Origin of the sequence: Paragemmobacter amnigenus, assembly GCF_009908265.2 — a bacterium.
In the GTDB taxonomy this organism is placed as follows: domain Bacteria; phylum Pseudomonadota; class Alphaproteobacteria; order Rhodobacterales; family Rhodobacteraceae; genus Paragemmobacter; species Paragemmobacter amnigenus.
Map to the genome: position 1 here is coordinate 226,911 of NZ_JAAATX020000005.1, position 56,007 is coordinate 282,917.

Annotated in this window: 54 protein-coding genes, 1 tRNA gene and 1 riboswitch (2 of these 56 running past the window's edge); of the genes, 19 read left to right on the plus strand and 36 right to left on the minus strand. The window is 65.8% G+C overall.

All coding sequences use genetic code 11. The features are described from left to right. The 3 genes in view from GU927_RS08815 to thiB are tightly spaced (each overlapping or abutting the next) and all read right to left on the minus strand, a layout consistent with a single transcriptional unit that may run on beyond the window. Positions 1-70: the 5' portion of a thiamine ABC transporter ATP-binding protein gene (locus GU927_RS08815; protein WP_161762046.1), read on the minus strand. 623 nt of this gene lie to the left of the window's left edge; 70 of the gene's 693 nt are visible here — the first part of the coding sequence; its start codon is at positions 68-70; its stop codon lies beyond the left edge, outside the window. Continuing rightward, entirely contained in the window at positions 57-1,613 is a 1,557-nt protein-coding gene (locus GU927_RS08820; protein ID WP_161762048.1) for an ABC transporter permease subunit, read from the minus strand. The genes GU927_RS08815 and GU927_RS08820 overlap by 14 nt, the downstream gene beginning before the upstream one ends. Next, on the minus strand, positions 1,589-2,578 hold the full coding sequence (gene thiB, locus GU927_RS08825; RefSeq protein ID WP_161762050.1) for a thiamine ABC transporter substrate binding subunit: 990 nt from the start codon (positions 2,576-2,578) through the stop codon (positions 1,589-1,591). The genes GU927_RS08820 and thiB overlap by 25 nt, the downstream gene beginning before the upstream one ends. A gap of 43 nt (positions 2,579-2,621) precedes the next feature. Then, a riboswitch (TPP riboswitch) is annotated at positions 2,622-2,722 on the minus strand. 150 nt (positions 2,723-2,872) lie between these two features. Between thiB and aroC the strand changes: the two genes are divergently transcribed. Beyond that, positions 2,873-3,973, plus strand: a complete 1,101-nt coding sequence (gene aroC / locus GU927_RS08830) for a chorismate synthase (RefSeq protein WP_161762051.1) — start codon at positions 2,873-2,875, stop codon at positions 3,971-3,973. A 22-nt stretch (positions 3,974-3,995) separates the two neighbouring features. Here aroC and GU927_RS08835 read toward each other — a convergent pair whose 3' ends face one another. The 3 genes from GU927_RS08835 to GU927_RS08845 form a co-directional block, all read right to left on the minus strand. Continuing rightward, positions 3,996-4,874, minus strand: coding sequence for a DMT family transporter (locus tag GU927_RS08835; RefSeq protein ID WP_161762053.1), 879 nt, complete (start codon positions 4,872-4,874; stop codon positions 3,996-3,998). A gap of 69 nt (positions 4,875-4,943) precedes the next feature. Next, a complete protein-coding gene (locus GU927_RS08840; RefSeq protein ID WP_161762055.1) occupies positions 4,944-5,231 on the minus strand; it encodes an HU family DNA-binding protein in 288 nt (95 codons plus the stop codon). A 150-nt stretch (positions 5,232-5,381) separates the two neighbouring features. Beyond that, the gene (locus GU927_RS08845) at positions 5,382-6,860 is read right to left on the minus strand and encodes an AMP nucleosidase (protein ID WP_161762057.1); all 1,479 of its coding nucleotides are present in this window, start codon (positions 6,858-6,860) and stop codon (positions 5,382-5,384) included. A 133-nt stretch (positions 6,861-6,993) separates the two neighbouring features. On the opposite strand from GU927_RS08845, the gene GU927_RS08850 reads away from it, so the two are divergent. The 3 genes from GU927_RS08850 to GU927_RS08860 all read left to right on the plus strand — a co-directional run bounded on the left by GU927_RS08850 (position 6,994) and on the right by GU927_RS08860 (position 9,931). Further along, positions 6,994-7,833, plus strand: coding sequence for an SDR family oxidoreductase (locus GU927_RS08850; RefSeq protein WP_161762059.1), 840 nt, complete (start codon positions 6,994-6,996; stop codon positions 7,831-7,833). Positions 7,834-8,051: 218 nt separating this feature from the next. Beyond that, positions 8,052-9,044, plus strand: a complete 993-nt coding sequence (locus GU927_RS08855) for a TerC family protein (protein ID WP_161762061.1) — start codon at positions 8,052-8,054, stop codon at positions 9,042-9,044. Between the two features lie 110 nt (positions 9,045-9,154). Beyond that, positions 9,155-9,931 (plus strand): ion transporter, encoded by a 777-nt coding sequence (locus GU927_RS08860; RefSeq protein WP_161762062.1) that lies wholly within the window; start codon positions 9,155-9,157, stop codon positions 9,929-9,931. A gap of 7 nt (positions 9,932-9,938) precedes the next feature. Here GU927_RS08860 and GU927_RS08865 read toward each other — a convergent pair whose 3' ends face one another. From GU927_RS08865 to GU927_RS08900, 8 genes are all read right to left on the minus strand, one after another. Next, positions 9,939-11,003: a serine hydrolase domain-containing protein gene (locus GU927_RS08865; protein WP_161762064.1), complete on the minus strand. Its 1,065-nt coding sequence runs from the start codon at positions 11,001-11,003 to the stop codon at positions 9,939-9,941. Between the two features lie 60 nt (positions 11,004-11,063). Then, positions 11,064-12,977 (minus strand): 1-deoxy-D-xylulose-5-phosphate synthase, encoded by a 1,914-nt coding sequence (gene dxs, locus GU927_RS08870; protein WP_161762065.1) that lies wholly within the window; start codon positions 12,975-12,977, stop codon positions 11,064-11,066. Between the two features lie 34 nt (positions 12,978-13,011). Further along, positions 13,012-13,881 carry a polyprenyl synthetase family protein gene (locus GU927_RS08875; protein WP_161762066.1) on the minus strand — a complete coding sequence of 290 codons (870 nt, stop codon included), beginning with the start codon at positions 13,879-13,881 and terminating at the stop codon, positions 13,012-13,014. Then, positions 13,878-14,117, minus strand: a complete 240-nt coding sequence (locus GU927_RS08880) for an exodeoxyribonuclease VII small subunit (RefSeq protein ID WP_161762067.1) — start codon at positions 14,115-14,117, stop codon at positions 13,878-13,880. Before GU927_RS08880 ends, GU927_RS08875 begins: the two co-directional genes overlap by 4 nt. Next, positions 14,114-15,040 (minus strand): histone deacetylase family protein, encoded by a 927-nt coding sequence (locus GU927_RS08885; protein ID WP_161762068.1) that lies wholly within the window; start codon positions 15,038-15,040, stop codon positions 14,114-14,116. Before GU927_RS08885 ends, GU927_RS08880 begins: the two co-directional genes overlap by 4 nt. Positions 15,041-15,097: 57 nt before the next feature. Next, entirely contained in the window at positions 15,098-15,604 is a 507-nt protein-coding gene (locus GU927_RS08890; protein WP_161762069.1) for a hypothetical protein, read from the minus strand. 93 nt (positions 15,605-15,697) lie between these two features. Then, entirely contained in the window at positions 15,698-16,402 is a 705-nt protein-coding gene (locus tag GU927_RS08895; protein ID WP_161762070.1) for a response regulator, read from the minus strand. Then, positions 16,399-16,899 carry a MarR family winged helix-turn-helix transcriptional regulator gene (locus tag GU927_RS08900; protein ID WP_161762072.1) on the minus strand — a complete coding sequence of 167 codons (501 nt, stop codon included), beginning with the start codon at positions 16,897-16,899 and terminating at the stop codon, positions 16,399-16,401. Before GU927_RS08900 ends, GU927_RS08895 begins: the two co-directional genes overlap by 4 nt. Positions 16,900-17,051: 152 nt before the next feature. Between GU927_RS08900 and GU927_RS08905 the strand changes: the two genes are divergently transcribed. Further along, the gene (locus GU927_RS08905) at positions 17,052-17,918 is read left to right on the plus strand and encodes a branched-chain amino acid aminotransferase (RefSeq protein ID WP_161762073.1); all 867 of its coding nucleotides are present in this window, start codon (positions 17,052-17,054) and stop codon (positions 17,916-17,918) included. A 68-nt stretch (positions 17,919-17,986) separates the two neighbouring features. On the opposite strand, the gene GU927_RS08910 is transcribed toward GU927_RS08905, so the two are convergent. After that, positions 17,987-18,415, minus strand: coding sequence for an organic hydroperoxide resistance protein (locus tag GU927_RS08910; RefSeq protein WP_161762074.1), 429 nt, complete (start codon positions 18,413-18,415; stop codon positions 17,987-17,989). Between the two features lie 111 nt (positions 18,416-18,526). Here GU927_RS08910 and GU927_RS08915 point away from each other — a divergent pair, with 111 nt between their 5' ends. After that, positions 18,527-18,964, plus strand: a complete 438-nt coding sequence (locus GU927_RS08915) for a MarR family winged helix-turn-helix transcriptional regulator (RefSeq protein ID WP_161762075.1) — start codon at positions 18,527-18,529, stop codon at positions 18,962-18,964. Here the strand turns inward: GU927_RS08915 and GU927_RS08920 are convergent. From GU927_RS08920 to GU927_RS08965, 10 genes are all read right to left on the minus strand, one after another. Next, the gene (locus tag GU927_RS08920) at positions 18,961-19,128 is read right to left on the minus strand and encodes a hypothetical protein (RefSeq protein ID WP_217765572.1); all 168 of its coding nucleotides are present in this window, start codon (positions 19,126-19,128) and stop codon (positions 18,961-18,963) included. The genes GU927_RS08915 and GU927_RS08920 overlap by 4 nt on opposite strands. Before the next feature lie 81 nt (positions 19,129-19,209). Then, on the minus strand, positions 19,210-20,253 hold the full coding sequence (gene queG, locus GU927_RS08925) for a tRNA epoxyqueuosine(34) reductase QueG (RefSeq protein WP_161762077.1): 1,044 nt from the start codon (positions 20,251-20,253) through the stop codon (positions 19,210-19,212). Positions 20,254-20,331: 78 nt separating this feature from the next. After that, the gene (fzlA, locus tag GU927_RS08930) at positions 20,332-20,997 is read right to left on the minus strand and encodes an FtsZ-binding protein FzlA (RefSeq protein WP_161762078.1); all 666 of its coding nucleotides are present in this window, start codon (positions 20,995-20,997) and stop codon (positions 20,332-20,334) included. A gap of 74 nt (positions 20,998-21,071) precedes the next feature. Beyond that, the gene (gene mtgA / locus GU927_RS08935; protein ID WP_232489176.1) at positions 21,072-21,839 is read right to left on the minus strand and encodes a monofunctional biosynthetic peptidoglycan transglycosylase; all 768 of its coding nucleotides are present in this window, start codon (positions 21,837-21,839) and stop codon (positions 21,072-21,074) included. A gap of 64 nt (positions 21,840-21,903) precedes the next feature. Continuing rightward, positions 21,904-26,442, minus strand: coding sequence for a glutamate synthase large subunit (gene gltB, locus GU927_RS08940; protein WP_161762079.1), 4,539 nt, complete (start codon positions 26,440-26,442; stop codon positions 21,904-21,906). 13 nt (positions 26,443-26,455) lie between these two features. Beyond that, positions 26,456-27,220: a hypothetical protein gene (locus GU927_RS08945; protein ID WP_232489167.1), complete on the minus strand. Its 765-nt coding sequence runs from the start codon at positions 27,218-27,220 to the stop codon at positions 26,456-26,458. Further along, entirely contained in the window at positions 27,171-28,607 is a 1,437-nt protein-coding gene (locus GU927_RS08950) for an NAD(P)-dependent oxidoreductase (RefSeq protein WP_161762080.1), read from the minus strand. The genes GU927_RS08945 and GU927_RS08950 overlap by 50 nt, the downstream gene beginning before the upstream one ends. Before the next feature lie 164 nt (positions 28,608-28,771). Then, positions 28,772-29,572 carry an undecaprenyl-diphosphate phosphatase gene (locus GU927_RS08955; RefSeq protein ID WP_161762082.1) on the minus strand — a complete coding sequence of 267 codons (801 nt, stop codon included), beginning with the start codon at positions 29,570-29,572 and terminating at the stop codon, positions 28,772-28,774. A gap of 3 nt (positions 29,573-29,575) precedes the next feature. Then, a complete protein-coding gene (locus tag GU927_RS08960; RefSeq protein ID WP_232489177.1) occupies positions 29,576-30,463 on the minus strand; it encodes a c-type cytochrome domain-containing protein in 888 nt (295 codons plus the stop codon). A 5-nt stretch (positions 30,464-30,468) separates the two neighbouring features. Then, entirely contained in the window at positions 30,469-31,455 is a 987-nt protein-coding gene (locus GU927_RS08965; protein ID WP_161762084.1) for a complex I NDUFA9 subunit family protein, read from the minus strand. A 169-nt stretch (positions 31,456-31,624) separates the two neighbouring features. Between GU927_RS08965 and GU927_RS08970 the strand changes: the two genes are divergently transcribed. The 8 genes from GU927_RS08970 to GU927_RS09005 all read left to right on the plus strand — a co-directional run bounded on the left by GU927_RS08970 (position 31,625) and on the right by GU927_RS09005 (position 36,616). Further along, positions 31,625-31,709, plus strand: a tRNA-Leu gene (locus GU927_RS08970). A gap of 121 nt (positions 31,710-31,830) precedes the next feature. Further along, positions 31,831-32,445, plus strand: coding sequence for a ribonuclease D (locus GU927_RS08975; protein WP_161762086.1), 615 nt, complete (start codon positions 31,831-31,833; stop codon positions 32,443-32,445). Next, entirely contained in the window at positions 32,426-33,391 is a 966-nt protein-coding gene (locus tag GU927_RS08980; protein WP_161762088.1) for a KpsF/GutQ family sugar-phosphate isomerase, read from the plus strand. Before GU927_RS08975 ends, GU927_RS08980 begins: the two co-directional genes overlap by 20 nt. Beyond that, positions 33,391-34,005, plus strand: coding sequence for an LPS export ABC transporter periplasmic protein LptC (gene lptC, locus GU927_RS08985; RefSeq protein WP_161762090.1), 615 nt, complete (start codon positions 33,391-33,393; stop codon positions 34,003-34,005). The genes GU927_RS08980 and lptC overlap by 1 nt, the downstream gene beginning before the upstream one ends. Before the next feature lie 22 nt (positions 34,006-34,027). After that, the gene (gene lptA / locus GU927_RS08990; protein ID WP_161762092.1) at positions 34,028-34,525 is read left to right on the plus strand and encodes a lipopolysaccharide transport periplasmic protein LptA; all 498 of its coding nucleotides are present in this window, start codon (positions 34,028-34,030) and stop codon (positions 34,523-34,525) included. Next, positions 34,522-35,286, plus strand: a complete 765-nt coding sequence (gene lptB, locus GU927_RS08995) for an LPS export ABC transporter ATP-binding protein (protein ID WP_394357667.1) — start codon at positions 34,522-34,524, stop codon at positions 35,284-35,286. The genes lptA and lptB overlap by 4 nt, the downstream gene beginning before the upstream one ends. A 249-nt stretch (positions 35,287-35,535) precedes the next feature. Then, on the plus strand, positions 35,536-36,114 hold the full coding sequence (gene hpf, locus GU927_RS09000; RefSeq protein ID WP_161762093.1) for a ribosome hibernation-promoting factor, HPF/YfiA family: 579 nt from the start codon (positions 35,536-35,538) through the stop codon (positions 36,112-36,114). A gap of 37 nt (positions 36,115-36,151) precedes the next feature. After that, positions 36,152-36,616 carry a PTS sugar transporter subunit IIA gene (locus GU927_RS09005; protein ID WP_161762094.1) on the plus strand — a complete coding sequence of 155 codons (465 nt, stop codon included), beginning with the start codon at positions 36,152-36,154 and terminating at the stop codon, positions 36,614-36,616. Between the two features lie 3 nt (positions 36,617-36,619). Here the strand turns inward: GU927_RS09005 and GU927_RS09010 are convergent, their stop codons facing one another. The 7 genes from GU927_RS09010 to cysQ all read right to left on the minus strand — a co-directional run bounded on the left by GU927_RS09010 (position 36,620) and on the right by cysQ (position 44,609). Next, positions 36,620-38,011 carry a nodulation protein NodH gene (locus GU927_RS09010; RefSeq protein ID WP_161762095.1) on the minus strand — a complete coding sequence of 464 codons (1,392 nt, stop codon included), beginning with the start codon at positions 38,009-38,011 and terminating at the stop codon, positions 36,620-36,622. A 4-nt stretch (positions 38,012-38,015) separates the two neighbouring features. Beyond that, positions 38,016-39,749 carry a beta-1,6-N-acetylglucosaminyltransferase gene (locus tag GU927_RS09015; RefSeq protein ID WP_232489168.1) on the minus strand — a complete coding sequence of 578 codons (1,734 nt, stop codon included), beginning with the start codon at positions 39,747-39,749 and terminating at the stop codon, positions 38,016-38,018. Continuing rightward, the gene (locus tag GU927_RS09020) at positions 39,746-40,756 is read right to left on the minus strand and encodes a glycosyltransferase family 2 protein (RefSeq protein WP_161762096.1); all 1,011 of its coding nucleotides are present in this window, start codon (positions 40,754-40,756) and stop codon (positions 39,746-39,748) included. The genes GU927_RS09015 and GU927_RS09020 overlap by 4 nt, the downstream gene beginning before the upstream one ends. A 209-nt stretch (positions 40,757-40,965) precedes the next feature. After that, positions 40,966-41,988 (minus strand): glycosyltransferase family 2 protein, encoded by a 1,023-nt coding sequence (locus tag GU927_RS09025; RefSeq protein WP_161762097.1) that lies wholly within the window; start codon positions 41,986-41,988, stop codon positions 40,966-40,968. A gap of 13 nt (positions 41,989-42,001) precedes the next feature. Continuing rightward, positions 42,002-42,895 carry a UTP--glucose-1-phosphate uridylyltransferase GalU gene (gene galU, locus GU927_RS09030; protein WP_161762098.1) on the minus strand — a complete coding sequence of 298 codons (894 nt, stop codon included), beginning with the start codon at positions 42,893-42,895 and terminating at the stop codon, positions 42,002-42,004. Between the two features lie 134 nt (positions 42,896-43,029). Continuing rightward, positions 43,030-43,818, minus strand: a complete 789-nt coding sequence (locus tag GU927_RS09035; protein ID WP_161762099.1) for a 3-deoxy-manno-octulosonate cytidylyltransferase — start codon at positions 43,816-43,818, stop codon at positions 43,030-43,032. Further along, positions 43,815-44,609 (minus strand): 3'(2'),5'-bisphosphate nucleotidase CysQ, encoded by a 795-nt coding sequence (gene cysQ / locus GU927_RS09040; protein WP_161762101.1) that lies wholly within the window; start codon positions 44,607-44,609, stop codon positions 43,815-43,817. Before cysQ ends, GU927_RS09035 begins: the two co-directional genes overlap by 4 nt. Before the next feature lie 141 nt (positions 44,610-44,750). Between cysQ and GU927_RS09045 the strand changes: the two genes are divergently transcribed. Next, positions 44,751-45,575, plus strand: a complete 825-nt coding sequence (locus tag GU927_RS09045) for an ABC transporter permease (RefSeq protein ID WP_232489169.1) — start codon at positions 44,751-44,753, stop codon at positions 45,573-45,575. On the opposite strand, the gene GU927_RS09050 is transcribed toward GU927_RS09045, so the two are convergent. Then, a complete protein-coding gene (locus GU927_RS09050) occupies positions 45,553-46,185 on the minus strand; it encodes an alpha-ketoglutarate-dependent dioxygenase AlkB family protein (RefSeq protein WP_161762103.1) in 633 nt (210 codons plus the stop codon). The two genes, GU927_RS09045 and GU927_RS09050, sit on opposite strands and share 23 nt — an antisense overlap. A gap of 187 nt (positions 46,186-46,372) precedes the next feature. On the opposite strand from GU927_RS09050, the gene dnaK reads away from it, so the two are divergent. From dnaK to radC, 4 genes are all read left to right on the plus strand, one after another. Further along, positions 46,373-48,280 carry a molecular chaperone DnaK gene (dnaK, locus tag GU927_RS09055; RefSeq protein WP_161762105.1) on the plus strand — a complete coding sequence of 636 codons (1,908 nt, stop codon included), beginning with the start codon at positions 46,373-46,375 and terminating at the stop codon, positions 48,278-48,280. A 77-nt stretch (positions 48,281-48,357) separates the two neighbouring features. Beyond that, positions 48,358-49,512, plus strand: coding sequence for a molecular chaperone DnaJ (gene dnaJ / locus GU927_RS09060; RefSeq protein WP_161762107.1), 1,155 nt, complete (start codon positions 48,358-48,360; stop codon positions 49,510-49,512). 72 nt (positions 49,513-49,584) lie between these two features. Then, on the plus strand, positions 49,585-50,319 hold the full coding sequence (locus tag GU927_RS09065; RefSeq protein ID WP_161762109.1) for a pseudouridine synthase: 735 nt from the start codon (positions 49,585-49,587) through the stop codon (positions 50,317-50,319). Positions 50,320-50,371: 52 nt separating this feature from the next. Further along, a complete protein-coding gene (radC, locus tag GU927_RS09070; RefSeq protein ID WP_161762111.1) occupies positions 50,372-51,145 on the plus strand; it encodes a RadC family protein in 774 nt (257 codons plus the stop codon). Here the strand turns inward: radC and GU927_RS09075 are convergent. From GU927_RS09075 to secA, 3 genes are all read right to left on the minus strand, one after another. After that, complete coding sequence (locus GU927_RS09075) at positions 51,117-52,628, minus strand: phosphate ABC transporter substrate-binding/OmpA family protein (protein ID WP_161762113.1); 1,512 nt, start codon at positions 52,626-52,628, stop codon at positions 51,117-51,119. The genes radC and GU927_RS09075 overlap by 29 nt on opposite strands. 16 nt (positions 52,629-52,644) lie before the next feature. Continuing rightward, positions 52,645-53,358 carry a hypothetical protein gene (locus GU927_RS09080; RefSeq protein WP_161762115.1) on the minus strand — a complete coding sequence of 238 codons (714 nt, stop codon included), beginning with the start codon at positions 53,356-53,358 and terminating at the stop codon, positions 52,645-52,647. A 114-nt stretch (positions 53,359-53,472) separates the two neighbouring features. After that, on the minus strand, positions 53,473-56,007 hold the 3' portion of the coding sequence (gene secA / locus GU927_RS09085; RefSeq protein ID WP_161762116.1) for a preprotein translocase subunit SecA. Its footprint extends 174 nt past the window's final position; only the last 2,535 of its 2,709 coding nucleotides appear in the window; the start codon falls outside the window, past its right edge — the gene reads right to left on this strand; the stop codon is at positions 53,473-53,475.

The window sequence follows — 56,007 nt, forward strand, 5'->3', positions numbered from 1 at the left end:
TCGGGATGGTCAGGTCCGCCTCCAGCCGGAAGCCCGGCTCGGTCAGCAGCAGATGGTCAAGGTGCAGCATGGCGTCCCAACCCGTCGAACAGGGCAAACAGCCCGAAGGAAAGCAGCACGAGCAACAGGGCGGCACCCGCCGCCGCCTCCATCCGGTATGCCCCCATAAGCCCGTGGATGAACAGGGGCAGCGTCGCATCCGTTTCGCCCGCAAAGAGTGTGATGACACCCAGATCGCCCGTCGACAATGCCGCCGTGATACCGGCGCCGAACCCCAGTGGCCGCGCAAGGCGGGGCAGGGTCACAAGACGCAATCGCGCCAGCGGCGTCAGGTCCAGCGCCCGCGCCAGACGGTCGTAATCGCTGTGCAGGGCCCGCGCCTCGGGCAGCAGCAGGCGATAGGCATAGGGCAGGGCCAGCGTGGCATTCACCGCGACGGTCACGGGGATCGCCATGTCCGAAGGCGCGGCCCACGGGCGCAGCAGCAGGAACAGCCCCGTCCCGATCACCAGAGACGAGGCCGCAAGCGGCAGCGTGGCCGCAAGATCGAAGAGCCGCGCCCCACCCGCCCGCCGCGCCACTGCAAGGGCCAGCGCCAGTGCCGCCCCTGTCGTCAGCACCGTCGAGCCGACCGCCACGGCCAAAGAGCGCAGGGCCGCCGGACCCGTTCCCTGCGGCAGGTCCGCCAGACCGGCCACACCGCGCAGCACGACAGCCGACAGCGGCAGCAGAAGGAACAGCGCCGCCAGACCGATTGCCGCGACATCCACCCCGCGACGCCAGCCCGGCGGGGCGGGCAGCTCTGCCCGCCGTCCGATGCCCGCGCCAAATCCGGTATCGCGCAACAGGCCCCAGCCTGCCGCCAGCGCCCCCGCACAGAGCAGGAATTGCACCACGGCCAGCGTCGCCGCCCGCTCGGGGACGAAATCGAACCGCAGCGCCTGATAGATCGCCAGTTCCACCGTCGTTGCCGCAGGGCCGCCACCCAGCGTCAGCGCGACGGCGAAGCTGGCAAGGCAAAGGGTGAAGATCGTCACGAAGGCCCCCGGCACGGTCGCCCGCAGCATCGGCCATTCCAGATGCCGCAGCATCGCGAAAGGGCTAAGCCCCAGCGACTGCGCCAGACGGAACCGCTCGGCCGGGATGGCCTGCCAGCCCATGAGCAGCATCCGCACCGCAAGCGGAAGGTTCAGGAACACATGGGCCAGCACGACGCCGTGCAGGCCGTAGACCGTGATCCTTGGCAGGCCCAGCAGGGCCAGAGCGTCATTCACGATGCCCGACCGCCCGAACACGGCCAGCAGCCCGAGGATCGCCACGATGACAGGCAGCAGGAAAGGCGCCCCCATCAGCGTGATCAGCGCGCCGCGAAGCGGAAACCGCCGCCGCGCAAGGGCCCGCGCAACCGGCACGGCCAGCAGGCAGGACAGGCCCGCCGACAGCGCCGCCTGCAACAGCGTGAAGCGGACGGCTGCCCAGTCCGCAGCCGTCGGCAAGGCCGCGCCAGCGCGCAGCGCCACAACGCCGGCCGTGCCCAGCGTCATTGCGGCCAACAGGGCGGCGGCCAGCGCCGCCGCCCATGGCACGCTTATCGCGCCAGCGCGGCTTGCCATTCCGCCAGCGCCGCATCCCGCGCCGCCAAGGCCTCGTCCGAGGACAGAAGCAGGGATGTTGCAGGCTGGATCAGCGTCTCGAAACCGGCAGGCAGGCCCGCCGCAGGCGTCACTGCCGGATACATCCAGTTCGTCGTCGGGATCACCGACTGGAAGGCATCCGTTCCGATGAAGGCAAGGAAGGCATCGGCCAGTTCCGGCTGGTCTGTCGCGGCCAGTTTGCCCGCGACTTCGACCTGCAGGTAATGCCCTTCGGCAAAGGCTGCCGCGGCCTTGCTGTCATCGCTTTCCGCGATCAGGTGATAGGCGGGCGAGGTGGTATAGGACAGGACCATGTCCGCCTCGCCCTCAAGAAACAGGCCATAGGCCTCGGACCAGCCGGGGGTGACGGTGACGACGTTATCGGCCAGCCCCTGCCAGATTTCACCTGCCCGCTCGCCATAGGCGGCCTTGACCCACATCAGAAGCCCCAGTCCGGGCGTCGAGGAACGCGGATCCTGAATGACGATCTTCACGTCCGATGCCGCCAGATCTTCGAAGGACGCGGGCGGCTGAGGCAGTTTCGCCTTGTCATGGACAAAGGCGAACCAGCCCCAGTCATAGGGCAGGAAGGTCGCATCGTCATAGGCCACGGGAAGCGTATTCTTCCACGTCTGGCCATGCGGCGCGAAAAGGCCGGTCGCCGCCGCCGCCGCGGTCAGGTTGGTGTCCAGACCCAGAACGACATCCGCGTCCGAGGCCGCGCCTTCCATCTGGATGCGCGACAGCAGCGCCGCGCCATCGCCTGCGGCGACGAATTGCAGATCGCAGGCGCAGGTTGCCTCGAACGCCTTTTCCACCGCCGGGCCGGGGCCCCATTCGGCGGTGAAGCTGTCATAGGTCAGGACGGTAAGCACGGGTTTGTCCTGCGCCACCGCAGCGGTGGCAACAGTGGCAAGGCCCAGCGCAAGGAACGAAGTCCGCATCTTTTCTTCCTCCATGTGCGACGGGTAGGTCGGGGATGGAGGTTCGAATTCCATGCACCTTCCCTCCGCCGGTATGATCCGGTTCAGGTTCAACGGGTCCGCTTTCGCATCTCAGCCTGTCGCCAGGCACCCCGAGGTAGGGCGGAAGATATGGGCTGGCGCGGCGGGCGCAAGGGGGAAAAGACCGCCCATACCTCTGACCGGACCGACCGCTCCGGTCGGACCCGCCGCAAAGCCCTTTGCGCGCTGCACGGGATTGCCCTATGGACGGTGCGGCAAAACCGGAGCGCACGCATGTCCTTCAACACCTTCGGCCATATCTTCCGCGTCACGACATGGGGCGAAAGCCACGGCCCCGCGCTGGGCTGCACGGTCGACGGCGTGCCGCCGGGCGTGGCACTGGCCGAAACCGACATCCAGCCGTGGATGGACAAGCGCAAGCCGGGCCAGAACAAGTTCACGACCCAGCGCAAGGAACCGGACGAGGTCCGCATCCTGTCGGGCGTGTTCGAAGGTGTGACCACCGGCACCCCGATCCAGCTGATGATCGAGAACACCGACCAGCGGTCCAAGGATTACGGCGACATCGCGCAGGCCTTCCGCCCCGGCCATGCCGACATCACCTACCACCAGAAATACGGCATCCGCGACTATCGCGGTGGCGGCCGGTCCAGCGCGCGCGAGACCGCGGCGCGGGTGGCCGCAGGGGCCGTGGCGCGGGCTGTTCTGGCACGCATGGTTCCGGCGCTGCGGATCACGGGCTATATGGTCCAGATGGGCGTGAAGGGCATCGACCGCACGCGGATCGATCTGGCCGAGGTGGACCGCAACCCCTTCTGGTGCCCCGATCCGGTCGCCGCAGGCGAATGGGCGGCCTATCTGGACGACCTGCGCCTGTCCCACAACTCTGTCGGCGCCGTGATCGAAGTCGTGGCCGAGGGCGTCCCCGCGGGCCTTGGCGCGCCGCTTTACGGCAAGCTCGACAGCGACCTCGCCTCGGCCATGATGTCGATCAACGCGGTCAAGGCGGTGGAAATCGGTGACGGCATGGCGGCGGCCGCGCTGACCGGGGTCGAGAATGCCGATGAAATCCGCATGGGTCCGGACGGCCCCGAATTCCTGTCCAACCACGCGGGGGGCATCCTTGGCGGCATCTCGACCGGCCAGCCCGTGGTCTGCCGCTTTGCGGTGAAACCCACCTCCTCCATCCTCACCCCGCGCCAGACCATCAACACCCGCGGCGAGGAACTGGACCTCGTCACCAAGGGCCGCCACGACCCCTGCGTTGGCATCCGCGCCGTGCCGGTGGGCGAGGCGATGATGGCCTGCGTCCTGCTCGACCACCTGCTGCTCGACCGCGCCCAGACCGGCGGCGCGCGCGGGCGGATCGGCTAGGCGACGCCATCGCGCGGCCTGATCACTGCGGGCGGCGGCTGATCTGCACGGCAAGGATTCCGCCCGCCACGACCGCCGACCCGACAAGGTCCAGAAGACCCAGCCGCTCGCCCAGCAGGGCGGCGGCGATGGCCGTGCCGAAGGCGGGGTTCAGGAAGTGGAAGGTCGCGGCCCGCGTCGGCCCGATCCGCCGGACCAGCGCGAACCAGATCAGCGTCGCGGCCAGCCCCGGAATGGCGATCTGGTAGGCAAAGGCTGCGACCAGTTCCGGCGTCAGCGTCAGGCGCGGTGTTTCAAACGGCAGCGCGACCATCGCAAGCGCCACCGATCCGGCCAGCATCTGCAAGCCCACGACCATCAGCAGCCCCGCAACACCCCCCTGCGCCCCCGAGGCCGATCGCAGCGTCAGCGTGGCAATGGCCAGCCCGAGCGCGCCCGCCACGCAGAGCAGGACGCCAAAGGGATCGGCGCCCCCGCCCAGCCTCGTGCCCATGATCAGCCCGACGCCCGCAAATCCCGCCGCCAGCCCCGCCAGCCCCAGCAGCGGCAACCGTTCGCCCCGCAGCGCCCATGACAGCGCCGCCACCATCAGCGGCATGGAAGCCGCGATGATCACGGCAAGCGACGCCTCGACCCATTGCATCGCGATGAAGTTCAGCCCCAGATAGGCCGCGTTCTGCAACAGGCCAAAGACCGCGACCGACCGCCATTGCGCCGGTGCCAGACGCGGCCGCGCACCCATCGCCCAAGCCGCAGCAACAGCCAGCAGCCCCGAAATCGCAAATCGCAGCGCCAGCGCATGGAGTGGCGCGGCATCCGCCACGATCACCCGCGCGGTGGCAAAGGCCGAGGACCACATCAGGGCGAAGATCAGCCCCATCCCGATTGCGCGCAGGTCCATCGTCCGTCTCCAAGGAAAAGGCCGCCCGTTTCGGGGCGGCCCGTCCATCCGGCCAGACTGGCCGATCCATCAGGCGTTGACGCTGTCCTTCAGCGCCTTCGCGATCGAGAACTTCACCTGCTTGTCGGCCGGCTTCGTCACGGTCTCGCCCGTCGCCGGGTTACGCACCTGACGCTCCGGACGCGCGCGGCAGACAACCTTGCCCAGCCCCGGCAGAGTGACCGCGCCACCCGAGGCGACTTCACGCGCAACGACGGCGGCGATGGCGTCCAGCGCCGCGCCGGCGGTCTTCTTGTCCGAACCCATCTGTTCGGCAAGAGCAGCCACGAGTTGGGTCTTGGTCATCGGTTTCGACATGTCATGTTCCTTCGTTTGCGGGTCCCGTTCAGGTGCGGGACTGTCCCTGTCCATGAAGCGACTTGTGTGGCTAAAGTCTGTTTCGACGAACAAATCAAGCCTATTCTGACGAATTGGCCGCGTTTGGCCCTGCTTGTCTTGCGGAAAGTGTCAGAGAAAGGCCGTTTCGTCGAAACTCCGCAGTTTCCGGCTGTGGATGCGCTCGACGGGCATCTCCCTCAGCCGTTCCATCGCCCGGACGCCGATCTGGAGATGCCGCGCGACCTGCGTCTTGTAGAACTCGGACGCCATGCCCGGAAGTTTCAACTCTCCATGCAGCGGCTTGTCCGATACGCACAGAAGCGTTCCGTAGGGCACGCGGAAGCGGAAGCCGTTGGCCGCGATCGTGGCGCTTTCCATGTCCAGCGCGATGGCCCGCGACTGCGACAGGCGCTGCACCGGACCGGACTGGTCCCGCAGTTCCCAGTTGCGGTTGTCGATCGTGGCGACGGTCCCCGTCCGCATGATCCGCTTCAGCTCATAGCCTTCAAGCTGCGTCACCTCCTCCACCGCATCCTCCAGCGCGATCTGGATTTCCGCCAGCGCGGGGATGGGCACCCAGATCGGCAGATCGTCGTCAAGGACGTGGTCCTCGCGCAGATAGGCGTGGGCCAGAACGAAATCGCCCAGAGACTGCGAATTCCGCAGGCCCGCGCAATGGCCCACCATCAGCCACGCATGGGGCCGCAGCACGGCGATATGGTCTGTCGCCGTCTTGGCATTGGATGGCCCGACCCCGATGTTGACCAGCGTGATCCCCTGCCCGTCGGCCCGCTTGAGATGATAGGTCGGCATCTGCGGCATCTTCACCGGCGCGGCCAGCACGCCATCCGCCGTCGTCAGCGTCTGGTTTCCGGGCCCCACGAATTCCACATAGCCCGAGGCGGGATCGGCCAGAACCTGCCGCGCATAGCCTTCGAATTCGTCGACATAGAACTGGTAGTTGGTGAACAGGACATGGTTCTGGAAATGCGCCGCATCCGTCGCGGTGTAATGCATCAGGCGCGCCAGCGAATAATCCACCCGCTGCGCGGTAAAGGGCGCCAGCGGGCGCGAGCCGTCGGGATGCACCTGCCGCGTCCCGTTGACGATGTCGTCATTCGTGGTCGCAAGGTCCGGCACGTCGAATACGTCGCGCAGCGAGAATTCCAGAACGCCCTCTTGCGGCACGGATACCTTGGGATTGCCCGCCACGGCGAAATGCACCGGAATCGGCGTATCGGACGACCCGATGACGACGGGTTGCCCGTGATGGCGCACCAGAAGCTCGATCTGTTGCGTCAGGTAGTTGCGGAACAGGTCAGGCCGCGTGACGGTTGTCGAATAGGTGCCGGGCCCCGCCACATGCCCGAAGGACAGGCGCGAATCCGTCTTGACGTGGCTGGTCGTCGTCAGCCGGATTTCCGGATAGAAGGCGCGGATGCGGGCCTGCGGTTTCTGCCCTGTCACGGCCTTTGTGAAATGTTCCGACAGATACCCCGTCGCCGCGAAATACAGCTCCTCCAGCCGTGCCACGGCAAGGGCGGCGTCGGTGAAGGCTTCGGGGGCGGCGCGGTCCGGCGTCAGAAGGGGAAGGGCGTCGTCGTTCATCGTTCTTCTTGTTCTTTCAATGCCTGCGATTTGATCAGCCATCTAATCCGAAACAAGGGGGCCACCGCAAGCAAAGGCTTCATGACACGCCTCGGCCCTTGCGGGCGGATGGCGGGCGCGGAATAGTCGCGCCATGAAAACGCTTCTCTCCATCGGACATGGCTATTCCGCACAGGCACTTGCCCGCAGGCTGCTGCCTGCGGGGTGGACTGTCATCGGCACCACACGCAACACGCAAACGGCGCAGGCCCTGCACGAGGCGGGGGTGGAGCCGCTGCTCCTGCCCGCGCCGCTGGCACCGGCCCTGTCGCGGGCGACCCATGTGCTGACATCGGTCGCGCCGGATGCGACGGGTGATCCGATCCTGCGCGACCATGCGGATGAACTGCGCCGCGCCGCGCCGGAATGGGCGGGCTATCTGTCCACGACCGCCGTCTATGGCGACCACGCCGGCGGCTGGGTGGACGAGGATACACCGCCCGATCCTGCCACCGCCCGCGGCAAGGCGCGCGCGGCGGCCGAGGCGGACTGGTCCGCGCTGGGCCTGCCGCTGCATATCTTCCGGCTGGCGGGCATCTACGGGCCGGGTCGCGGCCCGTTCGAGAAAGTCCGCGACGGCACCGCGCGGCGGATCATCAAGGCGGGGCAGGTGTTCAGCCGTATCCATGTCGACGATATCGCCCGCGTGGTCGAGGCGTCGATGCTCCATCCCCGTCCCGGAGCCATCTACAATGTCTGCGACGACGACCCCGCCCCGCCCGAGGATGTCATCGGGCATGCCGCGGAACTTCTGGGCCTGCCGCTGCCGCCCGCCATTCCCTATGAACAGGCCGATCTGACGCCGATGGCGCGCAGCTTCTATGCCGAGTCCAAGCGCGTGCGGAACGACCGGATCAAGGCAGAGCTGGGCGTGCGCCTGCTTTATCCCACCTATCGCGAGGGGCTTGCCGCCCTGCTGGCCCAGGGTGGATAGCGCAGGTTTTTCACGCCCCTGTGAGCGGGCGTGAAAAACCTGTGCGCGAGATACTTGAATAGACCAGACCGCTTCCCATCTTTCCCCAGCGGGCCGGGCCCCTCTGACGCGTCATCGCGCCATGTCGGACCGCATCGAGTGCGCCTCGATGTCATGCCCGGACTCCTGATCGGCTGACCTCCCGGCGTGTTGATGTGCAACCGGAAGGATCGACGGGGATGGAATTCCTTTTTCTGCTGTTTCTGGGCAAGCCGATGTGGATGTGGCTGCTCTTCATAACTCTGGTCATCGCGCTTCTGGCGTTCGACCTTGGCGTTCTGCACAAGGACGGCAACCACGAGATCGGCGTCGCCGAAAGCCTGAAGCTGTCGGGCATGTATATCGCGCTTGGCCTTTCCTTTGCGGGCTTCGTCTACTGGCAGATGGGGTGGGAGCCGACGGCGCATTACCTTACCGCCTTCGTGGTAGAAAAGACGCTTGCGATGGACAACGTCTTTGTCATCGCGCTGATCTTCACATTCTTTGCTGTGCCGCGCGCCTATCAGCACCGCGTGCTGTTCTGGGGTATTCTGGGCGTGATCGTGCTGCGGGGGATCATGATCGGGCTGGGGGCGACGATCGTCGCGTCCTATAGCTGGGTTCTGTACATCTTTGCGGTCTTCCTGATCTTCACCGGCATCAAGATGCTGTTCGTGGCCGACAAGGAGCACAACATCGCGGACAATCCGCTGTTGAAGTTCATCAAGCGCCGCTTTCGCGTCACGGACGAACTGCACGGCAACAGCTTCTTCGTGCAGAAGGCCGATGCCCACGGCAGGATGGTGCGCTATGCCACCCCCCTCTTCATCGCGCTGATCCTGATCGAGATTGCGGACCTTGTCTTCGCGGTCGACTCGGTTCCCGCCGTGTTCACCATCACGACGGACCCCTATATCGTCTACACGTCGAACATCTTTGCGATCCTCGGTCTGCGCGCGCTCTACTTCGCGCTTGCCGCGATCCTGCACCGCTTTGCCTATCTGAAGTATGCACTGTCGCTGCTGCTGGTCTTCATCGGGTCCAAGATCTTCATCGCCGACATCATGGGCTGGGAGAAGTTCCCGCCGAGCTGGTCGCTGGGCATCACCTTTGCGATCCTCGGGGCGGGGGTGTTCTTCTCGCTGTGGAAGACCAGAGGCGAAAAGGACCCCGCCGTGAAGCCCGCCGAATAGGCGAAGCGCAACGCAACGCAGAGAAAAGCGTCCGGCCCCCGTGGCCGGACGTTGCCTTTTTTCGCGGACTGTTCGAAATCGCTGGCAGGAAACACACTAGCGAGTGAACGATGTCCCTGCGCGATACCATTGCCGTCTGGCTTGACTCTCCCAAATTCAACAACTTCATCCTCGGCGTGATCCTATTCAACGCCGTGCTGATGGGGATGGAAACCTCTCCGGCCATCATGGCCTCGATCGGCGGGGCGATCCATTTCCTGGATACCCTCTGTCTTGCGATCTTCGTGGTCGAGCTTCTGGCGAAGCTGTCCACACAAGGACTGCGCTTCTTTCGCTCCGGTTGGAACATCTTTGACGCCATCATCATCGGCATCGCGCTGCTTCCCGACTCCAAGGGGCTTTCGGTGCTCCGGGGCCTGCGGGTGTTGCGGGTTCTGCGCGTCGTCTCCATCGCGCCCAGCCTGCGCCGCGTGGTCGAGGGCCTGCTCAAGGCGCTGCCCGGCATGGCGTCGGTCTTTCTGCTCATGGGTATCCTGTTCTACATCGCCGCCGTCATGGCGACCCAGCTTTACGGGCAGCAATTCCCCGACCGCTTCGGCGATCTGGCAGGATCGGCCCTGACGCTGTTTCAGGTGATGACGATGGAAGGCTGGGCCGATGGCGTGGTGCGTCCGGTGATGGAAATCCACCCCTATGCGTGGCTTTTCTTCATCCCCTTCATCTTCGCCACCAGCTTTGCCGTGATGAACCTTCTGGTCGGTCTGATCGTGAACTCGATGCAAGAGGTCGCCGAGGCAGACATGAAGAAGTTCGAGGTCGACCAGCACGACCAGTTGCTTGCCCGTCTGGACGCGCTGGAAGCCAAGATCGACCGTCTGGCAAAATAGGGGCGGATCACTCCGCCACGGCTTCGTCGATCCGGAAGGCGAGGGCATCCAGTGAGATGCTCTCGCCATTCGCCAGCAGGATCACGCTGACCCCCGATGTCAGGTTCCGCAGGTAATAGGTCGATGTTCCGGTCCAGCTGCCAGAGTGGAAGGCGTAATCCCCCTCTCCGAAACTCTGCACCTCCCAGCCAAAGCCGTATCCTGCGCCGTCATCGTCGATCGGTGTGCCGTCATCCAGCGTGCCGTTGCGGAAGAGCGGGCGCATTTCGGGCAGCATCCCCACCTCGTCCAGCCATGCCTCGTAAAGCGCAAGGTCGGCCAAGGTGGAAAAGACGTTGCCGTCCCCTTCCGAGATGTTGGGATCGCTGACCTCTTCGAAATCGCCATCCGTTCCGTCATATCCCGTGACCCGCGCCGCCTCGTCGACAGGGGTGACGAGCGATGTCATCTCCATCCCCAGTGGACCCCAGATTCGTTCTTCCAGCACATCCCCCAGCGAGTCCTTGCCCCCGGCCTCGGCCACAAGGCTGCCCAGAGCAAGATAGCCGCTGTTGGAATAGGAAAACTCGGTCCCCGGCGCGGCGTCGCGCTCTTGCGCGGCAAGCCAGTCGACCACCTCGTCGTTGGGGGTCATGGCACCATAGTCGTCATAGCCGGAAAGATAGTCCGTCAGGCCGGAAACGTGCTGGACCAGATCCAGCACGATCAAGGGTCGATCCGCCTCTAGATCCTCTGCAAAGGCGGGCAAGATCGTGCCGATTTCGGTTTCGGCGGCATAAAGCCCGTCATTCATCTGCAAGATCGCGGCGACCGCCGTCATCTGCTTGGACACCGAGGCAAGGTCGAAGATCGATCCGGGCGTGACGGGCGTTTCTTCGGCAAGATCGGCGAAGCCATAGCCCGCCATGTGGATCACCTCGCCCTCGCGCGTCACTAGAACCGCCAGTCCGGGCGTTTCGGTGCCGACGACCGCTTCCGCCTCTTCATCCACGACCGGAAGTCGGGGTTCGGCCAGCGCGGCGCCAGGCAGGGCAGCGACAAGCAGGAACGGCAAGGCAAAGTTGGACAACATGGCACCCCTTGATGTTACAGGGTGCAGGATACACGCCTTTCCGGCGGGTGAAAGTCCGGATCAGGCGCGCTTGCCCACGACCGCAACACCCAGCGCGGCAAGAACCTTTGCCTCGATCTGCGCGGCATCCATGCCTGCGATTTCGTACATCCGTTCCGGACTGGCCTGATCAATGAAGATGTCGGGCAGGACCATGCTGCGGAATTTCAGGCCACGGTCAAAAACGCCTTCGTCAGCCAGCAATTGCGCCACGTGGCTGCCGAAACCGCCCACCGCGCCCTCTTCCACCGTCACCACAGCCTCGTGGTTGCGCGCGGCGTTCAGGATCAGGTCGCGGTCCAGCGGCTTGGCAAAGCGCGCGTCGATCACCGTGGGGGCCAGCCCGCGCTGGGCCAGCGCCTCGGCGGCTTTCAGAACCTCTGACAGCCGCGTGCCAAAGGACATGATCGCCGCCCGCCCCCCTTCGCGGATCACGCGTCCCTTCCCGATCTCCAGCACCGTGCCCCGCGCGGGCAGATCGCAGCCCACGCCATCCCCGCGCGGATAACGGAACGCGATCGGCCCCTCGTCATGCGCGGCCGCCGTGGCGACCATGTGCATCAGTTCCGCCTCATCCGCCGCGGCCATCACCACGATGCCGGGCAGGTTGGCAAGGAAGGCCACATCGAAACTGCCCGCATGGGTGGCCCCGTCCGCCCCCACCAGCCCTGCGCGGTCGATGGCGAACCGCACGGGCAACCGCTGGATCGCGACGTCATGCACCACCTGATCGTATCCGCGCTGCAGGAAGGTGGAATAGATCGCACAGAAGGGCTTCATCCCGCCCGCCGCCAGACCGGCCGAGAATGTCACCGCGTGCTGCTCGGCTATGCCCACGTCAAAGCACCGCCGCGGGAAACGGTCCGCAAACAGGTTCAACCCCGTGCCGTCCGGCATCGCCGCCGTCACCGCCACGATCTTCTCGTCCCGCTCCGCCTCGGCGATCAGGCCTTGCGCGAAGACCTTGGTATAGCTCGGCGCGTTCGATGCGGCCTTGGCCTGCACGCCCGTCAGAACATCGAACCGCCCCGTCGCATGGCCCCTGTCCCGCGCAGCCTCGGCTGGGGCATAGCCCTTCCCCTTCTTGGTCAGCACATGGATCAGCATCGGCCCCGTCGCCCGCGCCTTCACCGTCCGCAACAGCGGCAGCAACTGGTCCAGATCATGCCCGTCGATGGGGCCGACATAGGAAAACCCCAGCTCCTCGAACAGCGTGCCGCCGACGGCCATGCCCTTCAGCATTTCCTTCGCGCGCCGCGCCCCTTCCTGGAACGGTTCGGGCAGCAGACTGACCGCCCCCTTCGCCGCCGCCTTCAACTCCTGGAACGGCGCGCCGGAATACAGCCGCGACAGGTAGGACGACAGCGCCCCCACCGGCGGGGCGATCGACATCTCGTTGTCGTTCAGGATGACGAAAAGCCGCTTCTTCAGATGGCCCGCGTTGTTCATCGCCTCGAAGGCCATGCCCGCGCTCATCGACCCGTCGCCGATCACGGCAATGGCATCGCCCGCATCGCCGCCCAGATCGCGCGCGCAGGCAAAGCCCAGCGCGGCCGAGATGGAGGTCGACGAATGCGCCGCCCCGAACGGGTCATAGGGCGACTCGCTGCGCTTGGTGAATCCCGACAGCCCGCCTTCCGTCCGCAGGGTACGGATGCGGTCCCGCCGCCCCGTCAAAATCTTGTGCGGATAGCACTGGTGCCCCACGTCCCAGATCAGCTTGTCGCGCGGCGTGTCGAAGACGGCGTGCAGCGCCACCGTCAGTTCCACCACCCCCAGACCCGCGCCAAGATGGCCGCCCGTCACCGACACTGCGCTGATCGTTTCGGCGCGCAATTCGTCGGCCAACTGCCGCAATTCGCGGTCACTCAACCCCTTCATGTCCGAAGGGGCTGTCACACGGTCCAGCAGCGGGGTCTTTGGTCTGTCGGTCATGCTGCCCTCCAAGGGCAAAAGGGCGGGGACCGCCTCAGTTCTCGCGGCTGATAACGAAGCGCGCGCAGGCGATCAAGTTCGCAGCCCGCGCGCCATAGGGGGCAAGATGGCCCTCCGCCTCGGCGATCAAAGCCCCCGCGCGCGTTTTTGCCGCGTCCAGCCCCAACAGCGACACGAAGGTCGCCTTGCCCGCCTCGGCATCCTTCTGCAGCCGCTTGCCGGTCTTGGCCACATCGCCCTCGACATCCAGCACATCGTCCCAGATCTGGAATGCCAGACCCAGCGCCGTGGCATAGCCCGCCAGCGGTGCCGTATCCGCCCCCGCCAGCACCGCCCCCGCCTCGGCCGACCAGCGGATCAGTGCGCCGGTCTTGCCCGCCTGCAATTCGGTGATCTGTTCCAGCGTCAGCGGCACCGCCGATGTCTCGGCCGCGATGTCCAGCGCCTGCCCCAGAACCATCCCCTCGGCCCCGCTGGCCCGCGCAAGACCGGCGACCAGCGCGATCCGCACATCCCCCGACCCCAGCGCCGGATCGGCCAGCAGTTCGAAGGCCAGCGTCTGCAACGCATCCCCCGCCAGAACCGCCGTCGCCTCGTCCCATTTCACATGCACGGTGGGCTGTCCGCGCCGCAGGTCGTCATCATCCATGCAGGGCATGTCATCATGCACCAGCGAATAGGCATGCAGCGCCTCGACCGCCGCCGCCGCGCTGATCGCCTGCGTGTCGGTCAGGCCGTGCATCCGCGCGCCCTCCATCACCAGAAACCCGCGCAGCCGCTTGCCGCCCCGCAGCGCATAGCGCATCGCATGGACGACCGGCTGATCCGCCCGCCCCTCCAGCGCCCGCATCAGCCGCGCCTCGATGGCGGCGGCGTCGCGGGTCAGCACATCGGCAAAGCTCACATCCCCTCCGCCGGCGTGGTGCCCGTGGCGCGGCCTTCCTGCGCGCGGATCAGTTCCACCTTCTGCTCGGCCGCTGCCAGCTTGGCCGCGCAATGCGCCTTCAGCGCCGCCCCGCGTTCATACAGCGCGATGGATTCCTCCAGCGCGACCTCGCCGCGTTCCAGCTGGTTGACGACCTGTTCCAGCGCCGACATCGCCTCTTCGAAGGTCATTTCGGATACGGCTTTCGCGGTCATCTTCCTCGCTCCTCCAACACGCCCACATGCGCCGCCACCGACGCCTGCAAGGCAGCAAGATCATATCCGCCCTCGAGTGTCGAGACGATGCGGCCAAAGGCGTGCCGCCCGGCAAGATCGCACAGCCGCCGCGTCAGCCAGGCGTAATCTTCGGTCTGCCAGTCCAGCCCCGCCAAGGGGTCCGCCTCATGCGCGTCGAACCCCGCCGAGATCAGCACGAACTCGGGACGGAACGCCTCCAGCGCGGGCAGGATCACCCCGTCATAGGCCGCCCGCATCGCCGCACTGCCAGACCCGCCCCGCAGCGGATGGTTCACGATCTGCCCATGCGCGCCCCGTTCCCCCGCGCTGCCCGTCCCGGGATAGAGCGGCATCTGGTGGGTCGAGGCGAACATCACCCGCCCCTCGTCCCAAAGCAGGTCCTGCGTCCCGTTTCCGTGATGCACGTCGAAATCCACCACCGCCACCCGCGACAGCCCGTGATGGTCCACCAACCGCTTGGCCGCTATGGCAACCGTCCCGAACAGGCAGAACCCCATCGCCGTCGCCGTTTCCGCATGGTGCCCGGGCGGACGGGCCGCGACAAAGGCGTTCGCCGCCTCGCCCGCCATCACCGCATCCACCGCCGCGCAGATGCCGCCCACCGCCCGCAGCGCCGCATCAAGCGAGCCGGGCGACAGCATGGTGTCACCATCCAGCGCCACCCATCCCGCGGACGGCACCGCACGCCGCACCTTGGCCAGATAGGCCGCGGGATGACAGCGCAGCACCTCGTCCTCGCTGGCCAGCGGTGCCTCGCGCCAGTCGACGGGCAGGGGCCTCAACCCCTGCAGAACGGCATCCATCCGCGCCACCTGCTCGGGGTGGCCGGGGGGCGTGACGTGCCGCCGGAAATCCTCATGTGAAAAGACGAGCGTGCCCATACCTCTCCCCCGCAGAGACAGCGGAGATCATAGCGCCGGACACGCCCGCCGTCAGGGTCAACCGCCCGAAGCGGCGTTCTGCTTGTCCTGGCACTCGATCAGCTTGGCCACCGCATCGGCCGAACCGGTGATGTCCAGAGACATCACCTCGGTGCCCTCATGCGTCAGCGTCAGCGACTGTGCATCCACCAGACCGGCAAGGAAATCGGGATTGTCGAAATCCACATTCGCGCCCGGCAGGTCGTCGATCGGATAACCCGTGGCCTCACCGTTGAAGGTGTTGCCATCCAGCGCAATCGTCACCGGATAGGTCTGGCCCTCCTCGATGCCCTGCCACGCCGGATTGGCCGACAGGATATACCCGAAGCCCGTCGTCATATCGATGCCGATGCGTACGACAGAATTGTCCTCGAACTCGCTGATCATCAGACAGCCGTTGTTCAGGCCCGGGTCGATCATGATCGACCAGTTCTCCGTTTCGGCATAGTCCTGTAGTTCTTCCTGCGCGAAGGACGGAACTGCCACAAGGGTGGCCGCAACCGCCACCGCGAAAATCTTGTTCATCACACACTCCAGTTGCTGCCCACTGCGGGCCCGCGCAAGGTATCAGCCCCCATGCCGCCGTCAATCGGCGCAAGAGGCCGGCCGCGGAAACAGTCAATCCGGCTGGAGCATATAGCCCTCGCCGCGCACCGTCTGGAGATAGCGCGGCTGGCGCGGGTCTTCCTCGATCTTGCGGCGCAGGCGCGTGATCTGGACATCCACCGCCCGTTCCTGTGCGCCCTCCTCGCCCGCCTTGCCCGGATCCCCCACCAGACGCTCGCGCGGGATGGGCTGGCCGGGTTGCGCAGCGAACTGGCGCATCAGCGCGGCCTCGGTCGCGGTCAGCCGCACAGGATCGGACCCGCGCCACAGCTCACCCCGCTCCATGTCATAGCGCACCGCGCCCAGATGCAGCACCTTGGGCGGCGCCTCGGTCGCGCGCGGCTGCGGCACCCGCCGCAGGATCGCGTTGATCCGCAGCAGCAATTCCTTCGGTTCGAACGGCTTGACCAGATAGTCATCCGCCCCCGCCTCGAACCCTTCGATCCGGTTCGCCGTCTCGCCGCGCGCGGTCAGCAGCAGGATCGGCACCGCCAGCCGCGACCGCAACTCGCGCGTCAGGCTGATGCCGTCCTCGCCGGGCATCATGACATCCAGCACGATCATGTCGAATTCCAGCCCCGCCAGCAGCCGCCGCGCCTGTGCCGCATCGCGGGCGACCGTGACCAGATACCCGCTCCGCATCAGGAACTTCTGCAGAAGCCCCCGGATGCGTTCGTCATCATCGACGACCAGAAGATGCGCCTGTGGTTCCGTCATCTCTCTCCCTCGCGCAGGGATTGGTACTGCCGCCGCATCTCGGGGTCCATCATCGCCTCGAGCACCGTGCGGAACCCCTGCACCGCCACCGGCCCCGCCGCGCGATAGGCCGCCCGCATCCGCGCGCGCTGGGCATCCGACAGTTGCCGTTCCAGCTCCTGCCCCTTGGCCGTCAGATACAGGTTCCGCTCGCGCTTGTCCTCGCGGCCCACGCGCGCCTCGACCAGACCGTCGTCAATCAGCGTCCGCAGCACTCGGTTCAGGCTCTGCTTCGTCACGCCAAGGATCGTCAGAAGGTTCGACACCGTCGTGGCGGGCGAGCGGTGGATGAAATGGATCGCGCGGTGATGCGCCCGCCCGTAATCCATCCCCTCCAGAATCCGGTCAGGGTCCGCCGTGAACCCGCGATAGGCGAAGAACATCGCCTCGATTCCCTTCCTCAACTGCTCGTCGGTCAGGAACAGCAGGTTCTCGCCGCCGGTATTGCCCTCTGCCATCGCCGCCTCCTTGGCCTGACCGGAATTTACGTCAGCCTTGTTGACTTTCCAAGCATCAACTGTTAGCCAAACCCCGCATTTGCGCAACTTTATGTCCGAAGCGGACCTAACGGACGCAAGATTCGCAAAATTCGACCCTTGGGAGTGGGATCATGGCTGGCTACGACGATCGCGACGGTTTCATCTGGATGGACGGCAAGCTGGTGGAGTGGCGCGGCGCGAATGTCCACATCCTGACCCACGCCCTGCACTATGCCAGCGCCGTCTTCGAGGGCGAGCGTTGCTATAACGGCAAGATCTTCAAATCGACCGAACATTCCGAACGCCTGCGCAAGTCCGGCGAACTGCTCGACATGCCGCTGCCCTTCTCGGTCGAGGAAATCAACGCCGCGAAAGAGGCCGTGCTCAAGGCCAACAACCTGACCGATGCCTATGTGCGCGCCATCGCATGGCGCGGCGCGGGCGAGGATATGGGCGTGGCGTCCAAGCGCAACCCGATCCGCCTTGCCGTGGCCTGCTGGTCGTGGGGCAACTACTATGGCGACGCCAAGTTCAAGGGCGCGAAACTCGACATCGCGAAATGGAAGCGTCCTTCGCCCGAAACCATCCCCCACGCGGCCAAGGCGGCGGGTCTTTACATGATCTGCACCATGTCCAAACACGCGGCCGAGGCGAAGGGCTGCTCTGACGCCATGATGTTCGACTATCGCGGCTACGTGGCCGAGGCGACGGGTGCCAACATCTTCTTCGTCAAGGACGGCGAGGTGCACACCCCCATCCCGGACGCCATCCTGAACGGCATCACCCGCCAGACCGTCATCGGCATGCTCAAGGACATGCAGATCAAGGTCCACGAACGCCGGATCGAGGCGTCGGAGCTTGAAGGGTTCCAGCAGTGCTTCCTGACCGGCACCGCCGCCGAAGTCACTCCCGTGGGCCAGATCGGCGACTACAACTTCGAAGTGGGCGACCTGACCAAGCGCGTCGCGACCGAATACGAAAAGCTCGTCCGCGCCTGATCGCGGCGGCCTGACACGCAAGACGCCCGCACCGATGGTGCGGGCGTTTTCCATTCCGCCGGACAGTGTCAGGCGACGACCGTCTCGACCGTGATGTTGCCCTTTGTCGCGTGCGAATAGGGGCAGATGAAATGCCCGCGCTCGGCGATCTTCTCGGCCACCGCACGCTCCACCCCCGGCATGGTCACGACCAGTTTCACCGTCAGACCGAAGCCGCCCTCGGCCCGTCCGCCGATCCCCACATGGGCGTCCACCGTGGCATCCTCGGGCACGGTGCCCAGCTTCTCCAGCCCCGCGACATAGCGCATCGCGCCCAGATAGCAGGCCGCATAGCCCAGCGCGAACAGCTCTTCGGGGTTATGCCCCGCGCCCGACCCGCCCAGCTCCTTGGGGCTGGTCATCGTCACGGTCAGCTTGCCATCGGCCAGCTTCGCCAACCCGTTGCGCCCGCCACCCGTCGCCTGCGCCGCGGCCGTGTATTTTGCTTCGATCGACATGAGTCTCTCCATTATATCGTATTCGATTAAATCGTGTGCGATATATCTACCGGCCAGATGCCCTCATGTCAATCGCTTGCGCCTTCATCGCGCGCGACCTAGCATGATCCGATGTCAGACCGCGCCGCCCTTCCACCCCCCCAGATGCTGTGCTTCGCGCTGTATTCGGCGGCCCATGCCATGCAGGCTGCCTACAAGCCACTGCTCGATCCGCTGGGACTGACCTATCCGCAATACCTCGCCCTTGCCGCGCTCTGGGCCAGGGACGCACAGACCGTCGGCCAGATCGGCGCGACCCTGCATCTGGACAGCAACACGCTGACCCCGCTTCTGAAGCGGCTGGAACAGGCCGGATGGATCACGCGCCAGCGGGACAGTGCAGATGAACGCCAAGTCCGCCTGCACCTGACCGCAGCAGGCAGGCAATTGCAGGAAAAGGCCGCAGAGGTGCCGCTCTGTTTCCTCGATCTGGCTGGCCTTGACCGCGAACAGGCGGCAGCGCTGCGCGACGAACTGGCCGCACTCCGCGACCGGATGCGTCGGCGTTAGGCGCTCCGCCCCCGCGCGATCCGCAGGAATTGCACCAGCCGTGACGACCCCGCCCCGCCCCTCGGACGGTGCCATGTCTCGCGCGGGGTACGGGAAAGACGCAGGAATTGCTTTACGCGGCTGCCAGTCGATGCGCTGCGTTTGTCGGCAAGATGTTTGGCCATGCCATCCTCCAGATCCACGATACGCCAAAAGGCTAACAGCGAATCGCCGAACGCCCAACCATCCGTTCACAGCAACTGCGCCTATCCGCCGCCATCCTGCGCCGACAGGCGCGCAACCGCCCAACGGGCGGCATCCGCCACCGAAGGGTCCGCATCGTCCCGCAGGGGTTCCGCAACAGCCTGCAGCCGCGGCAGGCCCGAATTTCCGATCGCATAGAGCACGTTGCGCACAAAACGGTCCCGACCGATCCGCTTGATCGGACTGCCCGCAAACCGCGCGCGGAACCCCGCATCATCCAGCGTGGCAAGCTCGGCCAGTTCCGGCGCGCCGACGCGCGGCTGATAGCCGATTTCGCGCGCCGCCTGCGCGAACTTGTTCCACGGGCAGACCGCCAGACAGTCATCGCAGCCATAGATGCGGTTGCCCATCAGCGCCCGCAATTCCGGCTCCACCGGCCCCTTGTGCTCGATCGTCAGATAGGAAATGCACCGCCGCGCATCCAGCTGATAGGGCGCCGGAAAGGCCCGCGTGGGGCAGGCGTCCAGACAGGCCGTGCAACTGCCGCAATGGCTGACTTCCGCAGCGTCCTTCGGCAGGTCCAGCGTCGTGAAGATCGCGCCAAGGAAGAACCAGTTGCCCAGATCGCGCGACAGAAGGTTGGTATGCTTGCCCTGCCAGCCCAGCCCTGCCGCCTGCGCCAGCGGCTTCTCCATCACCGGCGCGGTGTCGACGAAGACCTTGATCTCGCCCCCGGCCTGATCGATCAGCCACCGCCCCAGCCGCTTCAGCCGCCGCTTGACCAGATCGTGGTAATCCTTGCCCTGTGCATAGACGCTGATCGCCCCCCTCTCCGGCTGCGCCAGCACGGCCAGGGGGTCTGCCTCGGGCGTATAGACCTCGGCCAGCATGATGACCGACCGCGCCTCGGGCCACAGCGCCGCCGCATTGCCGCGCCATTCCATCCGCTCGGCCATCCATCCCATCTGCCCGTGCCGCCCCGCCTCGACAAAGGCCGCCAGCCGCGCGGCCGTTCCGGGCACCGCGTCGGGCGCGCAGATGCCGACCTTGGAGAACCCCTCCTCCAGCGCCCGCGCCACCAGCGCCTCTTTGATCGTCCCTGTCATTTTCCGTCCCCAAATATCTTCGGGGGGAGTCGCCGCATGGCGACGGGGGGCAGACAGCCCCCCTGCGACGCCGGCCGCCTAGAAATCCAGATCCGCATAGTGCAGCGGCGGCGGGAAGCCCGGCACCTGATCAGCCAGCAGCGTGCGGAAACTGGGCCGCGACTTGATCTTGGCATACCAGTCCTTCACCGTGGCCGACCGGTTCCAGTCCACATCGCTGATATAGTCCAGACAGGACAGATGCGCCGCCGCGGTGAAATCGGCCAGCGTCATCACATCCCCCGCCAGCCAGCGCCTCTGGTCCAGCAGCCACGCCAGATAATCCAGATGGTACTTGATCCGCGTCGCGCCGAACTTGACGTTCTTGCTGTCCGGATAGCCCTGTCCCATCACCTTCTTGTTGACCCGCTCGTAAAGCAGCTTCGACGTCACCTCGGTATGGAACTTGTCGTCGAACCACGCGCAAAGCCGCCGCACCTCGTAGCGCTGTTCGGGGTCGCGCGGCATCAGTTGCGGGGTGGGGATCGCCTCTTCCAGATATTCGCAGATCGCTTGGCTTTCGGACAGCACGCGGGTGTCCCAGCGCAGGACCGGCACCTTGCCCGCCGGATTGCGCCGCAGGAAATCGGGCGAGGGCTCCCAGTACCGCTCTTCCACCAGCTCCACCTCCAGCCGCTTTTCGGCAAGGGTCAGGCGGACCTTGCGGCAAAAGGGGGAGAGCGGAAAGTGATACAGGCGGATCATCTGGCCAATGCGTCCCGAAGGGTCATGTAACGGTTCTGAATCTCTTGCCCGCTCGGGGGCGGGAATTCAACGCCTCATTCCTCGAAACAGGCGGCTCGGCCATCTGCCGCAATGGTTTCGGCGCCCGACATGATCGACCGCGTGCGCGAGCGGACGAAGCTTGACGGTTCCGATGCCGACCGGTTCTGCGGATCGGGCAGGACGGCGGCCAGACGGGCGGCCTGTGTGGGGGACAGATCGCGGGCATCCACACCGAAATGGTGCTGTGCCGCGGCCTGTACGCCAAACACGCCCTCGTCGAATTCCGCTACGTTCAGATAGACTTCGAGGATCCGCCGCTTGGTCCAGACCGTCTCGACCACAGGGGTCAGCGCAGCCTCCATCGCCTTTCGCAGCCATGACCGCCCGTGCCACAGAAAGACATTCTTCACCATCTGCTGGCTGATGGTCGATGCGCCGCGGTTCGATCCCTTTTCGACCGCCTCGCGGATCGCGGCCATGTCAAAGCCCCAGTGCAGGCAGAAATTCGCATCCTCGGCCGCCACGGCCGACCGCGCCATGACGGGGGCGATCTCTTCGAAGGATACCCAGTCCTTCTCGATCCCGCCCAGACGCGCCACCTCGCCCAGCTGGTAGAAGTTGATCGGCGGCGGCAGGAAGGAAAAGAGCAGGATCAGCACGGCATAGACCGCCCCCACCCCCGCCAGCCCGCGCCCTGCCCAGCGCAGCGCGCGCCTGCGCCACGGCGGTGCCGGTGCGGGCTCGGCCTCGGCGGCCTTGACCGCGGATTTGCGCGGCTTGCGGGCGGGTTTCTCGGGGCTGTCGGTCATGGCGGCGAACATAGCCACGAAATGCCGTGGCCGCAAAGGTCGAAGGCCCCCGGTTTCGCGGGGGCCTTCGGTCAGATCACTCGGCCGGAACCTTCTGTGCCTCGTCCGAGAGCGGATGGGGCAGGCGGCTCACCATCTCCTTCGGGCAGACCTGCAGGAAGTTGCGCTTCTCTGCCTCCCAGTCACCCAGAATCCGCGCCCCGATCCGCGAGCCCGTCTCGGCCACATGCGCCTCGATCAGACCCTTGAGCTGTGCTTCCCAATGGGGATGCCCGATGCCGCAGGTCAGGATCGACTCGAGGTTCATGAACTCTTCCGCCACTCCGTCGGGGTCATAGACATAGGCCATGCCGCCCGTCATGCCCGCGCCGAAGTTCGCGCCGATCCGGCCAAGGATCACCGCGACGCCGCCGGTCATGTATTCGCAGCCGTTCGACCCGCAGCCTTCGACCACCACCTTGGCGCCCGAGTTCCGCACCGCAAAGCGTTCGCCCGCGCGGCCCGAGGCGTAAAGGAAGCCGTCGGTCGCCCCGTAAAGCACGGTGTTGCCGATGATCGTGTTCTCTTCCGCCTTGAGCGGCGAGGACATCAGCGGACGCACGGTGATCGTGCCGCCCGACAGGCCCTTGCCCACATAGTCATTGGCGTCGCCCTGCACCTCGATCTTCAGACCGCGGACAGAGAAGGCGCCCAGCGACTGCCCGCAGGAGCCGGTCAGTTTCACCGTCAGGTGGTCGGGTTGCAGGCTGTTCCGCATCCCGAATTTCTTGACGATGTGCGACGAGGCCCGCGTCCCGATGGTCCGCAGCGTGTTCCGCACGGCATAGGACAGCTGCATCTTTTCGCCATCTTCAAAGAAGCGGTGGCCGTCCTTGATGATTTCGGCATCCAGCGTATCCGGCACGGCATTGCGCGGCTTTGACCGGTCGTAGGTGATCTTGGACGACCCGTCGACCGTGATCAGCAGCGGGTTCAGGTCCAGATCGTCCAGATGCGCGGACCCGCGGCTGACCTGCGTCAGCAGATCGGCACGTCCGATGATCTCGTCCAGACTGCGCGCGCCGATGGAGGCGAGGATTTCCCGCACTTCCTGCGCGTAGAAGGTGATCAGGTTCACCACCTTGTCCGCATTGCCCGTGAACTTCTGGCGCAGTGCCTCGTTCTGGGTGCAGACGCCGACGGGGCAGGTGTTGGACTGGCACTGGCGGACCATGATGCAGCCCATCGCGATCAGGGCGGCGGTGCCGATGCCGTATTCCTCGGCCCCCATCATCGCGGCCATGACGATGTCGCGGCCCGTACGCAACCCGCCATCGGTCCGCAGCGTCACCCGCTCGCGCAGGTTGTTCATCGCCAGAACCTGATGCGCCTCGGTCAGGCCCATTTCCCACGGGAGCCCAGCGTATTTGATCGAGGTCGCGGGCGATGCCCCCGTGCCGCCATTGTGGCCCGAGATCAGGATGACATCGGCCTTGGCCTTGGCCACGCCCGCCGCGATTGTGCCCACGCCCGAGGCCGACACCAGCTTCACCGTGACCTTGGCGCGCGGGTTGATCTGTTTCAGGTCATAGATCAGCTGCGCGAGGTCTTCGATGGAATAGATGTCATGATGCGGCGGGGGCGAGATCAGCGTGACGCCCGGCGTCGAATGGCGCAGCCGCGCGATCAGCGCCGTCACCTTCATCCCCGGAAGCTGGCCACCTTCGCCGGGCTTGGCACCTTGGGCCACCTTGATTTCCAGCTCCTCGCAGGCGTTCAGGTATTCGGCGGTGACGCCGAAGCGGCCCGACGCCACCTGCTTGATCTTGGCCGACGGGTTGTCGCCGTTGGGTTCGGGGGTGAAATGCGCCGGATCCTCGCCGCCTTCGCCCGAGTCGGATTTCGCGCCGATGCGGTTCATGGCGACGTTCAGGGTCTTGTGCGCCTCGGGGCTGAGCGCACCCAGCGACATGCCGGGGGTGACGAAGCGTTTGCGGATCGAGGTGATGGATTCGACTTCCTCGATCGGGACGGGTTTGCCCAGCGGCTTGATGTCCAGAAGGTCGCGGATGTGGATGGGCGGGTTCGCCCGCATCGCGGCGGAATACTGCTTCCACAGGTCATAGCTGGCGCGGTCGCAGGCCGATTGCAGCATGTGCATCGTCTGTGCTTCCCATGCGTGCTTTTCGCCCGAACGGCGGGCCTTGTAGAAGCCGCCGATGGGCAGGACATCCGTCCCGCCCAGCCAACCCTTGGCGTGGACTTCCTCCAGCTTCTGTTCGATGCCGTGCAGGCCGATGCCGGAGATGCGCGAATGCATGCCGGGGAAGTATTCGGCCACCATGGCGCGGGACAGGCCCACCGCTTCGAAGTTCAGGCCGCCGCGGTAGGAGGAGATGACCGAAATGCCCATCTTGGACATGATCTTCAACAGCCCCGCGTCGATGGCGTCGCGGTAGCGGCGCATCGCGTCGGTCAAGGTGCCGTCCAGCAGGCCGCGGCTGATGCGGTCGGCGATTGAGTCCTGTGCCAGATAGGCGTTCACCGTGGTCGCGCCGCAGCCGATGAGGACGGCGAAGTAATGCGGGTCGATGCATTCCGCCGAACGGACGTTGATGGAGCAGAAGGTCCGCAGGCCCTTGCGCGTCAGCCAGCTATGCACGGCAGAGGTGGCAAGGATCATGGGCATCGGGACCCTGTCCGGCCCCTGATGCTGATCCGTCAGCACAAGGTGGCCCGCGCCGGAGCGGACGGCATCCTCGGCCTCGGCCCGGATGCGTTCCAGCCCGGCGCGCAGGTCGTCCAGACCCGGGGTGGCGGGGAAGGTGCAGTCGATGAAGGCCACCTGATCGCCGAACTGTTTGACCATCACGTCAAACTCGGCATTGGCGATGAAGGGGCTTTCCAGAACGAGGATTTCGGTCTGGCTGCTGTTTTCATCCAGCACGTTCCGCAGGTTGCCGAAGCGGGTCTTGAGCGACATGACCCGACCCTCGCGCAAGCTGTCGATGGGTGGGTTCGTGACCTGGCTGAAGTTCTGGCGGAAGAAGTGGCTCAGCGGGCGATAGACCTTGGACAGCACCGCCGCAGGCGTATCGTCACCCATCGAGGCGACCATTTCCTTGCCGTCCTCGGCCATGGGCGCCAGAACCTGCTCCAGCTCCTCGACCGTGTAGCCCGCCGCGATCTGGCGGCGGCGAAGCTCGGCACCGGTGAACATCGCGGCTTCCGGCACGTCGCGCAGCAGGCTGTTCAGGTCGACGATCTTTTCGATCCAGTCGCCATAAGGCTGGCTGGCGGCCAGTTTGTCCTTCATTTCGGCGTCGTGGTAGAGGCGGCCTTCGGCCATGTCGACGGCGATCATCTGGCCGGGGCCAAGCGCCCCTTTCTCGCGGATGGTGGTTTCATCCACGGGAACCATGCCCGCCTCGGACCCCGCGATCAGCATCCCGTCGCCGGTGATGACATAGCGCATCGGGCGCAACCCGTTGCGGTCCAGCCCGCCGCAGACCCAGCGGCCATCCGTCATGGCCAGCGCGGCGGGGCCGTCCCACGGTTCCATGACCGAGTTGCAATAGGCATACATGTCCGCCCATGCCTTGGGCATGTCGGTCGTGGTCTTGGACCATGCTTCCGGCACCAGCATCGTCTTGGCCATGGGGGCCGAGCGACCCGACCGCACCAGCACCTCGAACACCGCATCCAGCGCGCCCGAGTCCGACGTGCCCGACGGGATGATCGGCTTGATATCCTCGGCCGCGTCGCCAAAGTTGGCGGAGGCCATGCGGATTTCATGGCTGCGCATCCAGTTCACGTTGCCCTTCAGCGTGTTGATCTCGCCGTTATGGGCCAGCATCCGGAAGGGCTGCGCCAGCCACCATTGCGGGAAGGTGTTGGTCGAATAGCGCTGGTGGTAGATCGCGAAGGAGGATTCGAAACGGTCATCCATCAGGTCGGGGTAGAAGACCGCGACCTGTTCGGCCAGCATCATGCCCTTGTAGATGATCGACCGGCAGGACAGCGAGCAGAGATACAGCCCCTGAATCTGCGCGGCCAGCGCCGCCTTTTCGATCCGGCGGCGGATGATGTAAAGCTCGCGCTCGAACTGTTCCTGATCGATGTCCTTTTCGCAGCGGATCAGGATCTGTTCGATTTCCGGTCGCGTTGCGTTCGCCTTATCCCCCAGAACCTCGGTGTTCACCGGAACGTGGCGCCAGCCATAGATGTAATGGCCCATGCGCAGCACTTCGGTTTCCACGATCGTGCGGCAGCGTTCCTGCGCGCCGAAATCGGTGCGGGGCAGAAAGACCTGACCCACGGCGACCAGCTTGTTCAGGTCGGGCTCGTGCCCCGTGCGGCGGATCACGTCATAGAAGAACTTGACGGGGATCTGCACATGGATGCCCGCGCCATCCCCCGTCTTGCCATCCGCATCCACCGCGCCCCTGTGCCACACGGCCTTGAGCGCGTTGATGCCGTTTTCAACGACCTTGCGCGACGGCTTGCCGCTGATCGACACGACCAGACCCACCCCGCAAGAGGCGTGTTCGTCATCTTCCTTGTACAGGCCGTTCTCGTGCAGCCACTGCCGCTTTGCCTCTTCGGCCTTCACCCAGGCTTCATCATAGATCGTCATGGCTTGGGTCTCCTTACGACTTGGGCGGGAACGGCAACGACGACATCACGGCGTCGCAGTCGAAGATGGGTTGCGTGCTGGCGAAACCGGGTTCGCCGGGGAAGATGAACTGGACGGGGCTGCCGTCGATCGGGACGTAATTGCCGTCCCCGCCGTCCCATTCCGACGGGCCGGAAAAGAACAGCCGCCATTCGGGATGGATGTATTCGTTCCCGCGCGACCGGCGCAGGACGTTGCCGTCAAGGTCGGTCTCGGTGAAGTTGAAGGCCGTTTCCTGCAGGGTGATGCCGTCGATCACCACCTGCTTGCCGGTCAGCGTATCGCTGCCCCGCACGCGGGTGCGCTCGCCCGTGTCATCCGACAGGCCGAAGATATAGTTGTCGCGCCCCGTGGACAGCAGGTCCGAGAAGGAGGCGGGGTCGGACGGATTGGGGTCCAGAACCTGCCGCACCGGCGGGTTGATCTCGAAGCTTTCGACCCACTGCGCCTCGACATCGATGCGGGACGAGAAGAAGGGGCCTTCCTGATCGAAATCGGTGCGCCACTGGTCGCCCTTTGCGTCACCCTCGCAGGTGAAATGGTTGGACACGCGGCATCCCTTGGCCTGCACCGTCAGGAAGGTCGTGCAGCCTTCGGGCGGGGTGAAATTCCCCGCCACGGCAGGCGCGGTCAGGCCAAGGCCCGCCGCAGCCGTCACCACAAACAGGCGGCCCAGCCCGACCATCGCCTCACTCCGCCGCGACTTGCGCAGGCTGCGCGAGGTAGTCGAGGATGGCATCCGCCGCCTCGCGCCCGTCGCGGATGGCCCAGACCACAAGGGACGCCCCGCGCACGATGTCGCCCACGGCATAGACGCCCGGCAGGCTGGTCGCATGGCTGCGGAAATCGGCCTTGATCGTGCCCCAGCGGGTGACGGCCAGTTCCGGCACGCCCCAGAGCGTGGGGATCTCCTCGGGCTCGAATCCCAGCGCCTGCACCACCAGATCGGCGGGTTCGACGTAATCCGCGCCCTCGATGATCTCGGGCGACTGGCGGCCGGTGGCATCCGGCGCGCCCAGACGCATGCGCTGCACCACCACGCCCTCGACCGACTCGCCGCCGGTGAATCCCTTGGGCGCGGTCAGCCAGACGAAATCGACGCCTTCTTCCTCGGCGTTCTGAACCTCGCGCTGGGAACCGGGCATGTTGGCCTTGTCGCGGCGGTAGAGGCATTTGACGCTGGTCGCGCCCTGACGGATCGCCGTGCGGACGCAGTCCATCGCGGTGTCGCCGCCGCCGATGACCACGACGCGCTTGCCCATCGCGTTCAACTCGCCCGAGTCGAATTCGGCCACATCGTCGCCAAAGCTCTTGCGGTTCGACGCGGTCAGGTAGTCCAGCGCCTTGACGATCCCCTTGGCGCCGACGCCGGGGGCCTGGATGTCGCGCGCCTTGTAGACGCCCGTGGCGATCAGCACCGCGTCATGCTGGCCGCGGATGGCGTCAAAGCTGATGTCGACGCCCACGGTGCAGTTCAGCACGAATTGCACGCCCGCCTCGGCCAGTTGGTCGATGCGCTGCATCACGACGGGCTTTTCCAGCTTGAAGCCGGGGATGCCATAGGTCAGCAGCCCGCCTGCGCGGTCATAGCGGTCATAGACCGTGACCTGCACGCCCTTGCGGCGCAGCGCGTCGGCGGCGGCAAGGCCGCCCGGGCCCGCGCCGATGATGCCGACGGATTCCGTGCGTTCGGTCGCAGGGCGGATCGGCTGGACCCAGCCGTTTTCCCATGCCGTGTCGGTGATGTATTTCTCGACCGACCCGATGGTGACTGTGCCGTGGCCGGATTGTTCGATCACGCAATTGCCTTCGCACAGACGGTCCTGCGGGCAGATGCGGCCGCAGATTTCAGGGAAGGTGTTGGTGGCTTGGCTGATCTCGTAGGCTTCCTGCAACCGCCCCTCGGCGGTCAGGCGCAGCCAGTCGGGGATATTGTTGTGCAGCGGGCAGTGCGACTGGCAATAGGGCACGCCGCACTGGCTGCACCGGCCTGCCTGTTCGGCGGCCTTTTCGGCGGCATATTCGCGGTAGATTTCATGGAAATCCTGCGCGCGCAGGTTTGCCGGGCGCTTCTCGGGCATCTCCTTGGCGACGGTCACGAACTGGAGCATGCGGTTGTTTGCCATGAGGCGCCCTTTCATCCGGGTTGTCTCGGGTGTGCGCCTTCATACTTTGCACCTCGGGGGAATAAAAGTCAGTATAGTTTACCTAATACGATGTTTTTGTCCGATTGGGTCGCAAATCCTGCCCTGTTGGCGGAAAAATAGGTCAGCACACGTTCCGATGCTTGTCAGAACCCCAGCGAAAGCAGCCCCAACGCCACCGAACCGACGATGATTCGCCACCAGCCGAAGATGGCAAAACCGTTGCGGCTGACGAAATCCAGCGTCCAGCGCACGACCAGCACGGCGGAGATGAAGGCCAGCGCAAAGCCCACGCCGATATCGACCACGGCGGAGAAATCCAGCACATGGCGGCTTTTCCACAGGTCATAGGTGAAGGCCCCCGCCATGGTGGGCATCGACAGGAAGAAGGAAAACTCGGCCGAGGCACGCTTGCCCACGCCCAGCATCCGCGCCCCCACGATGGTGGCACCCGACCGGCTGACCCCCGGCACCATGGCGAGGCATTGGATGAGGCCGACCGCCAGCGCCTTGCGGAAGGGCAGGGCCATCGCATCGTCATGCACGGGCGGGGGCGCCACGCGGTCGATCACCAGAAGGACCAACCCGCCAAGGATCAGCATGACCGCGATCAGGACGGGCGTTTCGAACAGTACCGTCTTGATGATGTCATGCACCAGCACGCCGATGACGGCGGCGGGAAAGAAGGCCAGCAGGACGGAAACGACGAAGCGCGCCGATTTCGGGTCGCTGTGCATGGTGGACGCCACCTGCCACAGCCGCCCCGCATAGACCGTCAGGATCGCCAGCACCGCGCCAAGCTGGATCACCACCTCGAAGGTCCGGCCGGGGCTGTCGAACCCCAGAAAATGCCCCGCCAGCAGCAGATGCCCCGTAGAGGAGACGGGAATGAACTCCGTCAACCCCTCGATCAGGCCCAGAAGGCCCGCGACCAGCGTGTTTTCCATGCCCTACCGCCCGCGATAGCGCGTGGCGAGGATGCTGCCATCCGGCTGCACTTCGCCCCGCATCTCGGCTTTGCCACCGATGCCCGGCACGTCGTCCAGCCGCGTGCCGCCATCCACGGCGAACCGTGCCCCATCGATTTCGTTTTCACCCGTGACCGCGCCCCGCAGACGCACCCGCGCGCCCACGGGAAGCGGGGCAGGGGTACCATCAGCGGCGCGGGCACCCTGCGCGATCCAGTCGCGGATCAGGCGGACGTCATCCTCGGGCAGCCATGGCGGACCGTCAAAGGGCATCCGCGGATCGGACAGGCCGGTGATGCGCCGCCAGATTTCGGACATTTCCGGATTGCCGGGCACCACCGCCACCCGTTCATCCGCCGCCAAGGCGTGTTCATAGCTGTCCAGCCGCAACCCCTCGGGCGGGCCGCCCACCTTGGAATTGTCGGAATGGCACTTGGCGCAGACCTTCAGGAAGATCGGCTCCACATCCGGCCAAAGCACATCCTCGCCCGGCGCGGGGCGCACCCGTTCGGGCAGGGCGGCAAAGGTCGCCGCCCCTTCGGGCATCCCCGCCGCGACCCAGTCCGACACCAGCGCGATTTCGGCCTCTGACAGGAAGGGCGGGCCGTCCAGCGGCATCCGCGGTTCCGCCTCGCCCCGCAGACGCTGCAACAGGGGGCTGGCCATGTCGCCCGCGATGGCGACCGGCCCGTTCTCGCTGCCCGCCATCACGCCTGCATGGCTGTCCAGATGCAGGCCAAGGGGCGCGTCGCTGCCCGAATGGCACATCACGCAACGTTCCTGGAACAGCGCGCCCACCTGCGCGAAATCCGGTCCCTCCTGCGCCGATGCGGCACCGGCCATCAGCAAAAGGGCCAGCGCCGCCCGCATGACGGTCACGCCTTCCGCAGGTTCTTCGCCGATTCCTTGATCGCGGCATATTGCCCCGACGGACGGTAGCGCCACAGGTATTCCGGCAGGACCGGACCCATCGCGGTGGGCACGATCCCCAGATCGGCAAGACCGCGCGCGCCCGCCGACACGACATTGTCACGCTTCAGGTTGCGGACCTGATCGCGGGTGATCATGCCGTTCCGGAATAGGCCCAGCGTTACCGCCTGCAACAGGTCGAACGCCCCGCCCATGATCGACGCCACGAAGAAGGGCACGTTCACCACCAGACGCCGCCGCCGGATCACGGCCAGCATCTGGCGCATCAGGTCGCGGAAGGTCGCCACATCCGGCCCGCCCAGTTCGTAGATGCCGGGTGCCGCCGTGCCGGTCACGCCCTTGACCGCGGCCTGCGCCACGTCATCGACATAGACCGGCTGGAATTTCGTGCCCGCACCCACCACCGGCAGCACCGGCCCGAAGCGCGACATGGCGGCAAAGCGGTTGAAGAAGCCGTCCTCGTTGCCGAAGATGATCGAGGGGCGCAGGATCACGGCCGAAGGGAAGGCCGCCAGAACTGCCGCCTCGCCCGCAGCCTTGGTGCGCTGGTAGTCCGAGTCGCTGTCCGCATCCGAACCGATTGCCGAGATGTGGACAAGGTTCACCACCGCTTCCTCGGCCGCGATCCGCGCGATGCGGCCCGCGCCTTCGGCCTGCACGGCGTCAAAGCTGTTCTTGCCAAAGCCGTTCAGGATGCCCACGCAGTTCACCACCGCATCCGCGCCTTTCATCACCGCGCGCACGCTTGCATCGTCGCGGATGTTGCAGGCCACGGGTTCCACCTGACCCACCACGCCATAGGGTTTGACGAACAGCGCGTCATTCGGGCGGCGGACGGCCACGCGGACGCGCCAGCCCTCCTTGGCCATGCGCCGCGCGATGTAGCGGCCGACAAAGCCCGAACCGCCGTAGATGGTGACAAGCTTGTTCATGTCCGGTTCCCCATTCTTTCGTTGCGCCGTGATTACACCCTTCCCCCCCGAAGGCCAAGCACCCGCTGTGCCGCAGCTTTGCCGGTCCGCGACGGGCGGCGAAAGATTCTTCAATCCGGCCCGTTGACACTGCCCGACGGCTTCTTTACATCGCCCTCCATCGACTTGGGCCCAGATGGCGGAATTGGTAGACGCACTGGTTTCAGGTACCAGCGCTGCAAGGCGTGGAGGTTCGAGTCCTCTTCTGGGCACCATGTCGATCTTGCCAAAAGGGCGCGGGGAAACCTGCGCCCTTCGGCGTTTCCGGACCCCTTTCCGTTGACCCCCGCGCGGGCCGCCGCTAATGCAGCGCAAACCCCGCCGAAAGGACGCGCCTTGGCCATCTTCCTGTACCAGAACGACCTGCCCGACGGGCTGACCCTTGGCCCCGTGGTTGCGATCGACACCGAGACGATGGGGCTGGACCCCCGCCGCGACCGGCTGTGCGTGGTGCAACTGTCGGACGGGGACGGGAACGCGCATCTGGTGCAGATCGCGCGCGGCCAGACGCGGGCCCCGAATCTGGAGCGGCTGCTGACCGACCCCGCCACGCTGAAGCTCTTCCATTTCGGCCGCTTCGACATCGCCGCGCTGAAGAATGCCTTCGGCGTGACCACCGCGCCGGTCTGGTGCACCAAGATCGCGTCGAAACTGATCCGCACCTTCACCGACCGGCACGGGCTGAAATACCTGCTGCTGGAACTGGTGGGGGTGGACGTGTCCAAGCAGCAGCAGACGTCCGACTGGGGGGCCGAGGTCTTGACCGAGGCTCAGAAGGAATATGCGGCGTCCGACGTGCTCTATCTGCACGCGCTGAAGGACGCGCTTCAGGCGCGTCTGGTGCGCGAAGGCCGGATGGACCTCGCCCAGCGCTGCTTCGACTTCCTGCCCACGCGGGCAGAGCTGGACCTGCTGGGATGGGAAGAACCCAATGACCTCTTCCACCACTGATTTCCTGTCGACCGCCCGCCGCGTCATCCGCCGCGAGGCCGAGGCGCTGGGCATGCTGGCCGACAGTCTGGACGGGGCCTTTTCGGCGGCGGTGGACCTGATCCTGAAATCGCAGGGGCGGGTGATCGTGTCGGGCATGGGCAAGTCGGGCCACGTCGCGCGCAAGATCGCTGCGACGCTCGCCTCGACCGGCACGCCCGCGCAATTCGTCCATCCGGCCGAGGCGAGCCATGGCGACCTTGGCATGGTGATGCGGGGCGACGTGGCGCTGGTCCTGTCAAACTCGGGCGAGACGCCGGAACTGGCCGACATCATCGCGCATACCCGCCGCTTCGACATTCCGCTGATCGGCGTGGCGTCACGGGCCGAGTCGACGCTGCTGCGGCAATCCGACGTTGCGCTGGTCCTGCCCCCCGCGCCCGAGGCCTGCGAGCAGGGGATCGTTCCGACCACCTCGACCACCATGACGCTGGCGCTGGGCGATGCGCTGGCGGTGGCGCTGATGGAGCACCGCGCCTTTACCCCCGACCAGTTCCGCATCTTCCACCCCGGCGGCAAGCTGGGCGCGCGGCTGTCGCGGGTGCGCGATCTGATGCATCCCGACGCGCCGCTGGTGAACCATGACGCGCCGATGGGCGATGCGCTGCTCATGATGTCGGCCAAGGGCTTCGGCGTGGTTGGCGTGACCGATGCGGACGGCTACCTTCAGGGCATCATCACCGATGGCGACCTGCGGCGGCACATGGCGGGACTGCTCGACCTTGCGGCGGGCGACGTGATGACCGCCGCGCCGCGCACCATCGGGCCCGACGCCCTTGCCGAAACCGCGGTCCGCATCATGAACGACAAGAAGATCACCTGCCTTTTCGTCGTCGATCCCGAAGGCAGCCAGACCGTGGCGGGCCTTCTGCACATCCACGACTGCCTGCGCGCCGGAATCGCCTGATGGCACGGCGGGCGGCGCTTGACGGCTGGTCGCGGCTGGTCGCCTGGCTGAAGGTGCTGCTGCCGCTACTGGCGCTGGGCTTGTTGTCCACGCTCTTCCTCGTCTCCAACCGCGTGGACCCCGAGGATGCGATCCCCTACGCGCAGGTGGATGTCGAAGAACGTCTGCGCGAACCGCGGATGACCGCCCCCACCTATGCCGGTACCACCCGCGACGGGGCCGCGCTGGAACTGCGCGCCGACGAGACCCGCCCCGCGACGGCCGACGGACAGGGCCAGACCGCCAAAAAGGTGAATGCCCGCCTGTCCACGCCCGATGGCGCCGTCACGGACCTTGCCGCCGATGCCGCGGTGATGGCGCCGGACGGCAACGAGGTGACGCTGACCGGCAATGTCACCTTCAACAGCAGCACCGGCTACGATCTGGTGACCGAGGCGTTGACCGCCCGCCTTGACGAAACCGCGATCCGCAGCACCACGCCCGTCCGCGCGACCGGCCCCGTCGGGCAGATCACCGCCGACCGGATGGAACTGACGCAGCGCGGGGATGGCGGAGCGGGTTATCTTCTGGTTTTCAATGGAAGCGTGAAGCTGGTATTCCAACCGGCGAAATGATTGCTCTGGTCTGGGGATTGAAATGGCAGCGGCCCTGCGCGCATCACTGCTTACTGCGGCGCTTCTGGCCCTGACGACGCCCCTTTCGGCACAGACGGCGATCAACCTGACCGGGCTCCGGCAGGACACCTCCCTTCCGGTCGAGGTCGCGGCAGACAGCCTTGCCGTGGACCAGACGGACGGGCAGGCCACCTTTTCCGGCAATGTGAAGGTCACGCAGGGGGACATGACGATTCAGGCGGGCGAGGCGCGCGTCGAATACACCCCCGATGGCAAGGGGATCGACCGTATCCTGTTGTCCGGCCGTGTGCTTTTCGCCAGCCCCACCGATGCCGCCGAGGCGGACGAGGCGGTCTATACCATCGACACGGGCGTGGTCGTCCTGACCGGTGACGTCCTGCTGACGCAAGGCTCCACCACCATTTCCGGCGGACGTCTGGTCTATGACCTCGATCAGGGCACCGGCAGCATGGAGGGGCGGGTGCAGACCGTGTTCACCCCCGGCAAGGCGCAGCCGTGAAGGATGGCGCCCCCGGACTGACCGTGACCGAAGGGTCGGCGGGGCTGGCCATCCGGTCGCTGCGGAAAAGCTATCGCCGCCGCCCCGTGATCCGCGACGTGTCCATGCATCTGAACCGGGGCGAGGTGGTGGCGCTGCTCGGCCCCAACGGATCGGGCAAAACGACGTGCTTCTACGCCATCGCCGGTCTCGTCTCGCCCGAAGGCGGCGCGGTGCTGATCGACGGGCGGGATGTGACGGCGCTGCCCATGTATCGCCGCGCGCGGCTGGGCATCGGCTATCTGCCGCAGGAAGTGTCGATCTTCCGCGGCCTGTCGGTCGAGGACAACATCCTTGCCGTTCTCGAAATCACCCATTCCGACCGCCACAAGCGGCGCGAGCGGCTGGAGGAGTTGCTGTCGGAATTCTCCATCACCCACCTGCGCCGCGCGCCCGCGCTGGCGCTGTCGGGCGGGGAACGGCGGCGTGTGGAAATCGCGCGCTGTCTGGCGGCGGACCCGAAATACCTGCTGCTGGACGAACCCTTCGCCGGCGTCGATCCCATCGCCGTGGGTGAAATCCGGCATCTGGTGCAGGACCTGAAAAGCCGCGGCATCGGCGTGCTGATCACCGACCACAATGTCCGTGAAACGCTAGAGATCGTGGACCGCGCCTATATCCTGCACGACGGCAAGGTGCTGATGAGCGGGACGACGGACGAGGTGGTGCGCGACGAAACCGTGCGCCGCGTCTATCTGGGCCAGAACTTCCGAATCGGCTGATCCCCGCCTGCGCCAAGCGCAGCGCAACGCGCTTTGCATCCCATCCCTACGACTCTGTTGACAAGCGCCCGCCTGCGGATGCCAAATATCCGTAATGCGTGTGCAAATCGCCATGTCCGTTCCTGCCGATGCCGCCGCCAAGACGGCCAGCGGTCTTGCGGGAACGCCCCCCCGAACCCAAGTCAGATTCAAGAGGGTCCGCCCGCCCCAGTAACGGCGGCCGGATCGAATTCACGCGGAGGAAGCACCATGCGTTACCAGATCAGCGGCAAACAGATCGACATAGGCGAGGCGCTCCAGACGCATGTGAAGGCCGAACTCGGCGAGGTGGTGGAAAAATACGCCCAGCGCCCGACCGATGCCGTCATCATCTTCTCGCGCGCCGCGCATGAATTCGTCTGCGAGGCGACGATCCACCTGTCGACCGGTCTGTCGGCGCAGGCCAAGGGCCATGCCTCCGAAATCTATGCCGCTTTCGAATCCTGCCGCGAGAAGATGGACAAGCAGCTCCGCCGCTACAAACGCCGGTTGCGCAACCACCACAGCGCGCGGACGGCCCCTGTTGAATTCGCCGAAGGCTCCGCCTATATCCTCGCGCCAACCGAAGAACCCGAGGAAGACGACCACGACGATCTGCCGCAACCCATCGTGATCGCCGAGATGGAGACGAAGATTCCTTCGATCACCGTCGGCGAGGCGGTGATGCAGCTGGAACTGGGTGGCCAGAAAATGCTCGTGTTCCGGAACGAAGGACATGGTGGGGTGAATGTCGTGTACCGTCGTGATGACGGCAACATCGGCTGGATCGACCCGCGCAACAGCAAATGACGCCGGCCTTGGCACGGCACAGGAACGAACGCGGCTGATGGAACTTTCCAAGCTACTCATTCCGGGGGCCGTACGGGTCGTCGGTCAGTTGACCAGCAAGAAGCGGCTCTTCCAGGAACTGGGAGAGCTGGCCGCAAGCGCCTATGGCATGAGCGGGGCCACCGCCATCGACGGCCTTCAGGAACGCGAAAGCCTTGGTCCCACCGGCGTGGGCCATGGCATCGCGCTTCCCCATGCGCGGCTGGAAGACCTGCGCGAGATTCGCGGGGTCTTCATCCGTCTGGAAAAGCCGCTGGATTACGACAGCGTCGACCGCCAGCCCGTCGATCTGGTCTTCGGCCTGTTCGCGCCCAAGGATTCGGGGGTGGACCATCTGAAGGCGCTGGCGCTGGTCAGCCGCACGATGCGGGATCAGGCGGTGGTGTCCAAGCTGCGCGCCAACAGCGACCCTGCCAAGATCTACGCGATCCTGACCGAATCGCGCACCACGCAGGCGGCCTGAGCGCTAGCGTCTGGCGGTAAAGCCGAAGCCCATGTAATCGCGCTGATAGGCATCGCGCGCAGCCTCTTCCAGCTCGCCGTCGCGGATGGTGTCCAGCGCGTCGTCGCAGGCGTCGCGGGGCAGGGCGGGTGGCGGTGCCGTCACCCCCACCTCGGCGCAGAGGAAGGCCAGCCCCTCGGCCAAACTCTCCTCGCGCAGGATCAGGTCGGGCGGCTGGAACTGGGCAAAGCCTTGCAGGACGGCGGTCTGGCTGGCCCATGCGGCATCGGTGCGGAACCCCGTCTGCCCCGCCAGATTGCGTTTCAGGAACCGCAGGAAGGCAAGAAAGGACGCGCGCCGCGTGTCACGGTCCAGCACCTCGCCCGCGCGCGGCAGGGTGACGCCATGCACGCGGGACAGGATGTTGCGCTGCTCCTGCTGCATCCCGCCGCCCTGTTCCAGCGCCCAGAAGGCGCGGTGGGCGCGGTCCAGCGGATGGCGCAGCACGGTAAAGGCGCGGTGTCCGGGATGCGCCCGCTTCCACTGGCGCAGGGTCTTGTGCGTGAAGTCGCCCTCGACCCCGCCCAGACCGGCCAGCCAGTCCGCCACCGACGGCGCGCCCTTGACCGGCATGAACACAAGCGGCACCTCGCGCCCCGCGACATAGCCGGGGATCGCCGCATTGCGCCGTGGTTCGAAATTCGGCGTGCGCGACAGGTTGAACCGGTCCAGCCGCGCCAGCGCCTGTTCCATCGCGGCGGAATTGACGACTTTCTGCTCCAGCGGTTCGGGGTTCTGCACCGTCAGCGAGGAATCGACCGACTCCAGCCGCCCCTCGATCCCCAGAAACGCCGCCAGCCCGTTCAGCACATCCAGATCGGGGATGTCGTCATAGTCGATGTAGAAGGCCGTCTGCCCCCGCGCCTGAAGCGCGCGCATCAACCGGACCTGAAACGCCTGCACCCCGTCCAGATGTTCGGTGAATTCCAGCGCGTCGAACCGCGCCTTGGCCTGCTTCAGGTTCTTGGGGTTGGTCAGCTTCCACTGCCCCGTCGCCTGCGCGATCTTCAGACTGACATAACTTTCGATCGGGTTGCGCGTCAGCACGATCTTGGCGCAGCGCGGATCGTCCAGTACAAGGTCAAACACCCGCGGATCATGGTCGTGGAAATAGCGGAACCCCGCCATCCCCGGCGTACGCTCGCGCAACCGGCGCAAGAGCAGGGCGGGGTCCGCCTCGCGCTCGGCCAGCGTGACGCCGAACATCTCGGTCTGGTCCTTCTTGCCGATGAAGACGGGATTGAACACCTCGCCATGGCAGGTCACGCCCGGCATCGCGTTCAGGTTGGCCTCCAGAAAATTGGAGCCTGTCCGCATCTCTGCGAACATCACGAAGGAATCGAACCGGACTGTCACCGCGTCACTTCACCAGATAGGGCCGCCCGCGGCGGGCCTCCGCAGGCTGCAGGTCTCCACCCGCAGGGAAGTCGCCCATCAACACCGGCTGCATCCCCTGATTGCGGAGATTCTGCAGGAACTGCCCGAATCCGGCAAGGTCCGTCATGCGCGGCGCCTCGGTCAGGCGGCGGAGCGAGCGGGGGCTGATCTCGTCCACGATGGTCTGCAGGGGTTCCATCGGGTTCTCGATGAATTCGGCCAGCGTCCAGATGCGGATGCGCGCCTTGGCCGAGGAATGGCGCAGGATCGCCAGATGGTCGATCTCGATCTTCTGGAGCCTTGCAGCCTCGCGCCGGATGTCGGCGAAGTTGCGGTTCGATTTGAAAAGAGGGATCGCCCAAGCGCCCGATATGACGGAAATCTGCGCGTTGCCGTCCAGCGCCATGAACCAGTTGAGCGTCTGGTTATCCGCCGGTCCGAACTGGAAAGACTGCCGCTCGCCCCGCGTGGCCCAGATCAGATTGGCAAGGAAGGATCGCGGGTTGTAATCGCGCAGCGCCGCGCTGTCGGGAATGGCGCCGTTGAACACCGCCTCGCCCCCCGCGAATTCCACGCGGTCGGGCGCGAAAAGGTGGCCATGCACCCGCGTGCCGGTGACCTTGCCCAGCCAGCCCTCGAAATTCTCGAACACGTCGGTGAATCCCTGAAACACCGAATAGGGCGCCGCGGTGCGCCCGTTTTCCCAATCCGCATTGGGAAAGCGGCTTTGCATGTAAAGCCCGGGCCGCCCCTTCACCCGCCGTTCCACCGCCTTGGAAAACAGCCGGTCGATCTTGCCCGGATTCGGTTCCCCCCCCGCCTGCGCGGTGGCGTCGTCGGACAGGAAGGTGGCATAAAGCCGGTTCGCGTTCGGCCAGATCTTGCGCGCCACGAAACAGTCCGACCGCCGCAGCAGTTGCAGGTGGTCGTCATAGAAGATGTGCGGCTTGCCCTGGAAATCGAACTTGGACAGCGTCAGCGACCGGCTTTCCACATTCCCCGACACCTGCCGCACCAGCGTCTGGAAATAGCTTTCGTCCGGAATCCAGACGCGGCGGAAATAGCGGTCATAAAGCGTCCGGTCCGGCCCCTGAAGGATGGCCGAAAGCGTCTGGCGGGTCAGACACCACCACTGGCTGCCCAGATGCGGGACGATGCCGTTGGGGATCGTGCGGCGGAACCCCACGCGCCGTTGCAGGGCGACATAGCGGTCGAACAGCCACCTTTGCGTGCGCCACGAAAAGGGGAAGCGCAGGGTGAAACGTTCCATGTTCAGTCCGCCGATGGTCCAGCCGACCTCTTCGGTGGTGACGGATTCGATGAAATCGGTGCGCGGGCGTTCGTCCAGATAGGCGATCAGTTCCTTGACGGGGCGCAGCGGCAGGCAGGACCCCGAGGCAAGGTAGACATGCCGGACCGAGGGGAATTCCTCCAGCATCACCTCGGCCGCCTTTTGCGTGGCGGCGACGATGCCCCAGGTGCCCCATTCGCAGTTGAACCGTTCGGAAAACCGCACATTCGGCAGGTCCGACAGGTCGGCCATGAATTTGTCATAGCTCCACCGTCCGACGCGGCGGTCGACATGGATCACCACCGGACAGCCGCGTTCGGCCCAGTGCCGCGCCGTTTCCGCCGCGCGGTGGAACGCCGTATGGCACAGCATGACAAAGCCGAGCGGGCCGTTCGGTGCCACAAGGGCCGAGGAGGGACCGCTCATGCCCAGTTCCCCTTGGACATCAGCCCCAGAATTTCCAACTGGCGCCAGTTGATGTATTTCTCCGACCACTTGCACCACAGGTCGGGGTGGGTCTTCAGCCCGTCGCGATAGGCGCGGTATTCGGCGCTGTTGGCGTAATGCTGCCCGCGCTCCAGTTCCTCGTCGGCCTTGGCGGCGAAGGTATCCAGGAACTTCGCGTGCAGCAGACAGCCCGACGCCTTCTCGCCCCCCCATTCATCATAGGTCAGGTTCAACCCGCGCGGCAGCAGCATGTGGGTCGAACTGGCATAGGCATAGGCGCGGTGCCATTTCACCAGTGGGATCTTGTTCAGCGCGGGCGCGGCCTTGGGCCGGTCGCGGAAGAAGACCCGCGCGCGTGGGCCGCCCTGCACCCACAGGTTGCCGTCACCGGGGTTGCGCTTGACCGAATAGTTGGCGCTGTCGAACCACTGCGCGATCTCGAAGGGATCCTGCCCCTCGCGATAGGGTTGGGCGTCCATCGGCCCCTTGGGATACATGTCCAGCAACATGGCCGAGAAGGAGCGTATCCCCGACGTCTCCAGCCAGTCTGTCAGCGCGCGCAGGGGGCGCGTCTCGCAAAAGGGGTAGACGAGGAATTCGTCGGGATCGACCACCAGCGTCCAGTGCCCGTGGCAGTATTTGCGTTGCAGCGCCGTGATCCAGTCCATCCCGAAGCGCGACGCCTTATAGCTGCCCGTCGCCACCCAGAGCGATACGTCCGACTGCTGTTGCAGGTATTCGCGCGACCCGTCATCCGACCCGTTGTCTACGATGAGGAAGTGGTTGACCCCCAGATCACGGTAATAGCGCAGGAAATAGGGCAGGCGGACGCGTTCGTTCCGCAGGGTGGACAAAAGCAGGATGGAATCGCCACGGATCGCCCCCGTGCGATTGACCACGGCTGTCATCTCGCGACGTTTCAGCCATGCGCGCAGGTGAAGCCGCCTGCGACGCAGCCTCAACCGATATGCACCGACAATCCCCACCTGTCCGCCCGTCCCCTACGGTTTCGCCATCTCCCTGCGAAAGCCGTGCCACACTGGTTAATTCTCGCCTCGGTCTTTCTGCCGCCCTGCCATCCGTAAGGATATCAGAAACGATTTTGCGCCAGTTTAGTAAGTGACCCGTCCCAAGTAAACAATTCCTCGCCAAAAGTATAATTGCAGGAACAATTTGCTGGCAAATCCGGCGGTCGTCAGACCCATCCGCCGCGCGACATCAACCCCAGCGATTCCAGTGCACGCCAACAAGTCAACCGGCGCGATTGCGGTATCCAGAAATCGGGGTTTTCGGCCAGCGCGTCGTAATAGCGGTCATATTGCGCGGAATTGGAAAAATGCTCGCCCCGCCGCTTTTCCTCGGCCGCGCGGTCCACGACCGTGTGCAGGAATTTGGTGTGCAGCAAAAGGCCCGAGGGCGCCTCGCCCCCGTCGGTGTCGTAAATGCGGTTCAGCGGGGGCGGCAGCAGCGAATGGGTGGAATTCACATAGGCATAGCGCCAGTGCCATTTCACCAGAGGCACCTTGTTCAGCGTGGGCGCGCGGCGGGGTTCCTGTGCAAAGAACATCCGCCCGCGCGGGCCGCCCTGTATCCACAGGTTACCCATCGGTTCCTGCACACGGATGCCATAGCCTGACGGATCGAACCATTCCAGCACCGCCAGCGGATCCTCTCCCGCGCGATAGGGATGCGCGGCCACCGGCCCCTTGGGATAAAGGTCCAGCATCATCGCGCCGAACATGCGCCGCCCCTGACCGTCCAGCCAGCCGGTCAGCGCGCGCAGGTCGCGGCTGTCCCAGTGGGGATAGATCAGCAGCTCGTCCGCATCGACCGTCAGGCACCAGTGCCCGTGGCCGTATCGCGCCAGCAGCAGGACCATCCAGTCCATCCCGAAGCGCGACGCCTTGTAGCTGGCCTGCGTGGACCATAGCGACACGTCCGGCTGGGCGCGCAGGAATTCGGTGGTGCCGTCGTCGCTGCCATTGTCCACGATCAGGAACTGAGCCACGCCCAGCCTGCGGTGATGGTCCAGAAACCATGGCAGTCGCACCGCCTCGTTCCGGACGGTGGCAAAGCACAGGATGTCGTCGCGGCGGATCGCGGCGGTCCGGTCGCTCACGGGCGTCAACTCGCCCCGCCGCCGCCACGCCTGCCACAGCAGCCTGCGCCGTTTCAGGCGCAGGCGGTAGGCGTCAAGAAGACGGGCGGGAGTTTCCATCCGCCCGTCCGGATCACTGCGCCGCTTTCTGGAGCGCGATCATGTCGTGCAGATAGGCCGAGAATTCGTCGCGCAGATCGGGCCGCGACAGGCCGAAGGCGACGGTCGCCTGAAGGAACCCCGCCTTCGACCCGCAGTCATAGCGCTGGCCGCGGAAGCGATAGCCGAAGATGCCCTCGCCCTCGGCCTCTTGCGCGATGGCGTCGGTCAGCTGGATCTCGCCGCCCGCGCCCTGCTTGACCTTGTTCAGGTTGGTCAGAACCTTGGGCGACAGGATGTAGCGCCCGATCACCGCCAGATTCGACGGCTCGGTCCCCGGGGCGGGCTTTTCGACCATGCCCTTGGCCTTGACGATGGCCCCCATATCCTCGCCGATGTCGAGGATGCCGTAGGACTTGGCCTTTTCGGGCGCGACCTCCATCGCGGCGACCATGTTGCCGCCGGTCTGCTCATAGGCTTCGACCATCTGCTGCAGACAGGGCTTTTCCGCCGCGATCACGTCATCGGGCAGCAGCACGGCAAAGGGTTCGTTCCCGATCAGCCGCCGCGCGCACCACACGGCATGGCCCAGACCCATGGGCCGGTTCTGCCGGATATAGGCGATGGCGCCCGAATCCATGTTGGTTTCCTTGAGGATTTCCAGCAGCTCGTCCTTGCCGGATTTCCGCAGGCTGCTTTCCAGCTCGGGCGCGTGGTCGAAGTAATCCTCCAGCGCGGATTTTCCGCGCGAGGTCACGAAGATGAACTCCTTGATCCCCGCCGCGCGCGCCTCGTCGATGGCGTACTGGATCAGGGGCCGGTCAACCAGCGTCATGATCTCTTTGGGAATGGACTTCGTGGCCGGAAGGAAACGTGTCCCCAGACCTGCCACCGGAAAGACGGCCTTGGTGACCTTCTTGACTTTCATTTCTCGCACCCATGCTGAACCGGAAATACGCCGGCCCTTGCTGTCCCATAACGGATATCGCATGCGATCTTCAATCGCGCGCCGATCACAGGCAGGATATCAGCGATTTGCCACGCATGGAACGTGACGCGGCGTCAGACCATCGCCGCCATCATTGCCTCGATCACCGGCACGTCCGAGGGGTTGTTCAACTCCCAGAACTGCCGCCCCTTGGCGCTCACCTCGACGCACAGCACGTTCCGCCCGTTTTCAAGGAAGCGGAGCTGTTCCAGCCCTTCCAGCCGCTCCAGCGGGCCGGTGGGCCAGCGGGGATAGGCCGCCAGCGCGTCGGGGCGATAGGCATAGACGCCGACATGGTGGAAGACGGGCGTCGGCTCCTCGGCCCCGTAGTCGCGGCCGGTATAGGGAATCACCTCTTTCGAGAAATAAAGCCCCCGCCCCCCCGCGCCGAAGACGGCGGTTGTCCCGCCCACGCGCCCGTTGCGGCGATCCTCCAGCAGCTTGGCCAGCATCGCCCCCTCGCAGCGCAGGACGGGTGTGGCGATTTCCGCGCCGGGATCGGCGCGCAGGCCCGCGACCAGATCCTCGACGAACCACGCAGGCGTCAGCGGCGCGTCGCCCTGAAGGTTCACCACGATGTCGAACCCCGGCAGCTTTGCCGCCACCTCTGCGCAACGCTCCGTCCCGTTCTGGCAGTCGGACGAGGTCATCACCACCTCGGCCCCGAAGCCCATGGCATGGTCGCGGATGCGGTCGTCATCTGTCGCCACCACCACGCGGTCCGCGCCGCGCACGGCCATCGCGGCCTCCCATGACCTGCGGATCAGGGTCTTCTTCCCGTCCGGCCCGTTCAACTCCACCAGCGGCTTGCCGGGATAGCGGGTGCTGGCATAGCGGGCGGGAATGGCGATCAGGACACTCATTTCCGCAGCTCCACCCCGGGGGCAAAGGCGATGAAATGCGGGTTGTCCCAGCCCGGCTTGCCATAGGCCAGGGCCTCGTGCGTGTCGAAGCGGACGACATGCCCGCCCGCCCCGCGCAACACGGCATCGCCCGCCGCCGTGTCCCATTCCATCGTGCGCCCGATGCGGGGGTAAAGATCGGCCTCGCCCGTGGCGACAAGGCAGAACTTCAGGCTGGACCCCGCACTCTTGGCATCCTTGACCGAATATTTGCCGATATAGTCATCCGTCGCCTGATCGCGGTGCGATTTCGACGCTACCACCATCAGCGCGGCATTGTCGGGGGTCGACACGCGGATCGGCGTGACCTTGCCAGCGCGTACCTTGTCGAAGGGCGCTGCCTCCTCGACCGCCGTGCCGTCGGGCAGGGTATAGAACAGCCGCCCCTTGGCCGGCGCATAGACCACGCCCCGCAGCGGCACGCCGTCCTGCACATAGGCGATGTTCACCGTGAAATCCCCGCGCCGCTGCACGAATTCCTTGGTCCCGTCCAGCGGATCGACGATCAGGAAGGTCCGCGCCGTCAGGGCGTGGCTGTCCGCCTGCTCCTCGGTGATCAGCACCACATCGGGAAACTCCGCCCGCAGCCCGGCCGAGATATGGGCATCCGCCGCCTCGTCCGCCTCTGTCACGGGGGATGCGTCCGACTTGGCCTTCACCTCGAAATCCGGACCGTCATAGATGGCCATGATGCGGTCGCCCGCCTCCAGTGCAAGGCGGCGGATCACAGGGATCAGGTGTTCGAAATCCATCACGTCTCCGGAAAGGACAGGCAGCGCGCAGGGCCGCAGTTGAAGTCGGTCTCGGCCCGACTTATCATCCGGCCTTGTAAAAACGGCAAGCAGTCCCGGCAGGGCAAACCGCTCTGCCGCATCGGGTGCGAGGGTCACGAAGTGCGGTTCCACGCCGAAGTCAGGCGCACAAAGGCGCGCACCGCCCTCGGGATGCTGGAACTGGTGTTCCACGGCGCCGTGCACAATGTCCGCATGTCCCATACCAGCGCGGTGATCGGCCTTGTGCTGAACGTGATCCAGTCCTCGCTGATGGTCTTGGGTTTTTACATCATGTTCACCTTCACCGGCGCGCGTCCCAACGCGATCCGGGGCGACTACATCCTGTTCCTGATGTCCGGCGTGTTCATGTACATGACGCATGTCAAGACGCTGAACTCGGTGATGCGGGCGGACGGGCCGACATCGGCCATGATGAAACACGCGCCGATGAACACGCTGATCGCGATCATGTCCGGCGCGCTCGGCGCACTTTATCTGCAGGTCTTCTCGGCGGCGATCATCCTTTACGTCTACCACGCCGTCCTGTCGCCCATCAGCTTCCACCAGCCGGTCGGTATGATGGCGATGCTGCTTCTGGCCTGGGGAACGGGCATTGCGGTCGGGCTTCTTTTCCGTGCCGCCATGCCATGGCAACCGCGGGTCTTCGGCATGGTGGCGCAGCTTTACATCCGCCTGAACATGATCGCCTCGGGCAAGATGTTCGTGGCCAATGCCATGCCGACCGCCGTTCTGGCCTTTTTCGACTGGAACCCGCTCTTCCATGTCATCGATCAGGGCAGGGGGTTCATTTTCCTGAACTACCACCCCCGCTATTCCAGCATCGAATATCCCGTCTACGCGATGTTCGCGATCCTCGCGCTGGGCCTGATCGGGGAATACTACACGGGCAAGCGCGTCTCGCTCAGCTGGTCGATGGGGAAATAACCCCCTCGTCCACCACCCGCAGCGTCAGGTTGATCCGCCCACCCCCCGCCAGCAGGCGCGACGAGCCAAAGCGCAGCCGGTCGATACCATGCCATGCCAGCCGCGCCGCGCCGCCCATGACCACCACATCGCCCGACCGCAGCCAGACGCTTTCCGTTCCGTCCTTGCGCTCCACGCCCCCCATGCGGAACAGCGCCTCGTCCCCCAGCGAGATCGACACGACCGGAAAGCTGAAATCGCCCTCGTCCTTGTCCTGATGCAGGCCCATCTTGGCCCCTTCGCCGTAGAAATTGACCAGACAGCAATCCGGATCGCGCGCAAGTCCCGTCACCTGCCGCCAGACCGCAAGGACCGATGCCGGAATCGGCGGCCAATCCCGCCCCGACGGATGCCGCGGCTCATAGCGGTATCCCCGCCGGTCGGTGATCCATCCCGCCCGTCCTGCCGCCGTCATCCGCACGCTCATGGCCCGCCCGCCCGGCGTCACCGGCGACAGCAACGGCGCGGCGGCCACCACGGCGCGCAGATCGCCCACCATCGCCGCCTGCGCCGCCCCGTCCAGAAGGCCCGGCCAATAGGCAAAGCCCCTGATCATCACCGCTCCGCCCATGCGCCATTCCTTCGGATTGCCAACGAATTCCACCCTGAGGGGCGCTTGCAGCCCCCCGATGCCCCCCTTATATACACGCCAAGCCGGGATCGGGCGGGCCGCCTGCCCCGGATGCACTTGGGATCGGGGCTGGATGCCTTGCAAGGGTCCAACCCCAAAACATCGCCGGAAGAAGAGGTAGCATATCATGGCCAAAGTCATCGGGATTGACCTCGGGACGACCAACTCCTGCGTTGCCATCATGGATGGCTCGCAACCCCGCATCATCGAAAACTCCGAAGGCGCGCGCACCACGCCGTCCATCGTCGCCTTCACCGAAACCGAACGTCTGGTGGGCCAGCCCGCCAAGCGTCAGGCCGTGACCAACGCCGCCAACACCGTCTTCGCGGTGAAGCGTCTGATCGGCCGCCGCCATGACGATCCGGCGGTGACGAAGGACCAGAAGAACATCCCCTACAAGGTGGTGAACGGCGGCAACGGCGACGCGTGGGTCGAAGTGCGCGGCGAGAAGTATTCGCCGTCGCAAATCTCTGCCTTCATCCTGCAGAAGATGAAGGAAACGGCCGAGTCCTATCTGGGCGAGACGGTCACGCAGGCCGTCATCACCGTTCCCGCCTATTTCAACGACGCCCAGCGTCAGGCAACCAAGGACGCCGGCAAGATCGCCGGTCTGGAAGTGCTGCGCATCATCAACGAACCCACGGCCGCCGCTCTGGCCTATGGGCTCGACAAGAAGGAAACCCGCACGATCGCGGTCTATGACCTTGGCGGCGGCACCTTCGACATCACCATCCTGGAAATCGACGACGGCCTGTTCGAGGTGAAGTCGACCAACGGCGACACCTTCCTCGGCGGCGAAGATTTCGACATGCGCATCGTCAGCTATCTGGCCGACGAATTCAAAAAGGAACACGGCGTCGACCTGACGCTGGACAAGATGGCCCTCCAGCGCCTGAAAGAGGCGGCGGAAAAGGCCAAGATCGAACTGTCGTCCAGCCAGCAGACCGAGATCAACCAGCCGTTCATCTCGATGGACAAGAACACGGGCCAGCCGCTCCACCTCGTGGTAAAGCTGACGCGGGCGAAGCTGGAATCGCTGGTCGACGACCTCATCAAGAAGTCGATGAAGCCCTGCGCCGCCGCGCTGAAGGATGCGGGTCTCTCCACCTCGGACATCGACGAAGTCGTCCTCGTCGGCGGCATGACCCGTATGCCCCGCGTGATCGAGGAAGTGACCAAATTCTTCGGCAAGGAACCCCACAAGGGCGTGAACCCCGATGAAGTCGTCGCCGCCGGCGCCGCCATCCAGGCGGGCGTGCTGCAGGGTGACGTGAAGGACGTGGTCCTTCTGGACGTGACGCCCCTCTCGCTGGGGATCGAAACGCTGGGTGGCGTCTTCACCCGACTGATCGACCGCAACACCACGATCCCGACCAAGAAGTCGCAGATCTTCTCCACGGCCGAAGACAACCAGAACGCCGTGACGATCCGCGTCTTCCAGGGCGAACGCGAAATGGCCGCGGACAACAAGATGCTGGGCCAGTTCAACCTTGAAAACATCCCGCCCGCCCCGCGCGGCATGCCGCAGATCGAGGTGACCTTCGACATCGACGCCAACGGCATCGTGTCCGTCAGCGCGAAGGACAAGGGCACCGGCAAATCGCAGCAGATCACGATCCAGGCTTCGGGCGGCCTGTCCGACGACGACATCGAAAAGATGATCAAGGACGCCGAGGCGAATGCCGACGCGGACCGCGCGCGCAAGGAACTGGTGGAAACCAAGAACCAGGGCGAAAGCCTGCTGCATTCCACCAAGAAGTCGCTGTCGGAACATTCCGACAAGGTCGATCCCTCCACCGTCGAAGCCATCGAATTCGCCATGTCTCCGCTGGAAGAGGCGCTGAAGGGCGAAGACGCGGGCAAGATCAAGGGCGCGATCCAGAACCTGACCGAAGCCGCGATGAAGCTGGGCGAGGCGATCTACAAGGCCAGCCAGTCCGAAGCCGACGGCAAGGACGAGGATGCCCCGCGTCCGGTCGACGACGACATCGTCGATGCCGACTTCGAGGATTTGGGCGAAAACAAGCGGAAGTGACACCGCACGGATCGGAAAGGGGGGCGGTTCGGCAACGGACCGCCCCCACCCGGTTCTGAAAGGGGATTTTGTCCCAGATGGCAAAACGTGATTACTACGACGTCCTCGGTGTCGCGCGCGGCGCTTCTGCGGAAGAGCTGAAGAAAGCCTATCGCCAGAAGGCGAAAGAGCTGCATCCCGACCGCAACTCCGACAACCCGAACGCCGAGGCGCAGTTCAAGGAAGTGAACGAAGCCTATGACGTCCTCAAGGACGCCGACCGCAAGGCCGCCTATGACCGCTTCGGTCACGCGGCCTTCGAAGGGGGCGGCGGCGGGCGTGGGCCACAGGGATTCGGCGGCGGGGCAGGCAATGCCGATTTCGCATCAGCCTTCTCCGATGTGTTCGAGGACCTGTTCGGCGATTTCATGGGCGGCCGCGGCGGCGGCGGGGGCCGGTCGCGCGCGCAGCGCGGGTCCGACCTGCGCTATAACCTGCGCGTCTCGCTGGAAGAGGCGCATCAGGGCGTGCAGAAGACGATCAACGTGCCCACCTCGGTCGCCTGCGACACCTGTCGCGGCACGGGGGCCGAAGGCGGCGCCGAACCCGTCACCTGCCCCACCTGTTCCGGCATGGGCAAGGTCCGCGCGCAGCAGGGCTTCTTCACCGTCGAACGCACCTGCCCGACCTGCAACGGCATTGGCCAGATCGTCAAGAACCCCTGCCGGTCCTGCGGCGGGGCGGGGCGCACCGAAAAGGAACGCTCGCTCTCGGTCAACATCCCCGCAGGGGTGGAAACCGGCACCCGCATCCGCCTTGCGGGCGAGGGCGAGGCGGGGCTGCGCGGCGGCCCGTCGGGCGATCTCTACATCTTCATCGAGGTGAAGGATCACCCGATCTTCCAGCGCGACGGCGTCCACCTCTACTGCCGCGTCCCGATCAGCTTTACCACCGCCGCTCTTGGCGGCGAGGTGGAGGTTCCCACGATCGACGGCGGCCGCAGCCGCGTGAAGGTCCCCGCCGGCAGCCAGACCGGCAAGCAGATGCGCCTGCGCGCCAAGGGCATGCCCGCCCTGCGGGGCGGCGGCGTGGGCGACATGGTGCTGGAACTGGCGGTGGAAACCCCCGTCAACCTGACCTCGCGCCAAAAGGAACTGCTGGTCGAATTCGAGAAGCTGTCCGAAGAGAACAACCCCGAAGGCAAGACCTTCTTCTCCAAGGTCAAAGGCTTCTGGGACGGCATGAAAAGCTGACCGTTACCCCGCAAGGGCACGGCGCAGGGCCACCCCCGCGGGTGGCCCTACGGACCGCCGGAAAGGGATGTGATGGCCAAGACCCCGACCTCGCGCATCGACAAGCTTCTTTCTTCCATGGGCTATGGCTCGCGGAGCGAGATGGCGCGGCTGGCCAAGGCCGGGGGCATCACGCTGGACGGGACCGAACTAGCCGACGTCTCGGCCCGCATCGCCCTTGCCCCCGACCTGCCCGCGCGGATGCGGATCGACGGCGAACCGCTGGACCCGCTGCAGGGACTGGTGATCCTGCTGAACAAACCGCTTGGCATGACCTGTTCGCACAAGGAAGACGGACCGCTGGTCCACGACCTCTTGCCCAAGCGCTGGCGCAGGCGGGATCCGGCGATTTCCACCATCGGGCGGCTGGACAAGCAGACTTCCGGCCTGTTGCTCCTGACCGATGACGGCGACCTTCTGCACCGCGTCATCAGCCCCCGCCGCCACGTCGCCAAGACCTATCGCGCAAGGCTCGCCCGCCCCCTGACGGGGACCGAGGGCGCGCTCTTCGCATCCGGCACCCTGATGCTGGAGGGCGAGGAGAAACCGCTCGCCCCCGCCGCGTTGCAGGTGCTGTCGGAAACCGAGGCGCTGCTGACCGTGACCGAAGGACGCTATCATCAGGTCCGCCGCATGTTCGCCGCCGCCGGAAACCATGTCGAGGCGCTGCACCGCGAAAGGCTGGGCGGGCTGGCCCTGCCCGACGATCTGGCCGCAGGCCAGTGGCGGCTGATGAGGCCGGACGAGATCGCGCTGATCTTTGCCTGACGCCCAGACCTGCGTTAACCCCCCGTTCACCCTTGCCCGCCATCATGGCGGCATGACACGCACCGGCCACCTGCACGAATCCGCCCTCCCCCTCTTTCCGCCACAGGCGGAGGAGGACGAGGTTGCCGTCACCGCCCCCCTGTCCGGCCGCCTGCCCAGCTATATCAGCGACCACCGCAAACGCCTGCGCGACCGCTTCACCGAAACGGCGGGGCAGGGGGTGGCGGATTACGAATTGCTGGAACTCATCCTCTTCCGCGCCATCCCGCGGCAGGATGTCAAACCACTGGCCCGTCGCCTGCTGGACACCTTCGGTGATCTGGCGCGCGTCGTGTCCGCCCCGCCCGCGCGCCTGCTGGCCGTGCATGGCGTGGGCGAGGCGGTGGTGCTGGAGCTGAAGGTGATCGAGGTGGCGGCACAGCGCATGGCGCGCTCGCGCGTGATCCAGCGGCCCGTCCTGTCGTCGTGGAACGCGCTCTTGGACTACTGCCACACGGTCATGGCCCATGCCGACCGCGAACATTTCCGCATCCTCTTCCTTGACCGCAAGAACGTGCTGATCGCGGATGAGGAACAGTCGAAAGGCACCATCGACCACGTCCCCGTCTACCCGCGCGAGGTGGTGCGGCGCGCGCTGGAACTCGGCGCTTCGGCGCTGATCCTTGTGCACAACCACCCGTCAGGCGACCCAACGCCATCGTCGGCCGATATCGACATGACCCGCCAGATCGCGCAGGCCTGCGCCGTGCTGGGCATCACGCTGCACGACCACCTGATCATCGGCAAAAGCCGCGAGGTCAGTCTGCGCTCGGAACGTCTGATCTAGCGAAATCCGGCCGCAGCCACAGCTCCACCCGCCGGTTCAGCCGCCGCCCCGCCGCCGTCTCGTCACAGGCCATGGGCAGCGCCTCGCCAAATGCCATGACCTGCGGCAGGCGGGCCGCATCCACCCCCGGCGCGGCGGCGCGCAGCGCGGCCAGCACCGCCCCCGCGCGTTCCCCCGACAGCGCCAGATTGTCCGCCGCCGCCCCCGACCCGTCGGAAAACCCCGCAAGGATCAGCGATTGCCCCTTGAACCCGTCCACCTCCAGCAGTCGCGCCAGATCGGCCAGATTGCCCTGCGACTGGGCGTCCAGCGTGCTCGACCCGTCCTCGAAGCGGAAGGTCAGCGACAACCGGTCCGCCCCGTCCATCACATCGACCAGCCGCTTCAGATCGGCCAGCGTCGTTTCCTCGCCCGCGCCCTGAATGGCGTTGATCAGCCGCAGCCCGTCCGCCGTCATCGGCTGCACCTCCGGCGCGCGGTCAACATAGCCCGCCGCCGCGATCACCGCCTGCGCCTGCGGCAGGGCCAGAAACTCCAGAAACTCGCGCGCCATCAGCGGCAGCCGCCGCCGCGGCGTCAGCAGATAGAGCGGCAGCGACAGCGGATAATCCTCGGCCTTCACGGCCAGCGTCGTGGGCAAGAGCGGAAAACCGCACCGGTCGGTCAGCGTGACGGGCTTTGCCGCCCCCGCCATCGCCCGCCCCGTCACCGCCAGCGCCCAAGGGTCGCGCGCCACCGCCGCGGCAAGCGAGGCAAGGTCCGGATGCTCTTCCGCCACCGCCACATCGCGCCCCAGACGGTCGGCCAGCGCGCGCTGCACGCCAGTGCCGGCAGCCAGCCCGTGCAGCACCAGCGGCATGTCCGGCCCGCCGATCTCGGCCCAGTTGCCGACCTCGCCCGACAGGGCGCGCGCAAGATCGGCGGTGGAAATCTGCGCCACCGGATTGTCCGCCGCCACCACCGGCACCAGCGCATCCAGCGCCAGCGGACGCGCGCCCAGATCGGGCTCGGTCCCCGCTGACAGGATCAGCTCGGCCCGCCCCGATATCAGCGCCGCCCGCGCCGCCTCTTGCGGCATGGCGGCAAAGCCGAACTCGGCCAGAACCTGCCCGCTGCCCGCGTCGCTCAGCCGGATCAGACCATCCGCGCCGGTGTCGTGCCGCAGCCCCCGCGCCTGTGCAAAGGCCGCGACCAGCGGCGCGACCAGCGCCTTGCCCGCCTCGCCCTCGCCCACGATCCGGACGGGGATTTTCGGCGCGATCAGGTCGGGGCAGGCCGGCCCCTCGCAGATCACGCCCTGACCGTCCACCGTCAGCAGGCCATAGGATGTGTCGATCCGGTAGAATTCGCCGTCCCAGCCCTGCAAGGTGCCGGTCAGCGCCAGCCCGCCATCGCGGGCGGTCAGCGTCACATCCTGCGCCGCGGCCCCGCCCAGCGGGACCAGCACGGCCAGAACCGCCGCGCAGCATGACCTGAACCGCATGTAACCCCGCTGGACACTATTCCGTGGCGGCGAGTTTCATGTTCCCGACCGGATTGTTCAAGACCACAAAACCGCCCCCCGCGTCACAGTCGGGCAGGGCGAGCGACAATTCCTGAACCGTGGCTTTCCCGCCATCCGACAGGATCAGCTCTCCCAGCACCTCGCGCCCGCATCGGCTGTCCGTCACCTCTGCCTCCACCACGACCTCGGCCCCGTCGGCCAGCGTGGCGACCTGCGCCACCATCCCCGCCGGCACGGTGCCATCACCCAAAGCCACGATCCCGACATCCCCGCTCAGGGCCAGCCCGTCCTCGGCCATGCCCTGCACGGCCAGACGCTGCATCAAGGACAGCTCCTCGACAGGGGCCACCGCCTCGGCCGCTGCACCATTGTCAAACCGCGCCTCGATCCGCCCCGTCGCGTCCAGCGCCGGAATGTCACCGAACAGCGATCCGGTTGCCGTCGTCCGGTAGGTGACCGCCAGCCCGCCATGCCGCAGGACGACCCGCTCGTTGGGATAACAGGGCGCGGTCAGGGTAAAGGACAGCACCGCCCCCAGATCGGCAAAAGCATCAAGCGTCACGGGGCAGGCATCGGCCAGCGCCTCCGACACTGCCCCCGCCAGCGGGGCGGCCTCTGCAGCCCATGGCGCGCCCGTGGCCAGCCCCGATATCCCGAAGGCCGACAGGGCGATGCCTCCGACCAAGACCAACCTGCGCCTGCGTTCCATGGCAAACCCCTGACGAACCGTTACCGACCTGCGGGATCGCAGGCGAAACGGGCGCGCCAAGGGCGGGATTGTGGCATTTGCGGAAACGGTGCGCCGCGATGCGGCGCACCTGTTTCAGTCGTTCGCGCCGTGGCAGTGCTTGAACCGCTCGCCCGAGCCGCAGGGGCAGGGGTCGTTGCGCGACGGGTTGCCCCATGTGCTGCGGTCATTCGCGTCAAAGGCCACGGCCCCCGCACCGACCGCCACCGCCACAGGGGCTGCCGCCTTGGCCGCCGCCGCCTCTTGCGCGGCGCGCTGCTGGGCGACGATCTGGGCCATCATCGCCTCTTGCTCTTCCTTGGTGATCGGGCGGATCTGCGCCAGCTTCTGCGTCACGTCCTGCCGCAGCGAATTCAGCATGGATTCGAACAGCGTGAAGGCCTCGGTCTTGTATTCCGACAGCGGGTCGCGCTGGGCATAGCCGCGGAAGCCCACGACCGAACGCAGGTGCTCCAGCTTCAGCAGATGCTCGCGCCACTTGCCGTCGATCGCCTGCAACAGCACCTGTTTCTCGATGTTGCGCATCGTCTCTTCGCCAAAGGCGGCGGTCTTTTCCGCCATCATCGCCTCGGCCCGTTCCATGATCCGCTCGCGCATGGCGTCCTGATCCACGCCCTCTTCCGCCGCCCAGTCGGTGACCGGCAGGTCAAGGTTCAGCTTCTCGAGTACACCGGCCTTCAGCCCCACGGCATCCCACTGGTCGGCATAGGTCTTGGGCGGCATGAAGAAATCGACCAGATCGTCGATCACCTGCTCGCGCATGTCGGCGGCGATATCCCCGATCTCCTCGGTCTCCATGATCTCCAGCCGCTGGCCGAAGATGGCCTTGCGCTGGTCGTTCATCACGTCGTCGAATTTCAACAACTGCTTGCGGATGTCGAAGTTGCGCCCCTCGACCTTGGCCTGCGCGCGTTCCAGCGACTTGTTCACCCACGGGTGGACGATCGCCTCGCCTTCCTTCATGCCCAGCTTGGACAGGACGGAATCCAGCCGTTCCGACCCGAAGATCCGCATCAGGTCATCTTCCAGCGACAGGAAGAACACCGACCGGCCCGGGTCGCCCTGACGGCCCGAACGGCCGCGCAGCTGGTTGTCGATGCGGCGGCTTTCATGCCGCTCCGTGCCCAGCACGAACAGCCCGCCCGCCGCGATGACCTTGGCCTTTTCCTCGGCATGCTCGGCCTCGATGCGCGCGCGCACCTCGTCGGGGTGCAGATGCGGGTCGGCGGTGATCGCCTCCAGCACCTTCATCTCGACATTGCCGCCAAGCTGGATGTCGGTGCCGCGACCGGCCATGTTGGTGGCGATGGTCACCGCGCCCAGACGGCCCGCCTCGGCCACGATCTTGGCCTCCTGCTCGTGGTGGCGGGCGTTCAGCACGTTATGCGGCACGCCATCCGCCTTGAGCATCGAGGACAGCAGTTCCGACTTCTCGATCGAGGTGGTGCCGACGAGGATCGGCTGGCCCTTCTCGTGCGCTTCCTTGATCGTCTTGACGATGCCCGCGAATTTGTCGCCTGCCGTGCGATAGACCTGGTCATGCTCGTCCAGACGCGCCACGGGCCGGTTCGTCGGCACCTCGACCACGCCCAGACGGTAGATTTCCGCGAATTCCTCGGCCTCGGTCTGGGCCGTGCCGGTCATCCCCGCCAGCTTTTCATAAAGCCGGAAGTAATTCTGGAAGGTCACGCTGGCCAGCGTCACGTTCTCGGGCTGGATCGCCACGCGCTCCTTCGCCTCGATCGCCTGATGCAGCCCTTCCGACAGCCGCCGCCCGCGCATCATACGGCCGGTGAATTCGTCGATCAGCATCACCTCGCCGTCGCGCACGATATATTGCTGGTCGCGGTGGAACAGCTTGTGCGCCTTGAGCGCCTGCGTGACGTGATGCACCAGCGTGGTGCTTTCCGGATCATAGAGCGACTGCCCCTCGGGCAGCAGGCCGGCGGCCTGCAAAAGCTGCTCGATATGTTCGTTGCCATCCTCGGTATAGGTGACCGACCGCGCCTTTTCGTCGATCTTGTAATCCTCGTCGCGCAGCGACGGGATCAGCGCATCCACCTTCTGGTACAGGTCGCTCCGGTCCTGCGACGGGCCGGAAATGATCAGGGGCGTGCGCGCCTCGTCGATCAGGATGCTGTCCACCTCGTCCACGATGGCAAAGTGGTGGCCGCGCTGGGCCATGTCGTCCTTCGACATCTTCATGTTGTCGCGCAGATAGTCGAAGCCCAGCTCGTTATTCGTCGCATAGGTGATGTCACAGCGATAGGCCGCGCGCTTCTCCGCCTCGGGCTGATAGGGGTAGACCACGCCGCAGGTCAGGCCCAGTTGCGCATAGACCTTGCCCATCCATTCCGCGTCGCGCTTGGCCAGATAGTCGTTCACGGTGACGACATGCACGCCCTTGCCCGTCAGCGCGTTCAGATAGGCCGGCAGCGTCGCCATCAGCGTCTTGCCTTCGCCCGTCTTCATCTCGGCGATGTTGCCCTGATGCAGGAAGATGCCGCCCTTCAGCTGCACGTCAAAGGCCCGCAGCCCCAGCGCGCGGCGCGCGCCCTCGCGGCAATTGGCAAAGGCTTCGGGCAGGATGTCGTCAAGGCTCTCGCCCTT

Excerpts from the sequence above, each read along its gene's own strand:
- GU927_RS08900 (WP_161762072.1), bottom strand. The coding sequence starts at position 16,899 with ATGGCAGAGGGCAATACCGGCGGCGAGAACCTGCTGTTCCTGACCGAC.
- GU927_RS08855 (WP_161762061.1), top strand. The coding sequence starts at position 8,052 with ATGGAATTCCTTTTTCTGCTGTTTCTGGGCAAGCCGATGTGGATGTGG.
- GU927_RS08860 (WP_161762062.1), top strand. The coding sequence starts at position 9,155 with ATGTCCCTGCGCGATACCATTGCCGTCTGGCTTGACTCTCCCAAATTC.
- GU927_RS08910 (WP_161762074.1), bottom strand. The coding sequence starts at position 18,415 with ATGTCGATCGAAGCAAAATACACGGCCGCGGCGCAGGCGACGGGTGGC.
- thiB (WP_161762050.1), bottom strand. The coding sequence starts at position 2,578 with ATGCGGACTTCGTTCCTTGCGCTGGGCCTTGCCACTGTTGCCACCGCT.
- lptA (WP_161762092.1), top strand. The coding sequence starts at position 34,028 with ATGGCAGCGGCCCTGCGCGCATCACTGCTTACTGCGGCGCTTCTGGCC.
- GU927_RS08915 (WP_161762075.1), top strand. The coding sequence starts at position 18,527 with ATGTCAGACCGCGCCGCCCTTCCACCCCCCCAGATGCTGTGCTTCGCG.
- GU927_RS09050 (WP_161762103.1), bottom strand. The coding sequence starts at position 46,185 with ATGGGCGGAGCGGTGATGATCAGGGGCTTTGCCTATTGGCCGGGCCTT.
- GU927_RS08905 (WP_161762073.1), top strand. The coding sequence starts at position 17,052 with ATGGCTGGCTACGACGATCGCGACGGTTTCATCTGGATGGACGGCAAG.
- dxs (WP_161762065.1), bottom strand. The coding sequence starts at position 12,977 with ATGACCGACAGACCAAAGACCCCGCTGCTGGACCGTGTGACAGCCCCT.
- GU927_RS08895 (WP_161762070.1), bottom strand. The coding sequence starts at position 16,402 with ATGACGGAACCACAGGCGCATCTTCTGGTCGTCGATGATGACGAACGC.
- dnaJ (WP_161762107.1), top strand. The coding sequence starts at position 48,358 with ATGGCAAAACGTGATTACTACGACGTCCTCGGTGTCGCGCGCGGCGCT.
- GU927_RS08835 (WP_161762053.1), bottom strand. The coding sequence starts at position 4,874 with ATGGACCTGCGCGCAATCGGGATGGGGCTGATCTTCGCCCTGATGTGG.
- GU927_RS08945 (WP_232489167.1), bottom strand. The coding sequence starts at position 27,220 with ATGCCATCCTCGACTACCTCGCGCAGCCTGCGCAAGTCGCGGCGGAGT.
- GU927_RS08840 (WP_161762055.1), bottom strand. The coding sequence starts at position 5,231 with ATGTCGAAACCGATGACCAAGACCCAACTCGTGGCTGCTCTTGCCGAA.
- GU927_RS09025 (WP_161762097.1), bottom strand. The coding sequence starts at position 41,988 with ATGGAAACTCCCGCCCGTCTTCTTGACGCCTACCGCCTGCGCCTGAAA.
- GU927_RS08890 (WP_161762069.1), bottom strand. The coding sequence starts at position 15,604 with ATGAACAAGATTTTCGCGGTGGCGGTTGCGGCCACCCTTGTGGCAGTT.
- GU927_RS08880 (WP_161762067.1), bottom strand. The coding sequence starts at position 14,117 with ATGACCGCGAAAGCCGTATCCGAAATGACCTTCGAAGAGGCGATGTCG.
- GU927_RS09065 (WP_161762109.1), top strand. The coding sequence starts at position 49,585 with ATGGCCAAGACCCCGACCTCGCGCATCGACAAGCTTCTTTCTTCCATG.
- mtgA (WP_232489176.1), bottom strand. The coding sequence starts at position 21,839 with ATGTTCGCCGCCATGACCGACAGCCCCGAGAAACCCGCCCGCAAGCCG.
- GU927_RS08865 (WP_161762064.1), bottom strand. The coding sequence starts at position 11,003 with ATGTTGTCCAACTTTGCCTTGCCGTTCCTGCTTGTCGCTGCCCTGCCT.
- queG (WP_161762077.1), bottom strand. The coding sequence starts at position 20,253 with ATGACAGGGACGATCAAAGAGGCGCTGGTGGCGCGGGCGCTGGAGGAG.
- fzlA (WP_161762078.1), bottom strand. The coding sequence starts at position 20,997 with ATGATCCGCCTGTATCACTTTCCGCTCTCCCCCTTTTGCCGCAAGGTC.
- GU927_RS08965 (WP_161762084.1), bottom strand. The coding sequence starts at position 31,455 with ATGAACAAGCTTGTCACCATCTACGGCGGTTCGGGCTTTGTCGGCCGC.
- GU927_RS08920 (WP_217765572.1), bottom strand. The coding sequence starts at position 19,128 with ATGGCCAAACATCTTGCCGACAAACGCAGCGCATCGACTGGCAGCCGC.
- aroC (WP_161762051.1), top strand. The coding sequence starts at position 2,873 with ATGTCCTTCAACACCTTCGGCCATATCTTCCGCGTCACGACATGGGGC.
- GU927_RS08885 (WP_161762068.1), bottom strand. The coding sequence starts at position 15,040 with ATGGGCACGCTCGTCTTTTCACATGAGGATTTCCGGCGGCACGTCACG.
- GU927_RS08960 (WP_232489177.1), bottom strand. The coding sequence starts at position 30,463 with ATGCGGGCGGCGCTGGCCCTTTTGCTGATGGCCGGTGCCGCATCGGCG.
- GU927_RS09075 (WP_161762113.1), bottom strand. The coding sequence starts at position 52,628 with ATGCGGTTCAGGTCATGCTGCGCGGCGGTTCTGGCCGTGCTGGTCCCG.
- GU927_RS08820 (WP_161762048.1), bottom strand. The coding sequence starts at position 1,613 with ATGGCAAGCCGCGCTGGCGCGATAAGCGTGCCATGGGCGGCGGCGCTG.
- GU927_RS08850 (WP_161762059.1), top strand. The coding sequence starts at position 6,994 with ATGAAAACGCTTCTCTCCATCGGACATGGCTATTCCGCACAGGCACTT.
- GU927_RS08955 (WP_161762082.1), bottom strand. The coding sequence starts at position 29,572 with ATGGAAAACACGCTGGTCGCGGGCCTTCTGGGCCTGATCGAGGGGTTG.
- GU927_RS08980 (WP_161762088.1), top strand. The coding sequence starts at position 32,426 with ATGACCTCTTCCACCACTGATTTCCTGTCGACCGCCCGCCGCGTCATC.
- radC (WP_161762111.1), top strand. The coding sequence starts at position 50,372 with ATGACACGCACCGGCCACCTGCACGAATCCGCCCTCCCCCTCTTTCCG.
- GU927_RS08845 (WP_161762057.1), bottom strand. The coding sequence starts at position 6,860 with ATGAACGACGACGCCCTTCCCCTTCTGACGCCGGACCGCGCCGCCCCC.
- GU927_RS09015 (WP_232489168.1), bottom strand. The coding sequence starts at position 39,749 with ATGAGCGGTCCCTCCTCGGCCCTTGTGGCACCGAACGGCCCGCTCGGC.
- GU927_RS09005 (WP_161762094.1), top strand. The coding sequence starts at position 36,152 with ATGGAACTTTCCAAGCTACTCATTCCGGGGGCCGTACGGGTCGTCGGT.
- cysQ (WP_161762101.1), bottom strand. The coding sequence starts at position 44,609 with ATGGATTTCGAACACCTGATCCCTGTGATCCGCCGCCTTGCACTGGAG.
- GU927_RS09080 (WP_161762115.1), bottom strand. The coding sequence starts at position 53,358 with ATGGAACGCAGGCGCAGGTTGGTCTTGGTCGGAGGCATCGCCCTGTCG.
- GU927_RS08950 (WP_161762080.1), bottom strand. The coding sequence starts at position 28,607 with ATGGCAAACAACCGCATGCTCCAGTTCGTGACCGTCGCCAAGGAGATG.
- galU (WP_161762098.1), bottom strand. The coding sequence starts at position 42,895 with ATGAAAGTCAAGAAGGTCACCAAGGCCGTCTTTCCGGTGGCAGGTCTG.
- GU927_RS09035 (WP_161762099.1), bottom strand. The coding sequence starts at position 43,818 with ATGAGTGTCCTGATCGCCATTCCCGCCCGCTATGCCAGCACCCGCTAT.
- dnaK (WP_161762105.1), top strand. The coding sequence starts at position 46,373 with ATGGCCAAAGTCATCGGGATTGACCTCGGGACGACCAACTCCTGCGTT.
- hpf (WP_161762093.1), top strand. The coding sequence starts at position 35,536 with ATGCGTTACCAGATCAGCGGCAAACAGATCGACATAGGCGAGGCGCTC.
- gltB (WP_161762079.1), bottom strand. The coding sequence starts at position 26,442 with ATGACGATCTATGATGAAGCCTGGGTGAAGGCCGAAGAGGCAAAGCGG.
- lptC (WP_161762090.1), top strand. The coding sequence starts at position 33,391 with ATGGCACGGCGGGCGGCGCTTGACGGCTGGTCGCGGCTGGTCGCCTGG.